Genomic DNA, 57671 nt, shown 5'->3' on the forward strand with positions numbered 1-57671 from the left:
TGGGTGAGGGGGTGTTTGTTTCCCTCTTTTTGGGGACGAACCGCGGTGGCGGGCGGCAGGGTGGGGCGCCGGCCGGCGCACGGGGCGCCGGCCGGGACTCGGGTACGGGGTCAGGCGTTGTCGGCCATGGCGACGCCGGCCGCCTCGGCCCGGTCGAACTTGTCGTTGATCACGACGACCTCGCGGCCGGCGTTGGCCAGCAGCGACGCCGCGGCGGTGGCCCGGTAGCCGGAGCCGCAGTGCACCCAGACCGTGCCGGCCGGCACGTCGGCGAGCCGCCGGGGCAGGTCGGGCAGCGGGATGTGCACGGCGCCCTCGACGTGGCCGGCCCGCCACTCGTTGGTCATCCGCACGTCGAGCACGACGTCCGGGGCGGGCAGGCCGGCGGCGGTGTCGCCCGCGCGGGCCGCGGCGAGGGCGGCGAAGTCCGCCATCCGCAGCTCGCGGAGCTGCCCTGGCTCGGTGGCCCACTGCTCGGCCGCGCCGGTGGCCTGGGCGGCCGGCCGGTCGATGCCGATCCGGACCAGCTCACGCTGGGCGTCGGCGACCTGCTCCGGGGTCTCCGCCAGCAGCGTGATCGGCGTGCCCCAGTCGATCAGCCAACCCAGCCAGGTCGACATCGGGCCGTCCAGCCCGAGGCTGACCGTGCCGGCCAGGTGCGAGGCCGCGTACGCCTTGCGGTGTCGCAGGTCGACCACCCACTCGCCGGCGGCCATCCGGTCGCGGAGCTGGGCCGCGTCGGCCCGGGTGACCGGGGTGAGGTCGACCGGCGCCGGCCCGGCGTTGTTCGCGACGCCCATGTGGGCGTAGTACGCCGGGTAGGCGTCCAGGCCGGTGAGGGTCTGGGTGACGAATGCGTCCGCGGCCAGCCGCAGCACCGCGTTCGCCTGCTTCTCCCGCCCGATGGTCGAGTCGGGGGCGTCGGCCTGGCTGGCCGAGCAGAAGCTGCCGAAGCCGTGCGTCGGCCAGACCTGAGCACCGTCGGGCAGCAGGTCGGCCAGCCGCCGCGCCGAGGCGTGCTGGTGGTGGGCCAGCTCGTGGGCGTGTTCCTGGCCGAGCAGGTCGGTGCGTCCGGTAGTGCCGAACAGCAGCGAGCCGCCGGTGAAGACGCCCGCCGGCTGCCAGCCGCCGTCGGTGGCCTCGTCGAGGACGTACGACAGGTGGTGGAAGGTGTGGCCCGGGGTGGCGACCACGCGCAGGCGTAGGGCGTCGGAGACGGGCACCGTGTCGCCGTCGGTGACCGGCGCGCGGGCAAAGCCGACCTTGTCGGCGGCGGCGACCAGGTAGCGGGCACCGGTGATCCGGGCGAGTTCCAGGCCGCCGGAGACGTAGTCGTTGTGGATGTGTGTCTCCACCACGTGGGTGATCCGCACCCCCTTGGCGCCCGCGAGGTACAGGATCCGGTCGATGTCGCGCTGCGGGTCGACCACGATCGCCACCTGGCCGTCCGAGGCCAGGTAGCTGCGGTCGCCGAGTGAGGACGTGGCGATGACGGACACGTCGACTGCCATGTGCCGTTCTCCTTCCATTCCCTATATACCCCGGGGGGTATGTGGGAGACAGATTTCGGCCCGGGTCACGGGCGGGTGTTACCCGCCCCCGCCGCGACCACGCGGTGGGGGCGGGGAAATCCTCGGTCAGGCCAGGGCGAGGAAGAGCTTCTCCAGCTCCTCCTCGGTCATCTCCGGCTCCTCGCCGCGGTCGCGGGTGGTGCCGCAGTGCCGCATGCCGGACGCGATGATCTTGAACCCGGCCCGGTCGATGGCCTTGGACACGGCCGCGAGCTGGGTCAGGGCGGCCCGGCAGTCCTCACCGTTCTCCATCATCTCGATGACGGCGTTGAGCTGGCCCCGGGCCCGCTTGAGCCGGGTCAGCGCCTCGCTGGTCATCTCGGGTTGCAGCTTCACGGCACTACCTCCTGCGTTCAACATACCCCAGGGGGTACAGTCTCGCTACTGGATACCCCCACGGGTATCGTCAACGGCGAGGGTCGTCGGCGAATTCCCCGCCCTCCGGCGGATGTGCCCGGCGACCGCCCTTCTCACTCCGGGAGGTTCCATGGCTCCGGTACGGCATCACCAGGTGGTCATCGTCGGTGGCGGCACCGGCGGCATCAGCGTCGCGGCCCGGCTGCGCCGGGCGGGCGTGGACGACATCGCCCTGATCGAGCCCGCCGAGCAGCACTACTACCAGCCGCTCTGGACGCTCGTGGGCGGCGGCCAGGTCACCGCGGCGGAAACCGCACGTCCGATAGGAAAGCTCATCCCCAAGGGCGTGACCTGGATCCGGGACCGGGCGGCCGGGGTCGATCCGGACAACCGGAACGTCGCGCTCGCCGACGGCGGAACCGTCAGTTACGACCAGCTCGTCATGGCGCCCGGGCTCCAGCTCGACTTCGACGCGGTGTCCGGTCTGGCGGAGTCGGTGGGCGCGCGCGGCGTGTCCAGCAACTACCGCGTCGACCTCGCCCCCCGCACCTGGGACTTCATCCGGGCCGTACGGGGCGGCACCGCGATCTTCACCATGCCGGCCGGTCCGATCAAGTGCGGTGGCGCGCCGCAGAAGATCGCCTACCTGGCGGCCGACTGGTGGCGGCGCCAGGGCGTGCGGGACGACGTGCGGATCATCCTGGTGCTGCCCACGCCGACCATCTTCGGCCAGCCGGACTGGGCCAGTGTCCTGGAGGGCGTGGCCGCGGGCTACGGCATCGAGGTGCGGTACGAGTCGCAGCTCGTCGAGGTCGACGGCGACAGCCGGCGCGCCGTCATCCTGGACAACGCCTCCGGCAGTAAGGAGACGGTCGACTACGAGCTGCTGCACGCCGTACCGCCGCAGAGCGCGCCGGACTGGCTGAAGGGCGGCCCGCTGGCCGACCCGGCGAGCCCGTTCGGCTATCTGGCGGTCGACCGGCACACGCTGCGCAGCGACCGCTGGCCGGAGGTCTTCGCGCTGGGCGACGTGGCGAACCTGCCGACGTCGAAGACGGGCGCCGCCATCCGCAAGCAGGCGCCCGTGGTGGTGGCCAACCTGCTCGCGGCGCGCCGGGGCGAGCCGCTGCCGGCCCGCTACGACGGCTACACCTCCTGCCCGCTGGTGACCGCCCACAACCGGATGCTGCTCGCGGAGTTCGACTACGAGCACAAGCCGAGGCCCAGCTTCCCGTTCCTCGACACGATGCGGCCGCGCTACGACATGTGGCTGCTCAAGCGGTACGGCCTGCCGGCCATGTACTGGCACGGGATGCTGCGCGGCCTGGCCTGAGTGCCGCGTCGCCGAATCACCGGCGGCCGGCCCCGGCGTGCCGGCATCATGTCCACCGAAGGAGAGCAGAAGCCATGAGCTACGCGATGACCATCCGCCTGCCCGCCGGGTTCGCCCCGACGATGGAGCGCGTCCGGGCGGCCCTGAAGGATCAGGGTTTCGGGGTGCTGACCGAGATCGACCTGCGGTCGACGCTCCGCGACAAGCTCGGGGTCGACCTGGCGAATTACGTCATCCTGGGGGCCTGCAACCCGCCCCTGGCGCACCGCGCGGTGCAGGCGGACCCGGCGATCGGGCTGCTCCTGCCGTGCAACGTGGTCGTCCGCGCCGAGGGGCCGGACAGCACGGTGGTGCAGGCGATGGATCCGCAGGTGATGGTGCAGCTCAGCGACGCGCCCGAGCTGCGGGCGGTCGCCGACGAGGCCGCCGCCCGGCTGCGGGCCGCGCTGGACACGCTGACCGGCTGAGCCGCGCCCGGGGCGCGGGCACCCGCCCGCGCCCCGGGGCGGCCGGGTCAGCGCCCGGTGCCGCTGCCGGCCAGCTTCGTCCGCGCCTCGGTGCCGTCCCGGCTCACGGTCTCCGCGAAGTTCGCCCCGGTCAGCGCCACGCTCGCCATGTCCCACCTCCGTGTCTCGATGGCGTTCCAGCCCCCCAACATACCCACGGGGGTATTTGTTCCCGGCCCACTCGGGAATGTCGATGCGGGCGGGGTGGGTTAAGGTCGGCAAGGATACCCCCGGGGGTATAACAATCGAGGAGGAAATATGCGAGAGGTCGACCTGGCGGGCTTCGCCGCCGCCCACGCCGACGGCGCCACCGTGGTGGACGTGCGGGAGCCGTTCGAGTACGTCGAGGGTCACGTGCCGGGCGCCCGGTCGGTGCCGCTGGCCCAGCTGCCGACCGTGGTCGGGGAGCTGCCGCGCAACCACCCGGTCTACGTCATCTGCGCCAGCGGCAACCGGAGCCTGGCCGCCGCGCAGTTCCTGGCCCGCGCCGGCATCGACGCCCGCTCGGTCGGTGGCGGCACCGGCGGATGGATCCGCAGCGGCCGCCCCGTCGTGACCGGGGTGGACGCCCGGTGAGCTGAGGCGGGCCGGCGGTCCCGGAAGGGCGGGACCTTCGGCCCGGAATATACCCCCGGGGGTATGCGCTATCGTGAGTACATCGCCAGTCATCACTGCGAAGGAGTTCGGCCCGATGTTGTTCACCCAGTACTACCTGGACTGCCTGTCCCAGGCGTCGTACCTGATCGCCGACGACACCACCGGGCGGGCGGTGCTCGTCGACCCGCGCCGGGACATCGACGAGTACCTCACCGACGCCCGAGCGCACGGCCTGACCATCGAAGGGGTGATCAACACCCACTTCCACGCCGACTTCCTCGCCGGCCACCTGGAGGTCGCCGCGGCGACCGGGGCCTGGATCGGCTACGGGCACCGCGCGGAGACCGAGTACCCGAGCCGCAAGCTCACCGACGGGGAGCGGATCAGCCTCGGGGACGTGACGCTGGAGATCATGGAGACCCCCGGGCACACCCCGGAGTCGATCAGCATCCTCGTCCACGAGCACGCCACCGACCCGGTGCCGTACGGGGTGCTCACCGGTGACGCGCTGTTCATCGGCGACGTGGGCCGGCCCGACCTGCTCGCCTCGCTCGGCGTCACCGCCGACGACCTCGGCCGGATGCTCTACGACAGCGTCCAGCGCAAGCTGATGAGCCTGCCCGACGAAGTCCGGGTCTTCCCGGCGCACGGCGCCGGCTCGGCCTGCGGCAAGAACCTCTCCACCGAGCGGCAGTCCACCATCGGCGAGCAGCGCCGCACCAACTACGCCTGCGCGCCGATGAGCGAGGACCAGTTCCTCGCCCTGGTCACCGGCGGACAGCCGGCCGCGCCCGGCTACTTCGCCTTCGACGCGGTGCTCAACCGCAAGGCCCGCGAGCTGTTCGACCACAGCCGGGCCCCGCGCCCGCTCGACGCCGCCGAGTTCGCCCAGGCCCGCAGCGAGGGCGCGGTGGTGGTGGACGCCCGCGACCCGCAGGAGTTCGCCGTCGGCCACGTACGCGGAGCGATCAACATCCCCGCCGACGGCCGGTTCGCCGAGACCGCCGGCAGCGTGATCGCGCCGGACCGCAAGGTCCTCGTGGTGGCGCCGCAGGACCGGGAGGAGGAGATTGTCGTACGCCTCGCCCGGATCGGCTTCGACCACGTCGTCGGTTACCTGCGCGAGCCCGAGGGCGCGTTCCTCGAGATGGTCGCCGACATGGCCCGGGCCAGCCGGGTCACCGCCACCGAGCTGCGCGCGGCGCTCGACACCGCCACCCCGCCGGTGGTGCTGGACGTCCGCAACGCCGGTGAGCGCGAGCAGGGCGCCGTCGACGGCTCGCGGCACATCCCGCTCGCGGAGCTCACCCGTCGCCTCGACGAGGTGCCGGCCGACCGGCCGGTCGTGGTGCACTGCGCCGGCGGGTACCGCTCCTCCGTCGCGGCCAGCCTGCTCCGCAACGCCGGCCGGGCCGACGTCTCCGACCTGCTCGGCGGCTACGGCGCCTGGCAGGCGCTGCACGCGGCCGTCTGACCGCCACGAATCGCCGGGTGACCGGGGCAACCGCCCCGGTCACCCGCCTCATGTCTGGAGAAGAGATGACAGCGACCTCCGCCGCGCCCCGGCTGGGGCTGCGCGCGAACGCGGCCCAGTTTCTCCTGCTCGTCGCGGTCAACGCGCTGGTGGGGGGCGTGCTCGGCACCGAGCGCACCGTGCTGCCGCTGCTCGGCGAGCGGGAGTTCCACCTGACCGCCTACACCGCCGCTCTGACGTACATCCTCGCCTTCGGCGCGACCAAGGCGATCACCAACTTCTTCGCCGGCACGCTCTCCGACCGGTACGGCCGCAAACCGGTCCTGCTGGCCGGCTGGCTCGTCGCGATCCCGGTGCCGCTGCTGCTCATCTGGGCGCCGAGTTGGGGCTGGGTCGTCGCCGCCAACGTGCTGCTCGGCGTCAACCAGGGGCTGGCCTGGTCCACCACGGTGATCATGAAGATCGACCTGGTCGGGCCGCACCGGCGCGGCCTCGCCATGGGCCTGAACGAGGCCGCGGGCTACCTCGCCGTGGCCGTCACCGCGCTGGCCACCGGCGCCCTCGCCGCGCGGTACGGCCTGCGACCCGCGCCGTTCCTGCTCGGTGCCGCGTACGTCGCGGTGGGCCTGGGCCTGTCCGCGCTGCTCGTCCGGGAGACGCGCGGCCACGCCCACCACGAGGCGGCCAACCACCAGGGGAGCGCCCACCACGGCGGCCTCAGCACGCGGCAGGTGCTGGGTCTGGTCAGCTGGCGGGAGCGGGCGCTCAGCTCGGCCAGCCAGGCGGGCCTGGTGAACAACCTCAACGACGGCCTGGCCTGGGGGCTGTTCCCGGTGCTCTTCGCCGCCGCCGGGCTCTCCCTGTCCCGGATCGGGGTGCTGGCGGCGCTCTATCCCGCGGTGTGGGGGCTCGGCCAGCTCGTCACCGGACCGCTCTCCGACCGTATCGGCCGCAAGCCCCTCATCGTGGTCGGGATGCTGACCCAGGCCGGCGCGCTCGGACTGATCGCCGCCGCGCCCGGGTTCGGCGGCTGGGCGGCGGGCGCGGTGCTGCTCGGCGCCGGCACCGCGATGGTGTATCCCGCGCTGCTGGCGGCGGTCGGTGACGTCGCCCACCCGGCGTGGCGCGCCCGCGCCGTGGGCGTCTACCGGCTCTGGCGCGACGGCGGCTTCGCCGTCGGCGCCCTGTCGGCGGGGCTGCTCGCGGACCTCGTCGGCATCCGGGGCGCCACCTGGGCGGTGGCCGGACTCACCGCCGCGTCCGGCCTGCTCGTCGCGGTGCGGATGTACGAGACCCACGTCCGACCCTGAGGGGGACACGCACGGTCCACGAAGGATTGACGGAGCGTCTATCCTGTCCGCCGACGAACCAGGCGGAAGGGATCCGATGCCGTCGCGGCAGGACCAGCTCCACTCGTACCAGTTCACCGTCCAGCGGGCGGTCGCGGCGCTGGTGATGCGGGAGACCGACCCGGCGCAGTCGCCCTTCCGGCGGCTGGCCGGCGCGGGCCTGGCCAGCGTGCTGGTCGCGGTGATCGCGCTCGGCGGCGTCGCCCTCTACGGCCTCTTCGCCGGCGGCGGCAGTTCCTGGCGGGACCCGGGCGCGGTGATCGTGGAGAAGGAGTCCGGCGCGCGGTTCGTCTACCGGGAGCAGAGGCTGCACCCGGTGCTCAACTACGCCTCCGCGCTGCTGATCATCGGGACGGAGCACCCGAGGACGGTCCTGGTCTCGCGCCGCGCGATCGACGGGGTGCCACGCGGCCTGCCGCTCGGCATCGCCGACGCGCCGGACTCGCTGCCCGCGCCGGGCCGGCTCGCCACCGGCCCCTGGACGGTGTGCTCCGTGGCCACCACCGAGCCCGGGCGCGCCGCGTCCCGCTCGGCGCTGCTGATCGGGCGGGAGGCCACCGGCGGCCGGCCGCTCGGCGAGCAGGGGCTGCTGCTGCGCCACCCGGACGGCACCCTGCACCTGCTCTGGCACGACCGGCGCTACCTTGTTCGCGACACCGACCGGGTGCTGGCCGCGCTGGCCGCGACCCGGGAACGGGCCGTGCGGGTGGCCGCCGCGCTGCTCAACACCGTGCCGGCCGGCGCCGACCTGGCCCCGCCCGCGCTGCCCGGCCTGGGGGAGCCGTCCGCCCGGGTCGACGGCGCCACCGTCGGCGACGTCTACCTGGTGCGCAACTCCGGCGGCGGCCGCCAGTACGCGGTCGCCGAGCGGGACGGGCTCGCCGGCATCACCGAGCTTCAGGCCGCCCTGCTGCTCGCCCGCACCGGCCAGGGCGACCCGAAGCCGATCACCCTCGGGCGCTTCGCGGCCCTGCCCAAGCTTCCCGACCGGGTGCCCACCGGACCGACCGCGCCGCCAGCCGTACCGCCCCGGCTGGCGACCGTGGAGGGCGGCGCGCTCTGCGCCCGGGTGGGCGACGACAGCGCCGTACGCGATCTCCGAATCGGCGTCACCCCGCCGGACCTCTCCGCCGCCGCGCGGACCGCCGCCGGCCACGCCGGGCTAGCCGACCAGGTGGTGGTCGAGCCCGGCCGGGGCGCGGTGGTCGAGTCGGTCGCCGCCCCGGGCGCCACCGGCGGCGCGGTCAGCGTCGTCACCGACCTGGGCCGGCGATACGTCCTCACCAGCGCGGACGTGCTCGGCGTGCTCGGCTACCCGGGCGTCCGACCGGTCCGGCTGCCGGCGAGCCTGGTCAGCCTGGTCCCGGCCGGCAGCCCGCTCGACCCGGCCGCCGCCCGCGCCGTCGCCGCCCCGGCCTGACCCGCCCGTCGCCGCCTGCGGCGTCCGGTTTGCGGGATGTGGGGGTATCAGCGCGGCGGGATACCGCGACATGCGCGAGATTGAGTGGATCAACGTCGGTCGGCGCGGGCCGGACGCGTCAGGCCGTGGGCTTGCGCAGTACCGTCACGGCCCAGTCGGCGTCGTCACGCCAGGGGCGCAGGTCCCAGGTGGCGAAGCGGTGTTCCACCCGTAGCCCGGCCGCCACGGCGCCGGCGTCGAGGTCGGCAAGGGGGTAGCCCCGGCGGGTGTCGAAGCCGACCACCACCAGGCCGTCCGGCCGGACGTGCGCGGCGACCCGGGTCAGCACGTCCCCCTCGGTGCCGGGGGCGACGAAGACCATGACGTTGCCGGCGATCACCGCCGCGTCGAACGGCTCGGGCTCGCCCTGCGCGGCCAGGTCCAGCTCCGCGAGGTCGGCGACCAGGAAGCGCGGGCCGGGGTGATCGGTCCGGGCGGCCTCGATCAGGCTCGGGTCGGCGTCCACGCCGACCACGGTGTGCCCGCGCGCGGACAGCGCGGCGGCGACCCGGCCGGTGCCGGTGCCGGCGTCGAGGATCCGGGCACCCGGCGGGACCAGGGCGTCCAGCAGCCGCGCCTCGCCGGCCAGGTCCGCCCCCTCCGCCGCCAGCCGGCGGAACCGGTCGATGTACCACTGCGAGTGTCCCGGCTTGGTCTCCGTCACCCAACGCGTCGGCTTGCCCATGCCGCCACGGTAGCTGATCTTGCTGGCCGCCCGCCGGGCGACGGCTCAGGTGAGCGCGAGGAAGGTGCCGGCGGCCAGCGGAATCCCGGCGACCGTGCCGGCGACGACCTGCGGCCAGGTGTGGTCGCGCAACTCGACCCGGGACCAGGCCACCGCCGCGACCAGCACCCAGCCCACGTGCAGGGCCGGCCCGAAGAGCAATACCAGCACGGTGGTGGAGCCGGCCACGCAGGCGGCGTGGATGCTGAGCTTCCACCAGTGGTTCACCGCGGTGCACACGGCGCCGACGACGAACATGACCACGACCATGGCGAACAGCACCGTCGGGGCGTGCAGCGCCGCGAGCAGCGCCAGCCCGACCGCCACGGAGACCAGGCCGATCAGCAGCGGCCGGGACCGCTGGGTCCGGTCGCCGATGTGCCGGTCGCTGAGGGTGCCCCGGCGTACGCCGTGGACGAGCACGGCGATCGGGATGACGGCGCAGAACAGCAGCGCCGTGCCGCCCCAGACCAGCACGTCCCACCAGGACCGGCTGACCCGGGCGACCCCGACAAGCGTCATGGCGGTGACCAGGACACTCGGTGCGAGCACCTCGGTGAACAGTCGGGCGATCCGGGTGCTGACTGTCCGTTCCGTGGCCGCTCGCACCCGGCCATCCTGGCCCCGCGGCCTGCCAAGGTCAACTGCGGGCAGGGTGGCGCCAACCGGCGGCCAACACGAGCTCGGCGACCCGCTCCGGCTGGTCGATCTGTACGAAGTGGCTCGCGTTCGGCACGAGGTGCAGTTCGGCACGCGGAAAGAGGCCGGCGAAACGGCGGGCGACCCGCGGGTTGAGGGAGCGGTCGTCCACGCCGAAGATCACCCGTACCGGCCGGTCGAACCGGCGCAGGTCGGGTAGCCGGCGGCGGCGCGTCAGCACGGTGCCGAGCAGGTCGTCGTTGAGCCGCCAGAACGCCGGCTGGGCGGCGGTGAACGAGTCGTACAGGCGGTGCACCAGCGGGTCCCGGCGTCGGTCGTCGGAGATGAATCTGCCCAACTGCCAGAAGTAGAGACGCCGGGCGAGGCCGGACCCCTGGCCGGCCACTTTCCGGGCCACGTTCCGCAGCAGCGGAGTCGAGTACAGCGCGATGACGGGCGGTCGGCGCAGGCTCGCCGTCTGGTGGTAGTAGGTGTTGAGCAGCACCAGCGCGGCCACCCGGTGCGGGTAGAGCAGGGCCCAGTCGATCGCCGGCGGCCCGGACGCGTCATGCGCCACGAGTACGACCCGCTCCAGTCCGAGATGGTCGATGACCGCCGCGAGGTCGCCGGTCATGTTGTCCGCCGTGTACGGGTAGCCGGCGGGCTTGTCGGAGCGGCCCCAGCCGAGGAAGTCGAACCGGACCACCCGCCGATCGCCGAGATGCGGCATCAGTACGTCGTAGAGGTGCAGGTTGTCGGGGAAGCCGTGCAGCAGCACCAGCGGCACGCCCTCGCTGCCGGTCACCTCGACGTGCAGCAGGTGCCCGGCCCGGGGGACCGCGACGGTCTCGCGTACGTCCGCCATACCGCTCCGATCGCCGTGACCTGGACCGACGCTAGCCCGGACGCCGGCTGGCCCGGGTGGAAAAGGCGGCACTGCCAGGCGCGGGGGTGACCCCCGGCGCCCGGCAGTGCGGACGGTCAGCCCTTCTCGGCGCCGCTGGTCAGCCCCTCGGTGAGCAGGCGTTCACTGGCGAAGAAGAGGACCACGATGGGCAGGGTGAGGATCACCGACCCGGCCATCAGCACGGTCTTCGGCACCTCGACCCCGTCGGAGAGCAGCGACAGCCCCAGCGAGACGGTCCACCGGTTCGGTCGGTCGACGAGGAAGAGCAGGGCGAAGAGGAACTCGTTCCAGGCGATCATGAAGTCGTACAGGGCGACGGCCATCACCGACGGCGCGGCCAGGGGCAGGCTCACCCGGCGGATGATGCCGAGCCGTCCGGCCCCGTCGATGGCGGCGGACTCCTCCAGGCTGACCGGGATCGTCTCGAAGTAGTTCTTGAGCATGTAGACCGAGACCGGCAGCGTCTGCGAGATGTAGACCAGCACCAGCCCGAAGAGCGACCCGCGCAGCCCGGCCCGGGTGAAGACCACGAAGAGCGGGATCGCGATGACGATCGACGGGAACAGGTAGACCGCCAGGAAGAGCGCGCTGACCTGCCGCCGCCCGAAGAACCGCAGCCGGGAGACCGCGTACGCGCCGGGGATGGCGACGAGCAGGGTGAGCACCGTGGCGGAGAGCGCGACCAGGCCGCTGTTGCGGATGAAGGTGAGGAAGCCCTGGCCGCCCTCCTCGACGGACTTGAGCACCTCGGCGTACGTGGCGACGGTCAGCTCGCCGAACGGCACCCAGAGCGAGCCGGGGTCGAGCAGCAGCCGCTCGATGGGGCGTACCGAGAGCACCAGCATGTACCAGAACGGCAGCAGGGTGATCAGCAGGAAGACGGCGATCACCAGGCGGCGCAGCCAGCGCAGGCTCACCGTCTCGATCCGGTCCCGGTCCATCACGCCTCCTCCCGTCGCCCGCTGAAGTAGCGCAGGTAGATCACGACGAACACGATCAGCACCACGGCCAGCACGACCGCCTGCGCCGCCGCCGCCCCGATGTCGGTACGCGCGGTGAGGAACTGGTAGACCCGGACGCTGACCACCTCGGTGCCGGCCGAGCCGCCGGTGAGCAGGTAGACGTCGTCGAACTTGTTGAACGTCATGATGAACCGGAGCACGCCCAGCAGGGCGATCACCGGCATCAGCTGCGGCAGCACGATGTGCCGGAACCGCTGGGTGGGGGTGGCCCCGTCCACCCGGGCCGCCTCCTCCAGCTCGGCGGGCACCGCCTGGAGCCGGGCCAGCAGGAACAGGAAGGCGAACGGGAAGTACCGCCACGCCTCGAACGCGATCACCGTCCAGAGCGCGGTGGACTCCTGGGACAGGAACGGGACCGGCGAGTCCCAGCCGAGGAACCGCCGCCCCCAGTCGTTGACGATGCCGAGCTGCGGATCCAGCATCACCTGCCAGACGAAGGCCATCGCGACCACCGGCGCCACGTACGGCAGCAGCATGGACGCGCGGACGATCGTGCGGCCCCGGAACGGCCGACGGACGACCAGCGCCGCGACCAGCCCGACCAGGATGGACCCGACGGTGCCGCCGAGGCTGTAGACCAGCGTGGTCCAGAGGGTGTCGGCGAACCCGGGGGTGTGCAGCACCCGGTCGAAGTTGTCCAGGGTCAGCTCGCCGAAGAGGCCGGTCCTGCGCAGGGTGGCCAGGCGTACCCGCTGGAACGCCAGCACGATCGTCCAGACGATGGGGATGCCGATCACCGCGAGCACGACGAGCAGGGTGGGGGTGACCAGCGCGAGCCCCGCACGGGACTCGCGGCGGCGCAGGGTGAGCGGGCGTCTGCCGGGGCGGGGCCGCTCCCGGGTCGGGGAGCGGCCGGCCTCCGGCGCGGTGGTGGTCAATTCACGCCCTTCTTGATCGCCTCGACGTCCTGCTGCGCCCGCTTGGCGGCGGCCGCGGCGTCGGACTTCCCGGCGATCACGTCGGCGAGCGCCTTGGGCACCGGCAGCTCGCCGAGGATCGCGCCGACCAGCTTCCCCTGGCCCTGCGGCAGCCCCCAGCGCTGGAAGGTGTCCGGGCTCTTGCGCAGGGTGGCCAGCACGTCGTCGCCGTAGACCGCCGACAGCGGCTTCTTGGCGTCCACCCCGGCCTGGCTGGTGTTCCAGGCGGTGAGGAACTTCTGCTTGTCCTCGGCGGTGCCGGTCCGCACCGGGACGCGTCCCTCGGGCGACATGCCGAACCAGCGCGGGTAGCCGTCGGAGAGCATGTATTCCACGAAGGACTTGGCCGAGTCGGCCGCGCCGTCGAGCACCGACCAGGAGCTGATCTCGCCGTACTGGGCGGGCTCGGTGCCGTTCGGGCCCTTGATCGCGGTGACGAAGCCGCTGTTCTTGGCCAGGAACGCCGGGTCGGACTGGCACTGCGGGCAGGTGGGCTTGGCGTCGTTCCGCAGCCCGGCCAGCTCGTCCAGGATGAACGGCGACCAGATCAGCATGGCCGCCTTGCCGGCGAAGTAGGTGGCCCGGGTGGTGTCCACGTCCTGCGCGCCCTTGACCGAGTGGTTGCGCATCAGGTCGCCGTAGAAGCGGAACGCCTCGACGCACTCGGGGGAGTCCAGCTTCACGTTCCCGGAGTCGTCGGTGAGCTGGCAGTTGTTGGCCAGCGCCAGGTGCTCGAAGGTCTGCTGGGTGAAGACGTCGCCGGGGGCGGTGGCGGCGGTGATGCCGGCGACGCCGCCGGTGTTCAGCTTGGCCGCCGCGGCGGCGATCTTCTCGTACGTGTCGGGGGCGGGCAGGCCGGCGGCGGCGAACAGGTCCTTGCGGTAGACGAGCAGTTGGCCCCACCCGTCACTGGGGACGGCGAGCTGCTTGCCGTCCTCGCTGGCCAGCTCCAGGGCACGGGGCGAAAAGGTGTCCTTGCCGAGCTTGTCGACGATGGCCTTGTTGGCGTCCGGGTCCACCAGGTCGTTGCCGGAGAGGGTGCGCACCCCGGCGAGGGAGAGCGAGCCGACCAGGTCGGGCAGGTCGCCGGCGGCGGCGCTGGAGGCGATGAGGGAGGGGAACTGGTCCTCGTTGACGGTGACCAGGTTGACCTTCACCCCGGTCTTCGCGGTGTAGTCGGCGATGATCGCCTTGGTGGCGTTGACCCGGTCGGCCACGTCCTCCAGGCTCCACACGGTCAGCTGGGAACTGTCGGCTTTCTGTCCATCGTCGCCGCAGGCGGCCAGCCCGGTCGTGGCAAATGCCAGGATCAGGGTGGAAGCGAGCAGCCGGCGCGAGGGTGATGGCATCGGTGGCACTCCTCTCGGTAGAGCACGGCGTGCCTTCAATACCCATCTATTGATCAATCCAACCACATATGCCGATTTTTTCGGCTAGAATCGGGGCCGGCACTTTTCTCGGAGCGACGCCATGGCCAACTGGGTTGTCTCTCTGGCCGGGCCCCGGCGCGTGAGCCTCGAGCCCTGCCCCCCGGACCCGCTCGGCCCGGGCCAGATCCGCGTCCGCACCTGCTATTCCGGCATCTCCGCCGGCACCGAGCTGACCCTCTACCGGGGCAGCAACCCCCGGCTCAGCAAGGACTGGGACGACGCCGCCCGGATGTTCGTGCCCCGGCAGGCCGCGCCGGCCTACCCCGTGGTCGGCTTCGGCTACGAGGAGGTCGGCGAGGTCGTCGAGGTCGCCCCCGACGTCGCCGACCGTTGCCCCGGGCAAGTCGTCTGGGGGATCTGGGGGCACCGCGCGGAGGCCGTGGTGGCGGCCGGCGCGGTCACCCCGCTCGCCCCCGGGCTCGACCCGTTGGCCGCCGTCTTCGCCCGCCCCGGCGCCATCGCGCTGACCGCGGTGCTCGCCGGTGACCTGCACCTCGGCGACTGGGTGGGGGTCTTCGGGCAGGGGGTGATCGGACTGCTCGGCACCCGGCTCGCCGTCCTCTCCGGAGCCCGGGTGGTCGCCGTCGACCGGGTGCCGGCCCGGCTGGAGCACGCCGCCCGGCTCGGCGCCCGCCGGGTCGTCGACGCCGCCGTCGACTCGGCCGCCGTCGTGCTCCACGCGGCCACCGGCGGGCGCGGCGCCGACGTCTGCCTGGAGCTGTCCGGGTCGTACCCGGCGCTGCACGAGGCGATCCGGGCCACCACGCCCGCCGGCCGGGTCGTCGCCGCCGGCTTCTACCAGGGGTACGCCCACGGGCTGGGACTCGGCGAGGAGTTCCACCACAACCGGATCCAGCTGGTGGCGGCCCAGGTCTCCGGGCCCACCCCGGCACCCGGCACGGCCGGCCGGTGGACCGGACCCCGGATCGCGCACACCTTCATGGACCTGGTGGCCGAGGGCTGCGTCGACCCGCTGCCGCTGGTGAGCCACGTCGTCGACGCGGGCGCGGTGGCCGACGCGCTCGCGTTGCTCGACCGCGAGGACGGTGACGTCCTCCAAGTGGTGCTGAAGTTCCCTTGACGGTCTCCTCAAAGGAGCTCCGATGACAATCCCGCTCGCCTGCCAGGAGCAACTGCTCCCCGGCGCCGGCCTCGCCGAGAAGTACGCCCTCGCCGTGTCCCTCGGCTACCAGGGCATCGAGCTGCGCGGCCGGGGCGACCTGGCGTTCGCCCGGCGGCTGCCGGAGCTGCGCCGGGCCCGCGCCGACGGGGTGGTCATGCCGACCGTCTGCGTCGAGATGGACCACTTCATCGGCGACTTCGACCCGGACCGCTCCCGGGACGCGGTCCGCAACCTCCGCTCCCAGCTCTCGGTGATCGCCGAGCTCGGCGGGGTCGGCGCGATGACCCCCGCCGCCTGGGGGATGTTCTCCCGCCGGCTGCCACCGTTCGAGCCGCCCCGCCCGCCCGAGGGCGACCGGCAGGTGCTCATCGACGCCCTGGGCGAGCTGGGCGAGCACGCCCGCGCGGAGGGGGTCACCCTGTTCCTCGAACCCCTCAACCGGTACGAGGACCACATGGTCAACCGCCTCGACGAGGCGGTCGCGCTGTGCCGGGCCGTCGGCCTGCCCTCGGTCCGCGTCGTCGCCGACACCTTCCACATGAACATCGAGGAGGACGACGTGCACGCGGCGCTGCGCGCCGCCGCGCCGTACCTGGGGCACGTGCAGGTCAGCGACTCCAACCGGTACCAGCCGGGGGCCGGACACCTGGACTGGGCGGCGCTGCTGCGCACTCTCGACGAGATCGGCTATCCCGGCTGGCTGGCCCTGGAGTGCCGGCTGCGCGGCGAACCGGTCGCCGCCCTGCGGCAGGCCGCCGCCGTGCTCGGGCAGGCCGGGCCGTGGCGGGCGGCCGCGTGAGCGCCGGCCCCCTGGGCGGCGCGCCGGAGTCCACGCGGGAGGGCGGCGCGGGCGCGGAACGGGCCGCCCTGCTCCGCCGGTTGGCCGTCACCACCCTCGACGCCAACTGGGAGCACGGCCACACCGTCCCGTCGCGCACCCTCTACCCGCACCAGTGGAGCTGGGACTCGGCGTTCATCGCGGTCGGGCTGGCGCACCTGCGCCCCGACCGGGCCTGGCGGGAGCTGCGCACGCTCTTCTCCGCCCAGTGGGCCGACGGGCGGGTGCCGCACATCGTGTTCAATCCCGCGCTGCGGGTCGGCTCGTACTTTCCCGGGCCCGGGTTCTGGGACTCGTCCCGCGCCGACGGAACACCGGCCGTGGCCACCTCCGGCATCGTCCAGCCGCCGGTGCACGCCCCGGCCGCCTGGCTGGCGCACCGCCGGGCCCCCTCCGAGGCATCGGTGCAGGCGTTGCGCTGGCTCTATCCGCGGCTGGTCGCCCAGCAGCGCTACCTGACCGGGCGGCGCGACGTCGGCGGGGGCGGGCTGGCCTGCATCGTGCATCCGTGGGAGTCCGGGTTGGACAACAGCCCCGCCTGGGACGACCCGATGGCCGCGGTGCCCGCCGAGGCCGCCGTGATGCGCGCGTACCGCCGGCACGACACCACGCACGCCGACGCGGCGCACCGCCCCACCGACCTGGACTACGCGCGGTACGTCGCGATCGTGGCGGCCTACCGGGGGGCCGGCTACCGGGACGAGCGGCTGGCCGAGCAGCCGTTCCTGGTGGAGTGCCCGCTGGTCAACGCCGCGCTCGGGGCGGCCGAGCACGCCCTGGTCCGGATCGCCGGCGTGGTCGGCGCCGACCCGCGGCCGCACCGGGACCGCGCGGCGCGGATCACTGCGGCCCTGGTGGACCGGCTCTACGACCCGGTGACCGGCACCTTCCGCCCTCGCGACCTGCGCACCGACCGGCTCGTCCCGGCGCGGACGGTGCTCGGGCTGCTGCCGTTGATCCTGCCCGACCTGCCCGCCCGCCAGGTCGCGGCGGTGCTCGCCGAGGCGTGCTCGCCCCGGTTCGGCCTGGCCGCCCGGATGGACCGCCCGCTGCCCACCTACGACCGCACCGCCCCGGACTTCGAGCCGCTGCGTTACTGGCGCGGCCCGAGCTGGGTGAACATCGCCTGGCTGCTGTGGCGCGGGCTGCGTACCCACCACCGGCCCGACCTGGCCGCCGGGTTGCGCGAGTCGATGTACGCGCTGGTCGCCAGCAGCGGCTGCCACGAGTACTTCCACCCGGACACCGGGGCGGGGCTCGGCTCGCCGGCGTTCAGCTGGACCGCCGCGCTGGTGCTGGACGCGCTCGCCGAGAGCTGAGCCGCCGGCGTCGAACCGACGCCGGCGGCCCGTCGGGGCACCGTCAGGCGATGCCGGCCGGGGTGATCGACGCGGCCCGCAGCGCGGACATCGGGGCGTCGTCGATCGCGTACCCGAGCGCGGCGACCACCTCGACCACGCCGCTCACCTGGCGGGTCATCCGCAGCGCGAGGTGCACGGTCGACCAGCGGTCGAGCTGCCCGGTGAGGGTCACCACCCCGCCCGAGACGGTCACCTCGACCACGTCGTCGGGCACGCCCAGGGTGTGGCGCAGCACCTCGTCCACCACGTCCCGCCGGAGGTCGGCGTCCGGTCGCAGGTGCACCTTCAGCAGGTCGCCGCGGGTCACGATGCCGACCAGCCGGTCGAGGTCGTCGACCACCGGCAGCCGCTTCACGTGCCGTTCGTCCATGACCCGGGCCGCCTCGACCAGCGAGGCGTCCGGGGACACCGTGACCGGGGGAGCGGTCATCAGGTCGGCGGCCAGGGTGGCGCCGGCCTTCGCCCGGGCCTCCCGCTGGTGCCGGTTGGGGAAGATCCGCCGCTCCTGCGGCTGCCCCAGCAGCTCCACCTTGTACAGCAGGTCCGCCTCGGACACCACGCCGAGCACCCGCCGCGCCCCGTCCACCACCGGTACCGCCGTGACGTGCCGGCCGGTCAGCACGTCGACGATCTCCCGGTACGCCGTGTCCTCCCGTACCGACGTCACGTCGGTGGTCATCACGTCCTGCACCTGCCACGTACGCATGGCGACCTCCTCGCTTCCGCTTTCGACGCTACGGACGGGCGGCGGGCGGGAGCAGGGGCGCAGGGACCGCGCGGGCGGGCCGGAGGTCCCGGGTTCAGCCGACCGGCACGGCCTCGGCGTCGGCGGGCGGGTCGACGAGCAGCAGCTCGGCGGGGACCGGCTCGACCTCGACCCGGCAGTCGTGGAAGGTCGGCCCGCCGCCCAGGTCGGTGTCGCGGACCGCGGTCACCGCGTTGACGGTGGCCCGGCCGGGACTCAGCCGCGCCCAGTACGCCTTGTAGGTGAAGGCCACCCCGGGGCGGGTCGCGTCGTCCACGGCGACCGCGGCCAGGAACGCGCCCCGGTCGTTGTGCACCCGCACCGCGTCGCCGTCGGCCAGGCCGCGCGCCGCCGCGTCGTCCGGGTGCAGGTGCACCCGGGGCGGCCCGGTCCGCCGGGTGTGCCAGGGCAGCGAGGCGAAGGTGGAGTTCATCAGGAACTTCCCGGCCGGGGCGAGGAGCACCAGCGGGAACCGGGTGGCCAGCGCCGCGTCCCCGGCCTCGGCCGGCGGGGTGAAGCCGGGCACCGGATCCACCCCGAGCCGGGCCAGCGACGGGTCGTGCAACCGGGCCCGGCCGTCGGCGGTCGGAAAACCACCGGCGGCGTACGGGGCCGAGCCGACCGCCACCCCGGTGGTCCGGGCGTACGTCCGCTCGCACAGCTCCTCGAAGCTGACCGGGGAGCCGCGCAGCAACTGCCGGGCCAACTCCTCGTCGCTGTCCCGCAGCCGGGGATGGTCGATGCCGAGGGCGGCGGCGATCCGGCGGAAGATCTCGGTGTTCGGCAGCGCCTCGCCGGGCGCCTCGGTGGCCGGCAGGTTCAGCGTCGTGTAGTGGTGGCCGTAGGCGGAGTGCAGGTCGAGGTGTTCGGGCTGCATGGTGGCCGGCAGCACCACGTCGGCGTAGTCGCAGGTGTCGGTCCAGCGTTGCTCCAGCACCACGGTGTGCAGGTCGTCCCGGCGCAGGCCGGCGAGCAGCCGGTTCTGGTCCGGGGCGGTGGCGGCGGGGTTGGCGTTGAACACCACCAGGGAGGTCACCGGCGGGTCGGCCGCCTCGGTGAGCACCTCGGCGAGCCGGCTCATGTTCAGCGAGCGGGCGGGCGGGGCCGGCAGGTCCGGCGGCCGCACCACCGGCCCCTCGTCGATCGGGTGGTGCCCGCTGGTGGAGACCAGGGCGCCGCCACCCGGGTACCGGAAGTCGCCGGTGAGCAGCGGCAGCGCGCAGATCGCTCGGATCGCCTGGCCGGCGCCGTGGTGCCGTTGCAGGCCCAGCCCGACCCGGACCGCGGTGGGCCGGGTGGTGGCGATCCGCTCGCCGAGCCGGCGGACCACCTCGACCGGGAGGCCGCACTCGGCGGCGGCCCGCTCCACCGGCCACTCGGCCAGCCGCGCCGCCAGCTCCGCCCAGCCGACCGTGTGCGCGGCCAGCCACTCCTCGTCGAGCGCGCCGGCGTCCAGGACGCCGCGCATCAGGCCCAGCGCCAGCGCGGCGTCGGTGCCGGGCAGCGGGGCGACGTGCCCGTCGCTGCGCGCCGCGGTGTCGGTGCGCAGCGGGTCGATGGTGACGAGGTACGCGCCGCGCTCCCGGGCCCGCTGCACGAACGGCCACAGGTGCAGGTTGGTGGCGAGCGGGTTGGCGCCCCACAGCACGATCAGCTTCGCGTCCACGATGGACTCCGGCTCGAAGCCGACCTGGCCGCCGTAGATCGAGCGCAGCGCCGCCCGCGCCGCCGCCGTGCAGATGGTGGTGTCCAGCCGGGAGGCGCCCAGGTGGGCGAAGAGCCGGGGACCCATGGTCCAGCCCTGCACGTGCCCCATCGTGCCGGCGAAGTAGTAGGGCAGAACCGCCTCCGGGCCGTCCCGCTCGATGCTGGCCCGCAGCCCGGCGGCCACCCGCTCGACCGCCTCGTCCCAGCTCGCCGGCCGGAAGGAGACCCGCCCGGCGCCCTTCGGCCCGGTGCGCACGTACGGGGTGGTCAGCCGGTCGGGCCCGTTGACCGCGTCGAGGTAGCGGTTGACCTTGCCACAGAGCGCGCCCCGGGTGAACGGGTGGTCGCGGTCGCCGCGCAGCGCGACGGCCCGGCCGTCCTCCACTGTGAGCTGCCAGACGCAGGTGTCCGGGCAGTCCAGCGGGCAGGCGCCGGGGTGGGTGGTACGGGCCATGTCGCGAGCCTAGCGAGGCGGCCCGCAGGCCGGGGCGGCGGCGACGGGGCGACTCGGGCAGGATGGGCCGCACGGGCGTACCGGGGGAGGGCGCGATGACGGTCAACGCCGAGGATCTGGAAGCAGCGACGTCGTGCGTGGCGGCGGCGCTGGGGCCGGTGGCGGCTGCCGACTGGTCGCGGCCGGCCGGCTCGTTGGAGTGGGACTGCCGACGGACGGCGGAGCACGTCGGCGACACCCTGCTGTCGTACGCGGCCCAGCTGGTGGCCCGCCCCGACGACCGGTACGTCTGCTTCGAGGCGGTCGCCGAGCGGGATGCTCCGGCTGGGCAACTGCTGGAGTTCGCCGTCTGCGCGGCCCGGATGCTCGCCCTCGTCGTCCGGGGCACCCCAGCCGGAGTGCGCGCGTTCCACCCGACCGGCCGGGCCGACCCGGAGGGTTTCGCGGCGATGGGCTGCGTCGAGGTGCTGGTGCACGGGGAGGACATCGCCGCCGGTCTCGGGGTGGCCGTCGACCCGCCGCGTCCGGCCTGCGCCCGGGTCGTCGCCCGGCTCTTTCCCGACGTGGCCGCCAGCCTGGCCGACGTCGACCCGTGGGACGCGCTGCGCTGGTGTGTCGGTCGCCGCACCCTGCCCGGCCGGCCGCCGCGCGGGTCCTGGCAGTGGCGCGGGGCCCCGATCGGCGGCTGACCCGGCACCGGGCGCCGCCGTGCCACTGACTATGGTGAGGCCGCAGCCGAGCGGGGGGCGATGTGCGCGAGATCGACAAGGTGGCCTGGATCCGGGTCGAGGACGGCCGCGTCCTGAGCACCCGGTCCCGGGGAAAGGATGTCTGGTACCTGCCCGGCGGCAAGCGGGAGCCGGGCGAGACCGATCTGGAGACCCTGATCCGGGAGATCGGCGAGGAGTTGGACGTGGCGATCGTGCCGGAGTCGGTGGAGGCCGTCGGCACCTTCTCGGCCCAGGCGCACGGCCACGCCGCCGGGACGCTGGTGCGGATGACCTGCTACGCCGCTGACTACCGGGGCGCGCTGCGACCGGCGAGCGAGATCGAGGAGCTGGCCTGGCTCGGCTATCCGGACCGGCCCCGGGTCTCCCCGGTTGACCAGGTCATCTTCGACCACCTGCGGTCGACCGGCGCGTTGCGCTGACGCCTCTGCTCGCGGCTGGCACGAGACACGGAACGCCCGACGCCCCTCGACGGCCGGCCGGCTGAGCAGGCACGCCCGTACCAAGGGATATGTCTCTCAGACATATTCATGCCTGAGAGACATATCACTTCCGCGACCAATGCTCACCTGGTGACAACACGCCGCGACGCGCGCAGGTGTGGCGGAGCTCCGCCAGGGGAGGACGTCGATCCGGAAGCACCGGCCGGCCTGGCGGCGGGCGGAAAGGGGATGCGCGGTTGCTCAGCCGGGCAACAGCCGCGCCAGGGCGCGCAGCGCGGTGCGGACCGTCTCCTCGTCGGCGCTGAGGCTGACCCGCAGCCCGGGCGGCACGCCCCGCCGGGCGGCGAACTCGTCCACCTCCGCCACCGCGATCCCGCGGCGGCGGGCGAGGGCGGTGACCGGCTCGGCGTCGTGGTCGAGGCGTACCCAGGCGAACGGCGCTGGCCCGTCGACCGCCACCCGGTCGCCGAGCAGGTCCCGGGCGAGCGCGGCCCGGCCGGCCAGTTCGGCGGCGCGGGCGGCGGCGAGCCGGTGCGCGGCCCCGCTCAGCACGAGCTGGGTGGCGACCTCGGCGACCAGCGGCGCGGGCGCCCAGGCCAGGGCGCGGGCGGCGGCGCGCAGCGGTTCGGCCAGCGCCGCCGGGGCGTACCGGTAGCCGATCCGCAGCCCGGGGGCGAGGGTCTTGGTGATGCCCGTCAGGTGCACGGTGCGGGGATGCCAGGCGGCGACCGGCGGCGGCCGGTCGGGCCGCAGCGCCCCGAACGGGTCCTCCTCGATGACGGTGAGGTCGTGGGCGGCGGCGACGGCCGCGATCTCCCGACGGCGGTCCGCCGGCATGGTGATCCCGGTCGGGTTGTGCAGGGTGGGGTGCAGGTGCAGCGCCGCCACCCGCCGCCGCCCGCAGAGCCGGTCGATCGCGTCCGGGCGGGCGCCGGCCGCGTCGCTGGGCACGGTGGCCAGTTCGACGCGGAGCAGCCGGGCGGCGGCGAGCAGCCCGGGGTTGGTCAGCTCGGTGGTCACCACCACGTGGCGGGGCTGGGCCACGGCGGCCAGCGCGGCGGCGAGGCCGTGCTGCCCGCCCGCGGTCACCTCGACGGTGTCCGGCTCCGGCCGCCAGCCGGCGTGGGCCATCCAGCGGGCGCCGGCGATCCGGTGCCGCACCGCGTCGGCGTCCTCCGCGCCGACCGCGAGGGGGTCGGCGGCGATCCGGTGCAGGATCGGCGCGACGGCCCGGTGCACCGGACCGTGGCCGGGCGGGTGCACGGCGGCCACGTCCAGCGCCGGCGTGCTGGCGGCGACCGGCGGGCTCGGTGCGGGGGCGACGAAGGTGCCGCGCCCGACCTCGCCGCTGAGCAGGCCGCGCCGGGCGGCCACCTGGTAGGCGCGGCCGACGGTGGCGACGGTGACGCCGAGCCGCCGGGCCAGCTCCCGCTGCGGCGGCAGCCGGTCGCCGGGGGAGAGCCGGCCGGCCGCGATGTCGGCGCCGATCGCGTCGGCGAGCGCCAGATAGCGGGGTCCACCGCCGGCCAGCCCGGTCGGCTCCCAGATTGTCACCGTGACAATCTAGCCGCCGCGCCGCCCGGTCGCCGCCGGATTGTGACCGTGACAATCTGGCGCGCCCGACCTTCCGGGTACGCGCCGGAGGCTGCCCGCATGACCGTCACCTCCGCCGCCCTCTGGCGGCACGCCACCTTCCGCCGGCTCTGGCTCTCCGACGCGGTCAGCACCCTCGGCACGCACGTCACGACCGTGGCGCTGCCCCTCGCGGCGCTGACCGTGCTCGGCGCCGGCCCGACGGGGGTGGCCGCGCTGACCGCCGCGACCACGCTGCCGTACCTGCTGCTCGGCCTCCCCGCCGGGGCGATCGTGGACCGGCTGCCCCGCCGCGCGGTGCTCGTCACCACCGACCTGGCCCGCGCCCTGGTGCTGGCCAGCGTCCCGCTGGCCTGGGCGGCCGGACTGCTCACCCTCGCCCAGCTCGTCGCGGTGGCGCTGCTGGCCGGCTGCGCCACCGTGCTCTTCGACGTGGCCTACTTCGCCGCGGTGCCGGCGGTGGTGCCGGCCGGGCGGCTCGCCGACGCCAACACCCGCCTCGAGGCCACCCGGGCGGTCGGGCAGACCGCCGGTCCGGGCCTGGCCGGCGTGCTGGTCGGGGCGCTGGGTGCGCCGGTCGCGCTGCTGGTCGACGTGGCCAGCTTCGTCGCCTCGGCCCTGTTCCTGGCGGGTACGCCCCGGCTGGCCCGGTCCGCCGTGCCGGGGGCGGCGGGGGTCTGGCGGGACGCCGCCCGCGGGATCCGGTTCGTGTTCCGCGACCCGGTCGTCCGGGCGCTGACTCTCTGCTCCGGGCTGACCAACCTCTGGCACGCCGGCTTCCTGGCCATGCTGCTGGTGTACGCCGTCCGCGAGCTGCGGCTGCCCGCCGCCACGGTCGGCTTGCTGGTCGCCGGGGCCAACGTCGGTTACCTGCTCGGCGCGGCGGTGGCCGGCCGGGCCCGGGCCCGCCTCGGCGTCGGGCGGGCGGTCACCGGGGCGGCGGTGCTGCAGGTCGGCGCCGCGCTGGTGCTGCTGCCGCACCCGCTCGGCGTCGGCGCCGGACTGGCGGTGAACGCCTTCGCCAGCGGGCTGTACAACGTCAACGCGGTCAGCCTCCGGCAGGCGGCCACGCCGCCGGCGCTGCTGTCCCGGATGACCGCCACCAGCCGGTTCGTCATCTGGGGGGCGATGCCGCTCGGGGCGGCCCTCGGCGGCGCGTTGACCGGGCTGCTGGGCGCGCCGGCGTACCTTGCGCTGGCCTCGCTCGGGATGGCCGCGGCGGCACTGGTCACCCGCTGCTCGCCGGTCTGGCGGACCCGGGACTTCCCGATCCCGGCGGACCCCGCCGACGCGGCGGCCGCCGACGCGGCGCCGGCCGCCCGCTGACCGCCGTTTGCCGCCGCCGGCCCCGGGTAACCGGCGGGGCCGGCGGCGGCGGGCCGCGGCGACAGGAGGCGGACGTGCAGTTTCCCCGATTCGTCGAGGCGGTGTCCCGCCGCTCCGAGCTGCCCACCGACCAGGCCGCCACGATCTCCCGCGCGGTGCTGCAGACCCTCGCCGACCGGATCACCGGCGGCGAGTCGGCGGACCTGGCGGCCCAGCTGCCCGACGAGCTGAGCGGCTACCTCACCGCCCCGACCGACGGCGGGGGCGGCGGACCGGTGACCTTCCTGCGCCGGGTCGCGGACCGCGCCGGGGTGGACCCGGCGGTCGCCGAGGTGGGCACCGTGGCGGTGCTCGCGACGCTGCGCGAGGCGGTCACGGTCGACGAGTTCCAGGACCTCGTCGCGCAGTTGCCGAAGGGATTCGACGCGATGGTCGACCCGATCCCCCGTCCGCCGTACGATCGGTGAGGACGTGCTCCCCGACCGGGGTTGAGCTGCGGCAAAGGTGCCGCCGGGCCGAAGATTCCACGGTCCGGAAGTATTTTCACCGGAAAATAACTCGCGAGTAGGTCTCTACGCCGAAAATGGTCTTCGCGCTAGAGGGATGATCGGACGGTTTCCGTCGTCCGAGGTTCCAGGGGGTCGTCACCCCTTCGGGCTGACCCCGATCGATTTCCTTCCCATCGAGAGATTGAGCTTTATTCTGCTTCCAATGTGAAGTCCTGGGGGGGATTCATGGTCACATTCGTCGATCGCTGCGCGCCTGTCCGTTGTGGAGAGACAACAGTTCTCTGACATGGCCAAACCGATGATCATCAATCGTTTCGGTGAGGTCGCGGCACGCGACGGCGATCATCCGGCGCTACTCGGTGAGACCCACGAGGTCAGTTACGCCGAGCTGGCCGGCGCGACCGGGGGGCACGCGGCCGCGTTCGTCGCCGCCGGCGCCCGACCCGGCGCCCGGATCGCCCTGCTCACCGCGCACGGCGCCCCGACCGTCGCGGCGCTCCTGGGCGCCCTCGCCGCCGGCTGCGCGTACGTGCCGCTGGACCCGGGCTTCCCGGTCGACCGGCTGCGCCACATGCTCGCCGCCGCCGGAGTGGACCTCGTCGCCTGCGCCGCCGAGCACCGTGAGCTGGCTCGCGAGCTGGCCGGCGACCGTGCCGTGGTGACGCTGGACGACGTGCCGCCCGCCCCGCTCCGGCCGGCCCCGATCGACCCGGACGCGCTCGCGTACGTGCTGTTCACCTCGGGATCCACCGGCGTGCCGAAGGCGGTCGGGCAGACCCACCGCAACCTCGCGCACGTCGTCGACAACCAGATCGACGCCCTCGCCGTCGGGCCGGGAGACCGGCTGAGCCTGCTCGCCTCGTTCAGCTTCGACGCCGCCATCCCCGACCTCTACCCGGCGCTGCTCACCGGCGCCGCGGTGCTCCCGGTGGACCTGCGCCGGCAGGGCCTCGCGTACGCGGTCGACCAGCTCGACCGGCACCGGGCGACCGTGCTGCACTGCACCCCCACCGTCTACCGGTTCCTGCTCGACGCCCTCGGCGAGCGGCGGCTCGACGCGGTCCGGGTGGTGCTGCTCGGCGGCGAGCAGGCGAGCTATGCCGACGCCGCGCGTGGCCGGGGCCGCTTTGCCCCCGACTGCGAGCTGGTCAACGGCTACGGCGCCACCGAGATGACCTTCGTCGCCCGCTACGCGCTGCCGCTGTCCACCGTGGACCCGGCCGCCACCGGCCCGCTGCCGATCGGCGCCGCGTTCCCCGGCTACGAGCTGCACCTCGCCCCGGACACCGGGGAGATCGTGGTCCACAGCCCGCATCTCGCCCCCGGCTACCTCAACCAGGACAGCGACCGGTTCACGGTGGCCGCCGACGGGGTGCGGGCGTACCGCACCGGCGACCTCGGCCGCCGGCTGCCCGGCGGTGACCTGGTCTGCCTGGGCCGGCTCGACCGCCAGGTCAAGGTCCGCGGGCACCGGGTCGAGCTGACCGAGATCGAGGCGGTGCTGGCCGCCCAGCCCGACGTCGCCGGGGTACGGGCCATCGCCCGGGACGGCGAACTGCTCGCGTACGCCCGGCCAGCCGACGGCGCCCGGCCGGACGGCACCGCGCTGCGGGCCGCCCTCGCCGCGACGCTGCCGGAGTACGCGCTGCCCCGCGCGGTCCTGGTGCTCGACGAGTTCCCGCTCACCGTGACCGGCAAGGTCGACGAGCGGGCGCTGCCCGACCCGGCCGGCACGGTGCCGGCGGGCGAGGCCCCGGCCACCGCGACCGAACGGACCGTGCACGACATCTGGTGCGCGGTGCTCGGCCGGACGGCGGTCGGCCGCACCGACAGCTTCTTCGACGTCGGCGGCCAGTCGCTGCTGCTCGGCCAGGTGCAGCAGCGACTGGCCGACCACTTCGGGGTGCGGCTGCCGATGCTGCGCCTCTTCGACCACCCCACGGTGGCCGCCCAGGCAGCGCTGCTCGACACCCCGCCCGAGGCGGTCCGCGCGCCGGTGCTGCCCGTGCCGGCCGCACCCGCCACCGCGGCCCGCGAGTACACCGGTGACGAGATCGCCGTGGTCGGGCTCGCCGGACGCTTCCCCGGCGCGCCGGACGTGACCACCTACTGGTGGAACCTGTGCACCGGGGTCGACTCGATCCACGACCACACCGACGCGGAGCTGGCCGCGCTCGGCATCGGGCCGGGGCTGCGCGAGGACCCCCGGCACGTGCGGGCCGTCGGCCGGCTCGACGGGGTGGCCGACTTCGACGCCGAGTTCTTCTCCTTCGGCGCCGACGAGGCCGCTCGTACCGACCCGCAGCACCGGCTCTTCCTGGAGACCGCCTGGGAGGCGCTGGAGGATGCCGGGCACGACCCGTCCCGGTTCCCCGGCCTGATCGGGGTCTACTCGGCCACCTCCGCCAACCGCTACTTCCTCTTCCACCTGCTCGACAACCCGGCCGTGGTCGGCGACGTCGACCCGGACGACTGGGAAGCCCGGCTGATCGGCCGGCAGTTCACCGACCACCTGCCCGGGCAGGTCGCGTACCGGCTGGGACTGACCGGGCCCGCCCTCGCGGTGCAGAGCGCCTGCTCCAGCTCACTGGTCGCGGTCTGCCTCGCCGCGCAGAGCCTCGCCGACTACCAGTGCGACATCGCGCTGGCCGGCGGGGTCACCGTCACCTGGCCCCGGCACCGGCACACCCCTGGCGGGCTGGCCTCCCCGGACGGCCGCTGCCGCGCCTTCGACGAGGGCGCCAACGGATCCGGCTTCGGCTCCGGGGTCGGGGTGGTCGCGTTGCGCCGGCTCGCCGACGCGCAGGCCGACGGCGACCGGATCTACGCCGTCCTGCCCGGCTGGGCGGTCACCAACGACGGCCCGGATCGGGCCGGCTTCGCCGTCCCCGGCCCGGCCGGGCAGGCCGCGGCCGTGGCCAACGCCCTGGCCACCGCCGAGGTCGCCCCGGGCGAGGTCCGCCTCGTCGAGGGCCACGGCAGCGGTACGCCGCTCGGCGACGCCATCGAGGTGGCCGCGCTGCACGAGGTGTACGGCGGGGCCGCCCCGGCCGAGTCCTGCGCGCTCGGCTCGGTGAAAACCAACATCGGCCACCTCGACGCCGCCGCCGGCATCGCCGGGCTGATCAAGGCGGTGCTCGCCGTCCGGCACGGCGTCATCCCGCCGAACCTGCACTTCACCCGCCCGCACCCGGAGATCGACCTGACCGCCGGTCCGTTCTACCTGCCCACCAAGGCGCGGGACTGGCCGGTGTCGCCGCGCCGGGTGGCCGGGGTCAGCGCCTTCGGGCTCGGCGGCACCAACGCGCACGTGGTGGTGGAGCAGCCGCCGCCGGACGAGCCGGGGGAGGAGCCGGGCGACGGACCGTGGCTGCTGCCGGTGTCGGCGCGTACCCCGGCGGCGCTGCAGGCGGCGCTGACCCGGCTGCGCACCCACCTGGCCGGCGCCGCGCCGGCGCTGCCCGAGGTGGCCGCCACCCTGGCGCTGGGCCGACGCGCCTTCGCCCACCGGGCCGCCGTGGTCGCCGCCGACCTGCCCGGCGCGCTCGCCGCCCTGGACGTGCTGCTGGACACCGACGCCCGGATCGCCGGGGAGGGCGGTGTGCTGCGCGAACTGGCCGCCGACTGGGTGGCCGGGCGGGACGTCGACTGGGACGCCCTGCACCCCGAGGGCACGGTCCGCCGCACCGGACTGCCCACCTACCCGTTCCAGCGCCAGCGGTACTGGATCGACCCCTTGCAGAAAGGCCCGCGTTGAACTGGTTCGTCTCCACCGGAAGCCGACCCCAGGCGCCGGTGAGGTTGTTCTGCCTGCCCTACGCCGGCGCCGGGGCGAGCGCCTTCCGGCACTGGCAGGAGGGCATCGGCCCGGACGTCGAGGTGCTCCCGGTGCAACTGCCCGGCCGGGAGAACCGGATCAGCGAGGACCCGCGCTTCGCCGTCGCCGACGTGGCCGCCGCCATCGCCTCCCGCGCCGACCGCCCGTACGCCATCTACGGCCACTCGATGGGCGGCCGGGTCGGCTTCGAGGTGGTCCGCGAGCTGCGCCGCTCCGGCCGGCCGCTGCCGCGGCGGCTGTACGTCGGCGGCGCCCGCGCCCCGCACGTCACCGCGCCCAGCCTCTTCGACGGGCTGTCCCAGGTGGACGACGATGAGCTGCTGCGCCGCCTCGGCGAGGGCGGCGGCCTCCCCGCCGAGCTGCTCGACCATCCCGAGCTGATGGAGCTGCTGCTGCCGCTGCTGCGGGCCGACTTCGGCCGGGTGGACAGCTACCGCTACGTCCCCGGCGAGCCGCTGCCGGTGCCGGTCGTCGCCTTCAGCGGCGTCCACGACCGGGCGGTCACGCACGGGCACAGCGCGGCCTGGGCGGAGCACACCGCCGCCGGCTTCACCCTGCGCGAGATCGACGGCGGGCACTTCTTCCTGCACGACCAGCTCCCCGAGCTGCTCGCGGCGATCCGCGCCGACCTGGCCGAGGCGCGGGTCGCCCCAGCTGCCGCGCCCGGTGCGCCGGCCGGGACCGCCGCCCACCGGGTGCCGCTCGGGGACACCGGCTGGTCGGTGTGGCGGGACGCGATCCTGCGCGGCACCGGCTTCCCAGCCGACGGGCTGACCCGGTTCCACGCGCCGCGCGCCGCGGCGGCCGCCGACGAGCTGCTCGCCACCGGGGCCGGCGAGGACCGGTTCGACAAGGAGTTCGACGAGGCGGTCCGCGCCGCCGCCCACCAGCTCAGCGAGCTGGCCGCCCAGCCACTGCTGCGCGAGGCCGTGACCTGGCAGAACACCGGCGCGCTCGCGGCGCTGGACGGCCTGGTCAAGGGCGGCGGCGACGCGGCCCGCAACGTCCGGCGCCGGGACCGCGAGCGCGCCCTGCTCAAGTACTGGCAGCGCTACGCCGGCAAGAACGAGACGGTCGGCTTCTTCGGCCCGAGCTGCTGGGTCACCGTCGACCCGGACGAGCCGGCGGTCGCCCGGATCGGCACCGGGCCGGGGCTGACCCGCCGCCGCTGGGTCTGGTTCGAGTCGTGGGCGCTCACCGCGTACGCCGACACGCTCGGCGCGGACGTGACCGTGCGCCGCTGGTGGCCGCCGACGCTCTGCTCCCACCTGAGCCTGCACGACCGCACGGTGCTGCGCCCGGGCCGGCCGCCGGTGGCGCTGTCCCCGGTGGAGGCGGCGCTGCTCGCCGCCGTCGACGGCCGCCGGTCCGCGGCCGAGCTGGTGACCGACCCCGTCGTCGGGCTGCGCCGGCCCGAGGACGGCTACGCGCTGCTGGACCGGCTGGTGGCCCGGGAGCTGATCACCTGGGACGCCGCGCTGCCGATCAGCCCCGAGGCGGAACAGGTGCTCACCGACCGGATCGAGGCCATCGGCGACGAGCCGGCGCGGGTGGCGGCGCGGGCCGGCTGGGACCGGCTGCGCGCCGCGCGGGACGGGGTCGCCGTCGCGGCCGGCGACCCGGAGCGGCTGCGCGCCGCCCTCGACGCGCTCAACGCCACCTTCACCGAGCTGACCGGGGCCGCGCCCCGGCGCCGGGACGGCCAGATGTACGCCGGCCGGACGATCTGCTACGAGGACACCAGCCGCGACCTCGACGTGGTCTTCGGCGGGCCGCTGCTGGCCGACCTCGCCGACCCGCTCGACGTGCTGCTGCGCGCGGCCCGGTGGATGGTCGAGGCGCTGGCCGACGCGTACGGGACGGTGTTCCGGGAGCTCTACGAGGAGCTGCGCGCCGACGCCCCCGAGGGGCGGGTCGCCCTGTCCGACCTGTGGTTCCTGGTGCAGGGGCTGTTCTGGGGCGCCGGCGAGCGGCCGGTCGACGCGGTGTCCGCCGAGTTCGCGGCCCGCTGGGCCGGCCTGTTCGGGCTGGACACCCGCCCCGCCGGCAGCACCGAGGTGCGGGTCCGGGTCGCCGACGTGGCCACCCGGATCGACGAGGTCTTCCCCGGCACCCGGCCGGACTGGTCCAACGCCCTCATGCACAGCCCCGACCTGCAGATCTGCGCCACCGACGGGGACGCGCTGCGGCGCGGCGAATACACCGTCGTGCTCGGCGAGCTGCACGCGGCCTGGTCGTCCTTCGACTGCGCGGTCTTCACCCCGTCGCACCCGGACGTGGAGCGACTGCGTACCGCCCTCACCGCCGACCTCGGCGAGCGGCGGATCCGGCTGCTCTTCCCGACCGACTGGCCGCGCCGGACCAGCCGCACCGCCGAGACCCTGGCCGGCCCCACCGACCGGTACCTGGCGTTCCAGCCGGCGCCCGGCGGGGACCCGGCCCGGGTGCTGCCCACCGTGGACCTCACCGTCACCGATGAGGCGGGCGAGCTGGTGGTCACCGCATCGGACGGCCAGCGCTGGCCGCTCACCGAGGTCTTCGCCGAGCTGCTCAGCGCGCACGCGGTGGACGGCTTCAAGCTGGTCGCCGCCGCGCCGTACACCCCCCGGATCGTGCTGGACAACCTGGTGGTGGCCCGGCAGACCTGGCGTACCACGGTGGGGGAGAGCGGGCTGGGCGCGGTCACCGGGGAACGGGCCCGCTTCCTCGCGGTCCGGGCCTGGCGCCGCCGGCTCGGCCTGCCGGAGCAGGTCTACGTGAAGCTCGGCACCGAGACCAAGCCCTGCTTCGTCGACCTCGGCAGCCCCGCCTTCGCGAACATGTTCTGCGCCCTGGTCCGGGCCGCCCGGGTCGACGGCGGGGACGGGGTGTCGCTGGTGGTCAGCGAGATGCTGCCCACCCCGGACCAGGCCTGGGTGCCCGACGGCGCCGGCCGGCGGTACTTCAGCGAACTGCGCCTGCAGATCGTGGACGACCACCGGGAGGGGACCCGATGAGCCACCTGCTGCCGCTCGGCGACACCGGCTGGTCGGTCTGGCGGGACGTGGTGCTGCGCGCCGCCGGCTTCCCGGCGGCCGGCCTGGACCGGTTCGCCGCCCCGGAGACGGCGGCCGTCGCCGACGCCCTCCTGGCCGGTGAGAGCAGCCCCGAACTGCTGGACAAGGCGCTCGGCGAGGCGTTCGCCGAGTCCTCGGTGGTGGCCGGGGAGATCGCCGCCGACCCGCTGCTGCGCGAGGCGGTCACCTGGCAGAACCCGGACATGCTCATCGCGCTCGACGGCCTGCTGCGCACCGACCCGGCGGTGCGCAACTGGCGTCGGCGCAAGCGCGAGTTGAGCGTGCTGCGCTACTGGCAGCGGTACTGCGGCAAGGCGGAGACCATCGGCTTCTTCGGGCCGGTCTGCTGGGGCGTCCTCGATCCGGACGACCCGCGCACCCGGCTGACGCCCGGCCCGGCGCTGGTGCGCCGCCGCCGGGTCCACTTCGAGGCGTGGGCGCTGATCGCGTACGCCGACCGGATCGCCGACGACCTCGCGGTCCGCCGCTGGTGGGCGCCCGCGCTGCAACCGCACCTGACGGTGGACGGGCGGCAGCTGCGCTGGCCGATGCACCCGCCGATCGCGCTGACCGCGCCGGAGGCCCGGCTGCTCGCCGCCTGCGACGGGCGTACCCCGGCCGTGGTGCTGGCCGAGCGGCTGCACGCGGAGGGCCACGTGCACGGCGCGGACGACGTCTACCTGCTTCTCGACCGCTGGGTCGACCGCGGCCAGCTCAGCTGGGACGCGAACCTGCCGGTCAGCCCCGACGCCGAGGGGGTGCTCGCCGAGCGGATCGCGGCGATCGGCGATCCCGCGGTGCGCGACGGGGTCGGCGCGGGCTTCGGCCGACTCCGCGCCGCCCGGGACGAGGTCGCGGCCGCCGCCGGTGACCCGGACCGGCTGGCCGCCGCGCTCGCCGCGCTCAGCGCCGAGTTCACCGCCGTCACCGGTCGCCCCGCCACCCGGCACAGCGGACAGATGTACGCCGGGCGCACCGTCTGCTACGAGGACACCGCCCGCGACCTGGACTTCCGCATCGGCGCGCCGGTCCTCGACGCGCTGGCCACCCCGCTCGCCGTGGTGCTGCAGGCCGCCCGCTGGCTCACCGCCGAGATCGGCGCCGGCTGCGCCGACCTGTTCGGTGAGCTGTACGAGGAGTTGGCCGCCGACGGCCCGGTGCGGCTGGCCGACGTCTGGCTGCTCGCCCAGGGCACCGTGGTCGCCCCGGACGGGCCGATCGCCCGCGCCGGCGCCGCGTTCACCCGGCGCTGGGCCGAGCTGTTCGGCCTGCGCGACCTTCCAGCCGACCAGGTCGAGCTGCGGCTGCGCGCCGAGGACCTGGCCGGCCGGGTGCGCGAGCTGTTCCCGGCCGACCGGCCCGGCTGGCCGTCGGCCCGGCTGCACAACCCGGACGTGCAGCTCGTCGCCAGCTCCGCCGAGGCGATCGACCGGGGAGACTTCCTGCTCGTCCTCGGCGAGCTGCACCCGGCCACCGTGTCGTACGACAGCGCGGTGCTCACCCCGTTCCACCCGGACCCGGCGGCGGTGCGGGCCGCGTTGGACGCCGACCTCGGACCCGCCCGGCTCCGGGTGCTCTGGCCGGAGAGCTGGCCGCGGCGGACGACCCGCACCACCTACGCCCTGACCGGCCCGGACGACCGGCAGCTCGGCATCGACACCGCCCGGGGCGCCGACGTCGACCGGTTGGTGCCGGCCACCGCCGTGCTGGTGGAGCGCGACGGCGACGAGCTGACCGCAGTCTTCCCGGACGGCCGCCGGTGGCCGGTGATGGAGGTCTTCGCCAACCTGCTCGGTTCGCTGCTGCTGGACGCCTTCAAGCTGCTCGACCCGGCCCCGCACACGCCGCGGATCACCATCGACCGGCTGGTGGTGGCCCGGCGTACCTGGCGGACCACTGCCGAGGCGTGCGGGCTCGCCGGGCACGGCACCGAGCAGGACCGCTACCTGGCCGTCCGCCGCTGGCGGGCCGCCCTGGACCTGCCCGAACGGGTCTTCGTGAAGGTCGGCACCGAGGTGAAGCCCTGCTATGTCGACCTCACCGGCCCGCTGTACGCCCAGTCGCTGTGCGCGATGGTCGACGCCGCCCGGAAGGTCGGCCCGGACGTCCCGGTGGTGGTCAGCGAGCTGCTGCCCGACCCGGACGAGGCCTGGGTGCCCGACGCCCGAGGCGAACGCTACGTGAGCGAACTGCGCCTGCAGATCACCGATTCGGCAACCTACCGCGGGGAGCACGGGTGACCGACATCCTGACCGCCAGCGCCGCACCCGGCGACACCCTGTCCTGGCCGGACGCGACCCTCGCCGACCTGGTTGTCGCCCAGGCGGCCCGCACCCCCGACGCGGTGGCGGTGCGCCAGTGGGACGTCCGGCTCAGCTACCGCGACCTCCTCGACCGGGCCGCCGGGGTGGCCGCCGCGCTGCGCGGACGCGGTGTCGGGCGGGGCGACCGGGTCGGCGTCTGCGGCAGCCGCACCCCCGACCTGGTGGTCACCGTGCTCGGCGTGCTCCTGGCCGGCGCCGCCTACGTGCCGCTCGAACCGGGCGGCCCCCGCGAGCGGCTGCGGGAGATCGCCCGCGACGCCGGGGTACGCGTGGTCGTCGGGGACGCCGCCACCGCCGAGTTCGGCGACCAGCCCGGCATCGAGTCGGTCGGCCTGCCCGGCCCCGCCCCCCTCGCACCCTGCCCGGCCCGCCCCGGCGACCCGGCGTACGTGCTGTTCACCTCCGGGTCGACCGGCCGGCCCAAGGGGGTGCTCACCACCCACCGCAACGTGGTTGAGTTCGTCACCGGCGTCACCGCGTTGACCAGCGCCGACGCGACGGTGCGCAGCCTCGGCATCGCCTCGCTCGGCTTCGACGCGGCCACCATGGACCTGTTCGTGCCGCTGCTGCTCGGCGGATCGGTCCAGCTGCTCGGCGCGGACGACCGGTCCGACCCGGTACGACTCGCCCGGTTCCTCGCCGCGCACGAGGTGACCTGGGGCTTCATCACCCCGACCGTGCTCGCCCTGCTCGACCCGGCCGGCGCGCCGACCTGGCGTACCGTGCTCTGCGGCGGCGAGGCGGTCCCGGCCGAGCTGGTCGCCCGCTGGTCGCCCGGCCGGCGGTTCCTCAACGGCTACGGACCCACCGAGACCACCGTGCTCGCGGTCAGCGGCGACCTCACCGCCGCCGACACCGACCCGGTGCCGATCGGCCGGCCGCTGCCCAACCACCGGGCGTACGTGGTGGACGCCGAGCTGCGGCCGGTGCCGCCGGGCGAGACCGGCGAGCTGCTGATCGGCGGCCCCGGCCTGGCCGACGGCTACCTGAACAACCCCGGGCTCACCGCCGAGCGGTTCGTCCCCGACCCGTTCGGCGACCGGCCCGGCGAGCGGCTCTACCGCACCGGCGACCTGGTCCGGCAGGACCCCGACGGCCGGATCGTCTACCTGGGCCGGGCCGACCGGCAGGTGAAGGTGCGCGGCCAGCGGATCGAACTGGGCGAGGTCGAGGCGGTGCTGGCCGGCCACCCCGCCGTCGAGCGGGTCGCCGTGGAGGCGGTGCCCGGCCCGGCCGGCACCGACCTGGTCGCCTTCCTCACCCCGGCCGACGCCCCCGACGACGAGGCGCTGCGGGCGTACGCCGGGCCCCGGCTGACCACCGCGATGCTGCCGACCCGGACGGTGCGGCTGGCCGCGCTCCCGGTCAGCCCGACCACCGGCAAGCTGGACCGGCCGGCGCTGCGCGCCCTCGCCGCGGCCGTGCCGGCCCCGGCCGACGCCGGCGAGCCGGCCGGCGGCGACCCGGTCGAGGCGGGTGTCCGTCGGCTGTGGACCCGGCTGCTCGGGGCCGCCCCCGGCCCGGACAGCGACTTCCTCGCCGCCGGCGGCAACTCCATCGCTGCCATGCGGCTGGTCGCCGCGCTCCGCGCCGAGCTGGGCCGGCAGGTCGACACCCGGGTGCTCTTCACCGACCGGACCTTCGCCGCGCTGGTGGACCGGGTCCGCGCCGCCGCCCCCGCCGACGCCGACGGGCTGACCACCGGCAACCCGCCGACGCTCTCCCCGCCGCAGCGGCGGCTGTGGTTCATGGACCAGCTCGCCCCGTCGAGCGCGCCGTACAACATCGCGGTCGCGCACCGGCTGCGCGGGCCGCTGGACACCGTCGCGCTCGCCGCCGCGCTGCGGGCCGTGGTGGAGCGCCACGACGTGCTGCGCTGGCGGATCCCGCAGACCGGCGGCACGCCGTACGCGGTCCGCGAGGAGCCCTCCGACGTGGCGGTGCCGGTGGTGGACCTGACCGATGCCGCCGAGGCCGAGGCCGACCTGGCCACCATGCTGGCCGCCGGCGCGGGGCACGCGTTCGACCTGGCCACCGGGCCGCCCTGGCAGGCGACCGTCTACCGGCTCGGCCCGGCGGAGCACGTGCTCGCCATGACCATGCACCACGCGGTCTTCGACGGCTGGTCCGAGGCGCTGCTCTACGACGACCTCGCCGCGGCGTACGCCCGCGCGGTCGACGGCGCGTCGCCGGCCCTGCCGCCGCTGCCCGCCACCTACGCCGACTACGCGGTCTGGCGGGCCGAGCGGGACCGCCGCCGGGGCCCCGCCGACCTGGCCTGGTGGACCGACCACCTGGCCGGCGCGCCCACCGTGCTCGACCTGCCCCGGGACCGGCCCCGCCCGGCGGTGCAGACCTACGCGGGCGTCGAGGCGGCCGTCGCGCTCGCCGCGCCCGCCGACCGGGCCGTCCGGGAGCTCGCCGAGCGCCGCGGCACCACCGTCGCGGCCGTGCTGCTGGCCGGCTTCGCCGAGCTGCTGCGCCGGCTCACCGGCGCCGACGAGCACGTGCTCGGGGCGATCGTCGCCGACCGGCGGCTGGCCGCCTTCGACGACGTGATCGGCTTCTTCATCGACACCGTGCCGGTGCGGGTCCGGGTCGGCGGGGCGAGCTTCGCCGATCTGGTCGACCGCTGCGCCGCCGAGCTGTACGAGGTCACCGAGCACCCGGGCGCGCCGCTGGAACGGATCGTCGAGGCGCTCGGCGTGGGCCGGGACACCTCCCGCGCCCCGCTGGTGCAGGTGCTGTTCAACGTGCTCAACTTCGTGCCGCCCCGGCTCGGCCTGGCCGGGCTGGCCGTCGAGCCGGTGCCGGTGCCCAAGCCCGGCTCCCCGTTCGACATCACCGTGTACGTGGTGGAACGGGACGGCCGGGCCGGCGTCGAGGTGGTGCACAACCCGGACCTGTTCGACGCGGCGCGGATCGAGGCGCTCCTGGCCGACCTCGCGGCACTGGTCGGCGCGCTGGCCGCCGAGCCCGACGCGCCGGCCCACGAGGTGGCCGCCGAGCTGCCCCGGCCGGCGGTACGGGTGGCGGCGCTGGGCGCGATGACCGTCGCCGCCGCCGAGCCGGCCCGGCCCCCGCTGCCCGCCGGACCCGACACGCTCACCGCGACCGAGGAGCTCATCGCCGGGATCTGGCGGGAGGTCCTCGGCAAGGACCGGGTCGGGGTCGCCGACAACTTCTTCGACATCGGCGGCCACTCGATGGCCCTGGCCGCGGTGCACGCCCGGCTCACCGAGGCCACCGGCCGCTCGATCACCATGCTCGACCTGTTCCGCCACCCGACCGTACGGGCCCTCGCCGCCAGCCTCGACGGCGCCGCCGACCGGCCGGAACTGGCCCGCGCCGCACTGCGGGCCGCCGCCCGACGCGGCCGGGCCCGCCGTATCCCGCCCCGACGACCGAACCAACCGTGACGGGCATTCCTCCCCGCCGCACCGCCTGAGCTAAGGACTACCCCGATGCAGAACGACACCCCTGTCACCGACGACGGCATCGAACCGATCGCGATCGTCGGGCTGGCCGCCCGGGTTCCGGGCGCCAACGACGTCACCGAGTTCTGGCGCAACCTGGTCGACGGCGTCGAGTCGTCCACCGAGCTGACCCGCGAGGAGCAGCTCGCCCGGGGCGCCCGGCCGGAGGAGGTGGATGACCCGGGCTGGGTGAACCGCGCCCCGCTGATCGAGGGTTACGACGAGTTCGACGCCGGCCTGTTCGGGATGACCGCCCGTGAAGCCGAGGTCACCGACCCGCAGCACCGGCTCTTCCTGGAGTCCTGCTACACCGCGCTGCAGGACGCCGGCTACGACCCGGCCCGCTACGACGGCGCGGTCGGCGTGTACGCCGGCACCGGCGGCAACACCTACCTGCACCGGTACGTCCTGCAGAACAAGCGGGTCGGCGGCAACCCGCACGGCGCGGTCTCCATCGCGACCAGCAACTCGCCGAACTACGTCGCCACCAACGTGTCGTACCGGCTGGACCTGCGCGGGCCGAGCCTGACCGTGCACACCGCCTGCTCCACCTCGCTGGTCGCGTTCCACCTGGCCTGCGAGGCGCTGCGCAACGGCGAGTGCGACATGGCCCTGGCCGGCGGCGTGAACGTCGAGCTGCCGCACGTCGGCTATCTCGGTATGGACGGCTTCACCTCCCCGGACGGCCGGTGCCGCCCGTTCGACGCGGGCGCCAACGGCACGGTGTGGGGTAGCGGCGTCGGGGTGACCCTGCTCAAGCGCCTCTCCGACGCGATCGCCGACGGCGACACCGTCCGCGCGGTGGTGCTCGGCAACGCCATCAACAACGACGGCGCCGGCAAGGTCGGCTTCACCGCGCCGAGCATCGACGGCCAGATGGCGGCGGTCGCCCAGGCGGTCGGCATGGCCGGGATCGACCCGCGCAGCATCAGCTACGTGGAGGCGCACGGCACCGGCACCGCGCTCGGCGACCCGATCGAGGTCGCCGCCCTCTCCGCGGTGTACACGAAGGACACCGACGACCGGGGCTGGTGCGGGATCGGCTCGGTGAAGTCCAACATCGGCCACCTGAGCCAGCCTTCCGGCATCGTCAGCGTGATCAAGACGGTGCTCGCCATGGAGCACGGCCTCATCCCGCCGACCGTCAACTACGAGGCGCCGAACCCGGCGATCGACTTCGCGGACACCCCGTTCTACGTGGCGAACACGCTGACCAAGTGGGACACCGACGGCGGGCCGCGCCGGGCCGGCGTCAGCTCGTTCGGCATCGGCGGCACCAACGCGCACGTGGTGCTGGAGGAGGCGCCGGCCGCGTACCGGGGCGAGCGGCGGGCCCGCCCGGCGCACCTGCTCCAGGTGTCGGCGAAGACGCCGACCGCCCTGGACGCCGCGGTGCGGCGGCTCGCCGACCACCTGGAGACCGCCACCGCGGGCGGGCCCGAGCTGCTCGCCGACGTCGCGCACACGCTGCGGGTCGGCCGCCAGGCGTACCCGCACCGGGCCGCCGTGGTCGTCACCGACCCGGCGACGGCGGCCGCGTTGCTTCGTGATCCGCGCCGCGGGCAGCGCGGTCTGACCGACCGTCCAGCGCCAACCGTGTGCTTCCTGTTCTCCGGTCAGGGGTCCCAGTACGCCGGCATGGGCGCCCAGCTCTACGCCGAGGACCCGGGCTTCGCCGCCACCGTGGACGAGTGCGCCGAGCTGCTCCGGCCGGAGCTGGGGCTGGACATCCGCGACCTGATCCTCGGCCGCGACCCGGAGGCGGGAGACAGGCTCACCGAGACCCGCTACACCCAGCCCGCCCTGTTCACCATCGAGTACGCACTCGCCACCGCGTGGCAGCGCGCCGGGGTGACCCCGGCCGCGATGATCGGCCACTCCATCGGCGAGTACGTCGCCGCCACCGTGGCCGGCGTGCTCAGCCTGCCGGACGCGCTGCGGGTGGTGGCCGCCCGGGGCCGGCTCATGCACTCCCTGCCGGCCGGTTCGATGCTCGCCGTGTCGCTGGACGAGTCGGTGGTGGCGCAGCGGCTGCCCGAGGGACTCTCCGTGGCCACCGTCAACGGCCCCGGCACCTGCGTGGTGGCCGGCGAGACCGCGCTGGTCGAGGAGTTCGCCGCCGGGCTCAAGGGCAAGTGCAAGAAGCTGCGCACCTCGCACGCGTTCCACTCGCCGATGATGGAGCCGATCCTCGCCGAGTTCACCGCGCTGATTGCCGGCGTCCCGCTGCGCCCGCCGGCCGTGCCGTTCCTGTCCAACGTGACCGGCACCTGGATCACCGCGGCGCAGGCCACCGACCCGGCGTACTGGGCCGCGCACCTGCGCCAGCCGGTCCGCTTCGGCGCCTGCGTGGCCACCCTGCTCGCCGAGGGCACCTGGGCGCTGGTCGAGTGCGGGCCGGGCCGGCAGCTGGCCAACCTGGCCCGGATGCAGGTGGCCAAGGCGTCCGAGGCGCAGCGGAAGCTCACCCCGCTGGGCAGCCTGCCCGGACCGGGCGAGTCCACCGCCGACCTGGCCACCCTGCTCGGCAGCGCCGGCGCGCTGTGGTGCGCGGGCGTGCCGGTGCGGCCGGCCGCCGACCCGGACGCGCGCCGGGTGCCGCTGCCCGGGTACCCCTTCGAGCGCCGCCGCTACTGGGTCGAGCCGGACCCGGTGGAGCAGGCCGTGGCGGCCCCGGTCGAGACCGGGCCCCGGCCGCTGCCGGAGTGGTTCGCGGTGCCGGTGTGGCGGCAGGCCGGCCCCGCGCGGACCGTCGCGCCGCTGGGTCGCTGCCTGGTGCTGGCCGACGGACCGCGCGGCGCGGCGCTGGTCGCGGCGTTGCGGGCCGCCGGTGACGACCCGGTGGAGGTACGCGTCGGCGACGCCTTCGCGGCCACCGCCACCGGCTTCCGGCTGCGCCCCGGCGTGCGCGAGGACCACGACGCGCTTGTCTCCGCGCTCGGCGCCGACCTGCCGCGCCGGATCGTGCACGCGTACGCCTTGGACGGGGAGCCGGCCGGGACCGACATCGAGGCCGCCTGGGCCGCCCAGGACCGGGGCTTCTTCAGCGCGCTGCACCTGGTGCAGGCGCTCGCCGGGGCCGGCCTGACCGCCGACGAGCAGGGCATCAGCCTCGACCTGGTCACCGCCGGCATCGGCGACGTCCGGGGCGACGACCTGGTCCGGCCGGAGCACGCCACCCTGGCCGGCCTGGCCCGGGTGCTGCCGGTCGAGCTGCCCGGCCTCGCCGTCCGGCTGGTTGACGCGGACACCGCCGCGCGCGGGGTCGGCGCGCTGGTGGCCGAGCTGCGTGGCCCGGCCGATCCGGAGCACCCGGAGGTGGCGCTGCGCCGCGACCGGCGCTGGGTGGCCGGGTACGAGCAGGTCACCGTGGACGCCGAGGACGAGCCGGGGACGCTGCGCGAGGAGGGCCGCTACCTGATCAGCGGTGGCCTCGGCGGCATCGGCGTCACCCTGGCCGAGGACTTCGCCCGCCGGGTCCGCGCCAAGCTGGTGCTGCTGGCCCGCTCCGGCCTGCCCGAGCGGGAGCGGTGGGACGAGCACCTGGCGGTGCACGGCGGCGCGGACCGGGCCGGCCGGGCCATCGCGGCGATCCGCCGGATGGAGGCGGCCGGGGCCGAGGTGCTGGTGCTCGCCGCCGACGTCACCGACCCGGTCGACCTGCGCCGGGTCCGGGAGACCGCCGAGGCCCGCTTCGGCGGGCTGGACGGCATCGTGCACGCCGCCGGCCTGCCCGGCGGGGGCATGGCCGAGATCAAGGAGCGGGCCGAGGCGGAGCGCGTGCTCGCCCCGAAGCTGGCCGGCACCCTCGCCCTCGCCCAGGTCTTCGGCGACCTGCCGCTGGACTTCGTGGCGCTCTGCTCCTCGATCACCGCGGTGATCGGCGGTTTCGGCCAGGTCGACTACTGCGCGGCCAACAACTTCCTGGACGCCTGGGCGCGGGCCGGCGCGGGCTTCCGGGCGCCGGTCGTGTCGCAGAACTGGGGCGGCTGGGCCGAGGTCGGCATGGCCGTGGAGACCAACGCGCCGGCCGCCTTCCGGGCCGCCGGCCGGGACACCGTCACCAGTCCGGTCGACCACCCGGTGCTCACCACGAAGGTGGCCGGTCCGGACCGGACCGTGCTGCACGGCCTGGTCTCCGCCAGCACCCACTGGCTGCTCGACGAGCACCGGATCGGCGGGGTGCCGGTGGTGCCGGGCACCGCGCACCTGGAGTCGGTGCGCGCTGCGGTGGTCGCCGCGCTGCCCGCCCCCGGCCCGGCGGCCGCGGTGGAGCTGCGCGACGTGGTCTTCCTGGAGCCGTTCTCGGTGCCGGACGGCACGGTGGCCCAGTACCGGGTCGAGCTGACCCCCACCGAGGACGGCGTCGACTTCACGGTGGCCAGCCTCGCCGCCGGCCGGCTGCGTACCCACGTGCGGGGCACTGCCGGGTGGACCGAGGAACCGGCCGGGCCGGCGGGTACGCCCACCGTGGCCGGCCGTCGGGTCGACGACGACGCCTCGTTCGGCCGGGGCCGGACCAGCATGCTCACCTTCGGCCCGCGCTGGGCCGCGTTGGCCGAGCACCACCTCGGTGACGGGGAGGAACTGGCCCGGGTCGACGCCCCGGCCGCGGCGCTGGGCGACCTGCCCTCCTGGGGCCTGCACCCGGCGTTGCTGGACGTGGCCACCGCGTTCGGCCGGGGTCAGGGCTCCGGCACCTACCTGCCGCTGTCCTACGGCCGGATCGTGGTACGCGGGACGCTGCCCGCGGTCTTCCACAGCCACCTGCGGCACCGGACCGGCGCCACCGACGAGGTGGTCGCCGCCGATCTGTCCCTGGTGGACCCCGAGGGTCGGGAACTGGTCGCGATCAGCGACTTCGTGCTGCGCCGGGTGGACCAGGGCGCCGTCACCGGCGGCCTCGCCGACACGCCGGCCGCCGGGGCGGACGCCGCGCCGGCCCCGGTGACCGAGGACATCCGGCCGGTGGACGGGGCGGAGGCGTTCCGGCGCAGCCTGAGCGCCGGGCTCGGCGCCCAGGTGGTGATCGCCACCCGTACCGTCGCCGACATCCGACGCCGGGCCGCCCGGGTGACCACGGACAGCCTGGCGGCGGAGGCCGAGCCGGCGACCACCGGGCCGGCCGCCGCCGGCGGCGGCTCGGCCGCGCCCTCGACCGAACTGGAGAAGGTCGTCGCCCAGGTCTGGCGGGACGGACTCGGCGTCGCCGAGGTCGGCGTGGACGACGACTTCTTCGCCCTCGGCGGCAACTCGCTGGTGGCGGTGCAGCTCATCGCCGCGATGCGCAAGGCCACCGGGGTGCGGCTGCCGATGCGCAGCCTCTTCGAGACCCCCACCGTCGCCGGGCTGGCCGCCCGGATCGAGGAGCTGCGCGCCGCCACACCCGCCGACGAGCCGGCCGCGCCGGCGTCGATCCCGGCCATCCCGCGCCTGCCCCGCGCCTGACCACGAAGAACAGGAGATACGACACCATGAGCGACACGATCGCCACGCTCCCGGTGGTCGTCGAGAACGACGGCCGGGCGCTGACCGACCTGATCGACGCCCGGCGCGCCGAACTGCGCGCCACCCTCGCCGAACACGGCGGGCTGCTCTTCCGCGGCTTCGACGTCGGCGGGGTGGACGGCTTCGACCGGGCGGTCCGCGCCCTCTCCGGCGAGCCGCTGACCTACACCGAGCGGTCCTCGCCCCGGCACTCCATCAAGGGCCGGGTCTACACCTCGACCGACTACCCGCCGGACGAGGAGATCTTCCTGCACAACGAGAACTCGTACCAGGCGCGCTGGCCGCTGACCCTGTTCTTCTACTGCATCACCCCGCCGGAGACGCAGGGCGCCACCCCCCTCGCCGACGTGCGCCGGGTGTACGAGGCGATCGACCCGGCGGTGCGCGAGGAGTTCATCCGGCGGCGCTGGATGCTGGTGCGCAACTTCCACGGCGACTTCGGCACCCGCTGGCAGGAGGTGTTCAACACCGAGAACCGGGCGGAGGTCGAGGCGTACGCGGTGGCGAACGGGATCACCGTGGAGTGGGTCGGCAAGGACGGCCTGCGCACCCGCGCGGTCCGGGACGTGGTCCACCACCGGCCCGGCTCGGACACCCCGCGCTGGTTCAACCACGCCACGTTCTTCCACGTGACCACCCTCCCGAAGGACTACCAGGAGGGCCTGCTGGCCATGTTCGGCGCCGACGGGCTGCCGTCGAACACCTACTACGGCGACGGCGGCGACATCCCCACCGACGTCATGGACCACCTGCGCGCCGCCTACCGGTCCGCCAGCGTCCGCTTCGACTACCACAAGGACGACGTGCTGGTGGTGGACAACATGACCGCCGCGCACGCCCGCGAGCCGTACACCGGGCCCCGCAAGATCGCCGTCGCGATGGCCGAACCGCACACCCCCGACACCGCTGGAGTGAACTGAGATGGCCGAACCCCGATTCCTGGTCGTGCGCAACGACGAGGAGCAGTACTCGATCTGGTCGGCCGACCGGGACCTCCCCGCCGGCTGGCACGACGCCGGCTTCGCCGGCACCCGCGAGGAGTGCCTGGCCCACGTCGACACGGTGTGGACGGACATGCGCCCCCGCTCGGTCCGCGAGGGGCACTCATGAGCCAGGAGTGGACCTTCCCGGCCTCCTTCGCCCAGGAACGGGTGTGGATGGCCAACCAGCTCGACACCGGGTCGCCGGTGTTCAACGTGTCCAGCCCGTGGCTGTTCCCGGCCGGGATCGACGTGGACGCGGCCACCGACATCGTCAACCAGGTGGTCGCCCGGCACGAGTCGCTCCGTACCCACCTGCGGGTCGACGACGGCGCCGTGGTGCAGGTGGTGCAGGCGCACGTGCCGGTCCCGCTGCCCGCCGAGGACCTGAGCCGGCTGCCCCGGGCCGAGTACCTCGAGCGGCTGGAGGCGCTCCGCGCGGAGCTGGCCCGTACCCCGATCCCGCTGGACCGGCCGCCGCTGTGGCGGGCCCGGCTGGTCCGCAACCCGGACGACCTGGTGGCGCTGCTGTTCGTGGTGCACCACGTGGTCTTCGACAGTCACTCGGCGGTGCTGTTCATCAAGGAGATCACCGCGCTCACCGAGGCCGCGCTGACCGGCGCCACCGCCGCCCTGCCCGAGCTGCCCATTCAGTACGCCGACTTCGCGGTCTGGCAGCGCGGCCAGCTCACCGGCGTGGAGCTGGACCGGCAGCTCGCCTTCTGGGTGGATCACCTGGCCGGCGCGCCGCCGGTGACCGGCCTGCCGCTGGACCGCCCCCGCCCGGCCCAGCTCGGCTTCGCCGGCGACGAGGTGCGTTTCGCGCTGCCGGACGGGCTGCTGGACCGGGTCGGCACCCTGGCGGCCGGGGCGGCGGCCACGCCGTACATGGTGCTGCTGGCCGGCTTCGCGGCGCTGCTGTCCCGGCTCTCCGGCGACACCGACGTCGTGGTCGGGGTGTCCACCGCGGGCCGGGACAGCCCCGAGCTGGCGTCGCTGATCGGCATGTTCGTCAACCCGGTGGCGCTGCGCTGCGACGTCTCCGGGGACCCGACCTTCCGGGAGCTGCTCGACCGGGTCCGGGACGGCCTGCTCAACGCGATGGAACACGGGCAGACCCCGTTCCAGGAGATCGTCGAGGCGGTCGACCCGCAGCGTGACCCGTCGGTGCAGCCGATCTTCCAGACCGCGCTGAACTTCATCCCCGACTCCGGCCTGGACCCGGTCGAGCTGGGCACCACCAAGGACGACCTCGCCTTCGACATCACCACGGAGGAGAGCCGGCTGGTCTACCGGACCGAGCTGTTCGACCGGTCCACCGCCGAGGCGGTCGTCGACCGGTACGTCCGGCTGCTCGACGCCGCGGTCGCCGACCCGGACCGGTCGGTCGCCGCCCTGCCGCTGCTCGCCGACGCCGACCGGGACCGGGTGCTGGCGACCTGGAACGACACCGCGCACGAGGTGCCGGCGACCACGCTGGTCGACGAGGTGCAGCGGCAGGCGGCGGCCAGCCCGGACGCCACCGCGCTGGTCTGCGACGGTGTGCCGCTGACGTACGCCGAGCTGAACACCGCCGCCAACCGGCTGGCCCGGCTGCTGGTGTCCCGCGGCGCCGCCCCGGAGACCCGCGTCGCGCTGGCCCTGCCCCGCTCCTTCGAGCTGGTGGTGGCCATCCTCGCGGTGCTCAAGTCCGGCGCGGCGTACGTCCCGGTGGACACCGCGTACCCGGCCGGGCGGATCGCGTACCTGCTGGCGGACGCCGAGCCGACGCTGGTGCTGGCCACCCCGGAGACCGCCGCGCTGGTGCCCGGGGAGGCGCTGGTGCTGGACGGGGAGGTGGGCGCCGACCAGTCCGACGCGGACCTCACCGACGCCGACCGGCGCGCCCCGCTGCGCCCGGAGCACCCGGCGTACGTGCTCTACACCTCCGGCTCCACCGGGCGGCCCAAGGGCGTGGTGGTGGAGCACGGCGCGGTGACCGCCTACCTGGCCTGGGCCCGGCACACCTACCCCGGCCTGGCCGGCACGGCGTTGCTGCACTCGCCGGTCTCGTTCGACCTCACGGTCACCGGCCTGCTCGGCACGCTCACCGCCGGCGGCACGGTCCGGCTGGCCGCGATCGACGAGCCGGCGGCCCGGGTCGGCGGCCGGCCGAGCTTCCTCAAGGTCACCCCGAGCCACCTGCCGCTGCTCGACGGCGAGCTGTCGCCCACCACCGACCTGGTGATCGGCGGCGAGGCGCTGACCGGCGAGCAGCTCGCCGGGTGGCGGTCCGCGCACCCCGAGGTCGCGGTGATCAACGAGTACGGCCCGACCGAGGCCACCGTCGGCTGCGTGGCCGACCGGACCGCCCCCGGCGAACCGGTCGCCGCGGGGCCGGTGCCGATCGGCACGCCCACCTGGAACACCCGGGCGCTGCTGCTCGACGCCGCCCTCCAGCCGGTCCCGCCAGGGGTGGTCGGCGAGTTGTACGTGGCCGGCACCCAGCTGGCCCGGGGCTACCACCGCCGGCCGGGCCTCACCGCCGAGCGCTTCCTGCCCTGCCCGTACGCGCCGGGGGAGCGGATGTACGCCACCGGCGACCTGGCCCGCTGGCGTGCCGACGGCACCCTGGAGTACCTGGGCCGCCGGGACGACCAGGTCAAGGTGCGCGGCATGCGGATCGAGCTGGGCGAGATCGAGGCGGCCCTGCTGGCCCACCCGGACGTCCGGGCGGCCGCCGCGGCGGTGCGCGTCGCCGCGGGTGAGCCGGTCCTGGTCGGCTACCTGGTCGGCCCGGCCGTCGAGGAGTCGGTCCGCGCCGAGCTGGCCCGCGAGCTGCCCGGGCACCTGGTGCCGACCGCACTGGTCCGGCTCGACGCGCTGCCGCTGACCCCGAACGGCAAGCTGGACCGGGCCGCGCTGCCCGCCCCGGTGGTCACCGTCCCGGCCGAGGACAGCTACGTGCCGCCCCGCACCGCGGCGGAGGCCCTGGTGGCCGAGGTGTACGCCGAGATCCTCCAGGTGGAGAAGGTGGGCGCGCTGGACGACTTCTTCGCCATCGGCGGCAACTCACTGCGCGGCATGCGGGCGATGGCCCGGATCCGCGCCGAGGTGGACGTCGAACTGCCGATGCGGGCGCTGTTCAGCAGCCCGGTGGTGGCGGACCTGGCCGCCCAGATCGAGGAGCGGATCGCCGCCGAACTCGACGGACTCTCCGACACCGAGGTCGCCGCGCTGCTGGCGGCGGAAGAGGAATCGAGCTGATGACCGACCTGAAGGATCCGAGCCGGGAAGCGGCCCGGCAGGCGCTGATCGCCAAGCGACTGCGCGCCCGCCAGGCCGCCCCTGCGGCCCGGATCAACCCCCGGCCCGCCGACGCCGAGGTGCCGCTGTCGTACGCCCAGGAGCGGGTCTGGTTCATGGACCAGCTCGCCCCGGGCGAGGCGGCGTACCACATCGCGGTGCCGCTGCGGGTGCGCGGCCCGCTCGACGAGGCGGCGCTGCGCGCCGCCCTGGCCGCGCTGGCCGCCCGGCACGAGTCGCTGCGCACCCGCTTCCCGGCCGACGCGGACGGCCGTCCCACCGTGGTGGTCGAGGAGACCGTCGAGGTGCCGCTGACCATCGTGGACGCCCCCGACGAAGCAGCGGCGCAGGCGCTGGTCGACGCGGCCGCCGCCGAGCCGTTCGACCTGGCCCGGGGCCCGCTGCTGCGGGCACTGCTGGTCCGGCTGGCTAACGACGATGATCCGGCCTCCGCGCCGCAAGCCGGCACTCCGGACCGGATGAACGTCGCCGACGACCACGTGCTGTTCCTCGGCAAGCACCACATCGTCGGCGACGGCTGGTCGGTGGACGTGCTGCTGCGCGACCTGATCACCCTGTACCGGGGCGGCGAGCTGCCCACCCTGCCGATCCAGTACGGCGACTTCGCGGTCTGGGAGGCCGACGAGCTGGACGGCCCGCAGGCCCGGGCGCACGTCGACTACTGGAAGCAGCGGCTCGCCGGGATCACCCCGCTGGAGCTGCCGCTAAACCGGCCCCGCCCGGCCACCCAGACCTACCGGGGCGACTTCGTCGAGTTCCAGCTCGACCCGGCGGCCACCGAACGGCTCAACGCGCTCACCCGGGCCGGCGGCGGCACGCTGTTCATGACGCTGCTCGCCGCGTACCAGGTGCTGCTGGCCCGGTACTCCGGCCAGGACGACTTCGCCGTCGGCGCGTCGGTGGCCGGCCGGTCCGCGCCCGAGCTGGAGAACGTCGTCGGCATGTTCATCAACATGCTGCCGCTGCGCGCCGAGCTGGCCGGCGACCCGACCTTCACCGAGCTGCTGGAGCGCACCCGGCACACCGTGCTGGACGGCTTCGAGCACGCCGAGGTGCCGTTCGCCAAGGTGGTCCACGAGCTGGGGCTGCCCCGCGACGTCAGCCGCTCCCCGGTGTTCCAGTCCATGTTCGTGCTGCAGAACTACGAGATGGGCCGCTTCTCCGGGGTCTCCCGGGCCGACGAGGTGAGCTTCGAGTGGACCCCGATGGAGCTGCGGGCCACCCGGTTCGACTTCGAGCTGCACGCGGTGGAGACGGTCGACGGGCTCTGGGGCAAGCTGGTCTTCAACACCGACCTGTTCCGCCGGGACACCGTCGAGCGGATGGCCCGGCGCTGGACCACCCTGCTGGCGTCGATCGTCGCCGCGCCGGACACCCCGCTCTCCCGGCTGGAGCTGCTGCCCGCCGAGGAACAGGCCCTCCTCGCGTCCTGGAACGACACCGCCGCCGACTTCCCGCGTACGCAGACCCTGCACGGCCCGATCGAGGAGCGCGCCACCACCACCCCGGACGCGGTGGCGCTCACCATCGAGGGACGCAGCCGCACGTACGCGGAACTGAACGCCGCCGCCAACCGGATCGCCCACCGGCTGCGCGCCGCCGGGGTCGGCCCGGAGACCCTGGTCGGCGTCTGCGCCGAACGCTCGGTCGAGCTGGTCGCCGGCCTGCTCGGCGTGCTCAAGGCCGGCGGCGCGTACCTGCCGCTGGACCCGGAGTATCCGGCCGACCGGCTCGCCTTCATGGTCACCGACGCGGACGCGCCGGTGGTGCTGGTCCAGCGGCACCTGCGTGACGTGCTGCCGGAGACCGCCGCCCAGGTGCTCGACCTGGACGACGCCACGGTCTGGGCCGACCAGCCGACCACCGACCCGGAGCCGGTTGCCGGCCCCGAGCACCTCGCGTACGTCATCTACACCTCCGGCTCGACCGGCCGGCCGAAGGGCGTGCCGAACACCCACCGGGGCATCGTCAACCGGCTCGACTGGATGCAGAAGACGTACCGCCTCGGCGCGGACGACGCGGTGCTGCAGAAGACCCCGGCCAGCTTCGACGTGTCGGTGTGGGAGTTCTTCTGGCCGCTGCGCGAGGGCGCCCGGCTGGTCCTGGCCAAACCGGGCGGCCACAAGGATGCCAGCTACCTGCGCGACCTGCTGGTCGCCGAGCGGATCACCACGGCCCACTTCGTCCCGTCCATGCTCACCGTCTTCCTCGGCGAGGAGGGCATCGAGGCGGCCACCGCGCTGCGCCGGGTCATCTGCTCCGGCGAGGAGCTGCCGCTGACGTCGGCGTCGGACTTCACCGCCCGGCTGCCCTGGTGCGGGCTGCACAACCTGTACGGCCCGACCGAGGCGGCCATCGACGTCACCGCCTGGCCCTGCGATCCGGCGCTGCTCGCCGAGGTGACCAGCGTGCCGATCGGCGCGCCGATCGCCAACCTGCGGCTGCACGTGCTCGACCCGGCCGGGGCGGAGTGCCCGGTCGGCGTCGCGGGGGAGCTGCACATCGGCGGTGTCGGGCTGGCCCGCGGCTACCACCGCCGGCCGGCGCTGACCGCCGAGAAGTTCGTCCCCGACCCGTACTCGGGGGAACCCGGCGCCCGCCTCTACCGCACCGGTGACCTGGCCCGCTGGGTGCCCGCCCCGGACGGGTCGGGGGAGACCGGTGTGATCGAGTTCCTCGGCCGGATCGACCACCAGGTCAAACTGCGCGGCCTGCGGATCGAGCTGGGCGAGATCGAGAGCGCGTTGCGCGAGCAGCCCGGAGTGACCGAGGCGGCGGTGGTCGTCCGCGAGGACAGCCCCGGCGACAAGCGGCTCACCGCCTACCTGGTCGGGCCCGCCGAACACGGCACGGTGAAGACCGCGCTCAAGGAGACTCTGCCCGAGTACATGGTGCCGGCCGCGTTCGTCACCCTCGACGCGCTGCCGCTGACCCCGAACGGCAAGCTCGACCGCAAGGCCCTGCCCGCCCCGGTGATCACCCGCGAGGCGTCGGTGGCGCTGGTCGAACCCCGCGACGACACCGAGCGCGCGCTCGCCGCCATCTGGTCCGAGGTGCTCGGCGTCGACACGCTCGGCATCGACGACGACTTCTTCGACCTGGGCGGGCACTCCATGCTCGCCACCCAGGTGGTCGCGAAGATCCGCAAGGCGGAGCTGGGCGGCCGGGCGGTCGGCGTGATGGACCTGTTCCAGCAGCGGACCATCCGCGACCTGGCCGCGTTCATCTCCGGCGACGCTGCCGAGGAGGGGCCGCGCCGGCTGCTCTACGAGCTGACCAAGCCGATCCCCGCCGCGCAGCGGGTGCTGTCCTACGTCTGCGTCCCGTACGGCGGCGGCAGCGCCATCGTCTACCAGCCGCTCGCCGACGCGCTGCCCGCCGGGCACGCCCTGTGGTCGCTGGCCATCCCCGGGCACGACGTCGGCCTGAGCGAGGACGCGCTGCCCTTCGACGAGCTGACCACCCGGGTGGCCGACGAGATCGTGGAGCGGGTCGAGGGGCCGATCGCGCTCTACGGGCACTGCGGCGTGGGCAGCGCCATCGTCGCGGAGGTGGCCCGCAAGGTCGAGGCGGCCGGACGGGACCTGGCGGCCGTCTACATCGGCGCGATGTTCCCGTTCGCCCGCCCCAAGGGCCTCTTCGCCACCGCGCGCAACCGGCTGGAGCAGCTGCGCAGCAACAAGCACTACGCGAGCTGGCTCAAGTCGATGGGTGTGGACACCGACGAGCTGGACCCGGAGCAGGCCGACCGGATCATCAGCAACATGCGGGCGGACTCCCGCGCCTCGGAGGAGTACTTCACCCGGCTGCTCGACCAGGGGGCCGGCAAGCTGCGCGCCCCGATCATCTCGGTCGTCGGCTCCGAGGACCCGGTCACCGACTACTACCGCGAGCGGTACGCCGAGTGGCAGTTCCTCAGCGACACCCTCGGGCTGGTGGTCCTCGACCAGGCCGGCCACTTCTTCCTGAAGTACCGCGCCGAGGAACTGGCCGAGATCGTCACCCGGGTCCACCCGGCGGTGGCCGCCGGGGACGTCACGGCGCTGACCCCCGAGGCCAGGGGTGAGGACGCTGGCTGGGCGGTCCTGGACCACCTGCGGGTGGGCGCGGTGGAGGGGCCGCCCAAGGCGACCGTCAAGCCGAGCATGGGCCGCTTCCTGGCGGTCACCGTCGGGCAGCTCGTCTCCAGCACCGGGTCCGCGCTGACCGCGTTCGCCCTGCCGATCTGGCTGTTCAACCGGACCGGGTCGGTCGCCGATCTCGGCCTGCTCTGGGCGCTCGCGCTGATCTGCGGCGTGCTGATGCTCCCGGTGGCCGGCGCGATCGTCGACCGGGTCAGCCGGCGCCGGATCATGATGCTGGCCAGCTCCGTCGCCGGGTCGATCCAGTTGGTCCTGGCCGCGCTGCTGTGGACCGACAGCCTGGTGCTCTGGCACATCTACCTGCTGGTCGCGCTCAGCTCGGTGGCGGGGTCGTTCCAGCGGATCGCCTTCCAGTCGGCGGTGCCCCAGCTCGTGCCGAAGCGCTACCTCGGCCACGCGATGGGCATCACCCAGCTCTCCACCGGCGTCGCCACCCTGCTCATGCCGGTCTTCGCGGCCGGCCTGCTCGCCGCGATCGAACTGAAGGGCATCCTGCTCGTCGACGTGGCCAGCTACGTGGTCGCGGTGGCCACCCTGGCCGTGGTCCGCTTCCCCGACCTGCTCGGCTGGCGGCCCCGGGAACGGCTGCTGGTCGCCATCGCCAACGGCCTGCGCTACTCCTGGCAGCACAAGGGCTTCCGGCTGATGCTCGGCTACTTCGCGCTGGGCAACATCTTCCTGGCTCCCGCCCTGGTGCTCACCACCCCGCTGGTGCTCTCCTTCGGCAGCCCGACCCAGGTGGCCCAGGTGGCGCTGGCCGAGGCGCTTGGCGCGGTGGCCGGTGGCGTGCTCATGTCGCTCTGGGGCGGCCCGCGCCGGCGGCGGATGATCGGCGTGCTGGTCGCCAACCTCGGTACCGCGATCGGCTGCGTGCTGATCGGCCTGGACGCCTCGGTGGCGATGATCTGCGTCGGCATGTGCTGGCTGGCCATGGCGATGACCACCGCGCAGTCGATCTACGCGACCATCGTCCAGGTCAAGGTGCCGCAGCGCTTCCACGGCCGGGTTTTCAGCCTCAACCAGACCATCGCCTGGTCGACGTTGCCGATCGGCTTCGCGCTGCTCGCGCCGGGGGCCACCGCGCTGTTCGAGCCGATGCTCGCCCCGGGCGGGGCGCTCGCCGGTTCGGTGGGCGCGGTGATCGGCACCGGTCCCGGCCGGGGCATCGGCTTCGCGTACGTCTGCTTCGGGGCGGCCCTCGTGCTGATCACCCTCGGCGGGTTCGCGATCCGCCTGCTGCGCCGCTTCGACCTCGAGGTCGAGGACTCCCTGCCGGACGACCTGATCGGCGCCCAGGAGCGGGAACGGCGGCTCGCCGCCCGGACCGCCGAACGGGCGGAGTCGCCGGTCGCGGTGTGACGAGCGCGGGGCCTCCGGCCGCGACCGGAGGCCCCGCGCGTCATCACTCGACGGGCGGGTCGGCCAGCTCGGACTCGGGCAGCTCCGCCGGCTCGGCCACCCACGCCGAGTAGGCCGGCACGCCGTGCCACGGCCCGCCCGCGCTGTCCGTCGCCACCGCCACCACCGCGTACGGGTGCCCGAACCGCAGCTCCGCCACCCGGGCGATCCCCTCCGGCGGCAGCCCGGCCGCCATCCCGAACGCGGTCACCGCGGCCGCCTCGAAACCGAATCGCCCGAAGCGCGCCACCGCCGCCTGCGCCACCTCGTACGGCGGCCGCGGCACGCCGACCAGCTCGCCCAGCGCCCGCGCGGCGGCGGCGAACCCGAAGCCGGCCGGGGTCAGGTCGTGCCGGCTCTGCGCCGACCAGCACGGCAGCACGGCCTCGGCGTGCTCCTCCCGGCCGTCGGCGGCGAAGGTCCGGGTCGGCTCCTCGCGCAGCGTCCAGAGCGGCGTCTCGCCGAGCGGCAGGTCGAACAGCGACCGCCGGCCGGGTGCCGTCCCGTCCGGCGCGGTGGCGGCCGCCGTGGCCACCTCCTGCGCGGCGGCGAGCACGTCCACCGCCGGTACGTCGGGCGCGGCGGCGACCGAGACCACCAGCATCCCGGCCTCCCCGTCGGCGCCCGCCACCGGTCGGGCCGGTGCCGCGTGCACGGCCACGTCGCCCGCCCGCGCGGTGGCCGCGATCCAGCACCGGTGCCCCCACGGCGGGGTACGCAGCACCCGGTGCAGCCGGCCGGCCCAGGCGCTGCCCGAGCCGAGGTGCCCGGCCGGCGCCACCTGGAACGGGTCCGCCCAGGACACCTTGGTGGCCAGCGCGCTGGCCAGGATCAGCAGCGTCTCCGGGGTGACGTCGAGCGGGAAGCGGTCGATCAGGCCGCCGGTGTGCTCGCGGGCCCAGGCGTCCAGCGCCGCCTGGTCGGGGAGCGGGCCGCGCTGCGTCCGCTCCGGCAGGCCGGCCCGCCAGCCGGTCAGGCCCTCCAAGGGCTCGCGCTCCCACACGGCGCTGGCCGAGGCCACCAGCGGGTGCGGCGCCGACAGCAGCGCCCGTGCCGTCTCCGCCGCCGCGTCCACGTCGGTGCCGAGCGCCTCGGCCAGTTCCGTGCGGTCGTCTCCGGTGGCGGCCGGCCCGGTGAGCGCGAGCAGCAGCCAGGCCCCGAGCGGGGAGGCGACGTGATGGGCGTCGCCGGCGGCGCGGTGCAGCCGCTCGGCGTAGCGGGCGAGGGGTTCGTGGAGTGGAGTCACCGCTCCACTGTGCCGGCTGCGCGCCCGCCCGTCACCCCGGCCGCCGGTGCGGCGGCCGTTACGACCACAGCTCGAACGGCTCGTCGATCTCCTCGCCGGCCAGGAACGCCGGCAGCAGCTCGGGCAGCCGCCCCGGATAGCAGCGCGGCCGGTCGGCGACGATCTCCGTGACCGGCCACCAGCGGAAACCGAAGTAGTCCTCCACCTCGTAGTCGAGCCGGTGCGCCTCGTCCACGTCCGGGCCCGGCCCGGGCAGCCGGACCGGCACCACCACCTCGTCCTGCAGGTGCCGCAGGCGCCGGTGGATGAAGCTGGCCCGGCGCCGCCAGGTCGGCGCGCCCACCTGGTCCGGCCGGACCACGATCCCGGTCTCCTCGCGCAGCTCCCGCACCGCCGCCGCCAGGTACGTCTCGCCGGGGTCGAGCCCACCGCCGGGCAGCTCCCACCAGGTGCCGAGGCGGGGGTGCTCGGGATCCCGGGTGTGGAACAGCAGCAGGCGGTCGGTCGCGTCGAGCACCACCAACCGGACCGCACGACGCTCGATCACCGGCAGATCGCGGGGCAGTTCGGGGTGCACGGTTCCTCCCGGCGGGTTGGTGCGGCCAGTCCGCGCTGCGATGATGGCGATCGTGTCGCAGCTCTTCGGTGAGGTGGCCGGCGATTACGACGAGGCCCGTCCAGGCTATCCGCCGAAGATCGTCGACGCGGTCCGCGCCTACCACGGTGGGGTGCCGGGGGCCCTGGTCGAGGTGGGCGCCGGGACGGGCCTGGCCACCCGGACGCTGCTCGGCTTGGGCGCGCCGATGACGTGCGTCGAGCCGGACCGGCGGATGGCCGGGGTGCTGGCCGCCCGGTTTCCCGAGGTCGGGGTGGTGACCCTCCCCTTCGAGGAGTGGACGCCACCGGCCGGTGGGGTGCCGGCGCTGGCCTGCGCGATGGCCTGGCACTGGCTCGACCCGGCCGCCCGCAACCGCCGCGCCCACGACGCGCTCGCCCCCGGCGGCACCCTCGCCGTCTTCGGGCACCGCTACGCGTACGTCGACCCGGCGCACGCCGTGGCCCTGGCGGCGGCCGTCCGGTCGGCCGACCCGCGGGCGCGCGATGAACGCCCGGAGGGGTGGTTCCACGCCGACATCGTCGACAGCGGCCTCTTCACCGACGTCCGGTCGGTGCCGTTGCGCCGGACGGTGCCGCTGGACACGACGGCATACCGGCGCCTGGTCGGCACGTTCTCGTCCCAGCTGCGCCGCCCGCCCGAGCTGCGGGAGCGGGTGCTGGCGGCGGTCGGCGCCGCGGTCGACAGCTTCGGCGGCACGGTCGTGCTGGACCTGCGGACCACGCTGGTTCTGGCCCGCCGCCCCGCCTGACCCGTGCCTCACCCGCCGGCCCGGCGCCGGGCCCCCCGACGGTCGGTGACCCGCGACGTCAGCCCGCGTCCGCGCCGCCGGTCACCGCGGCGTGCCGCAGCCGTACCGGGGTGCCCCGACGCAGCGAGTTGGGAATCTCCGCGATCGCGTCCACCCGGGCCACCAGCTCGCGCAGCCGCTCGTCGGACGCGTCCCCGGCCACCCGTACGTCGTAGCCGATCTCGGTGGAGACGGCCGGGTCGCCGGTGAAGTCGCCGTGCACGGTCACCTCGACCCGGTGCAGGGCCACGCCCATCGCCCGCGCCTCGCGGAACAGGTCGTTGGAGACGCATCCGGCGACGGCCAGGTAGAGCAACTGCCCGCCGTTGAACCCGAGCCCGTCCCCGCCGCCGTCGGCCGGGCGGTCCACCACCAGCGTGAACGGCCCCGCCGAGCCGATCGCGGCCGGCTGGCCCGGCAGGCTGCGCGTGCGTACCTCCACGGTCATGTCGACCACCCCCGGACCGAGTCAACCACCCCGGCCCGGGACGCCGGCTCCCCGGTTCAGTCCGAACCCGCGTCGACCACCCGGGCCACCTCGCCCGGCAATGGATCCCGGTTTCGTCCGTGGTCCACCCTGCGCCTCGCCCGCCTCCGGGCGGTAGGCTGCCCGCCGTGGCAGGTCTGTTGAGGAGCGTAGCGTCCCGGCTTGGCCGGATCACCGGAGGCGCGTCCGCGCCGGCCCGGACCCCGGGCCCGATCCCGGCCCAGGTTGCCCGGCGCCGCCAGGTGGCCGCGCTGCAACGGCGCGAGCTGGCGTACGCCCCGGAGTTGGACGGTCAGGCCGACCCGGGCGAGATCGTCTGGACCTGGGTGCCGTACGAGGATGACCCCCGCCAGGGCAAGGACCGGCCGGTGCTGGTGGTCGGCCGGCAGAGCCGGACCCTGTTCGGGCTGATGCTGTCCAGCCAGAGTGACCGGGACGGGCAGCGGCACTGGCTGGCGCTCGGCCCGGGGGAGTGGGACCGCGACCAGCGCCCGAGCTGGGTACGCCTCGACCGGGTGCTCACCATGCGCGAGGACAGCATCCGCCGCGAGGGCGCGGTGCTGGACCGGACGCGGTTCGACCGGGTGGGCCGGACCCTGCGCGCCGGGTACGGCTGGCGATAACGGTTCGCTCGCCGGTCACCGGAGTGGCATGGTGGGCCGGTGACGGGCGAGATGGCGACCGGCGTGGACGAGCGGCTCGCGGGGTGGGTGGCGGACGACTTCGGCCTGACCGTCGTCTCCGCCGTGCCCGTCGGGTACGGCGCGGACGCCAGCGCCGAGCTGTGGCGGGCCACCACCGTCGACGGTGGCGATTACGCGGTCAAGCTGAGCGGGGGCGGCACCCAGGCCGGGCTGGTGGTGACGGCCCGGCTCGCCCAGCAGGGCGTACCGGGCATCGTCGCGCCGCGCGTCGCCCGGCAGGGCGAGGTGTGCACCGTCCACGAGGGACGACGACTGTCGGTGGTGCCGTGGGCCTCCGACGAGCGGGCCCTCGCCGGCGGGATGCGGCCCGCTCACTGGCGCGCGTACGGCGAGGTGCTGGCCGCGACCCACGCGGTCGCCGTCACCGACGAGCTGGCCGGGCTGCCCCGGGAGGACCACACCCACGCGCTGATCGGCGCGGCGACGCGGGAGACGGACCGTCGGTTGCGGGCGGTGGACGACCGGACGGCCGACCGGTGGACCCGTGCGGTGGCGGGCCGTTGGCGGGAGGCGGCCGACGACCTGGCGACCCTGCTGGACCGCGTGGACCGTCTGGGCGCGGAGCTGCGGGCCCGCCCCGCCGACCTGGTGGTCTGCCACGGCGATCCGCACCTGGGCAACCTGCTGCTCGGCCCGGACGGGCAGGTCTGGTTGATCGACTGGGACGACGCGGTGCTCGCGCCCCGCG

General features: G+C 75.0%; 39 protein-coding genes (1 of these 39 running past the window's edge). 25 read left to right on the forward strand and 14 right to left on the reverse strand.

All coding sequences use genetic code 11. The features are described from left to right. Nucleotides 1-110: 110 nt before the first annotated feature. Together ACZ6S5_RS24720 and ACZ6S5_RS24725 are read right to left on the reverse strand one after the other, a co-directional pair. Nucleotides 111-1511, reverse strand: a complete 1401-nt coding sequence (locus ACZ6S5_RS24720) for a rhodanese-like domain-containing protein (protein ID WP_466004108.1) — start codon at nucleotides 1509-1511, stop codon at nucleotides 111-113. 126 nt (nucleotides 1512-1637) lie between these two features. Further along, entirely contained in the window at nucleotides 1638-1907 is a 270-nt protein-coding gene (locus ACZ6S5_RS24725) for a metal-sensitive transcriptional regulator (protein ID WP_466004110.1), read from the reverse strand. A gap of 151 nt (nucleotides 1908-2058) precedes the next feature. Here ACZ6S5_RS24725 and ACZ6S5_RS24730 point away from each other — a divergent pair, with 151 nt between their 5' ends. The 6 genes from ACZ6S5_RS24730 (at nucleotide 2059) to eccB (ending at nucleotide 8607) form a co-directional block, all read left to right on the forward strand. Next, nucleotides 2059-3261 carry an NAD(P)/FAD-dependent oxidoreductase gene (locus tag ACZ6S5_RS24730; protein WP_466004112.1) on the forward strand — a complete coding sequence of 401 codons (1203 nt, stop codon included), beginning with the start codon at nucleotides 2059-2061 and terminating at the stop codon, nucleotides 3259-3261. A gap of 74 nt (nucleotides 3262-3335) precedes the next feature. Next, nucleotides 3336-3728, forward strand: a complete 393-nt coding sequence (locus tag ACZ6S5_RS24735; protein ID WP_466004114.1) for a DUF302 domain-containing protein — start codon at nucleotides 3336-3338, stop codon at nucleotides 3726-3728. A gap of 297 nt (nucleotides 3729-4025) precedes the next feature. Beyond that, nucleotides 4026-4343, forward strand: a complete 318-nt coding sequence (locus tag ACZ6S5_RS24740; protein WP_466004116.1) for a rhodanese-like domain-containing protein — start codon at nucleotides 4026-4028, stop codon at nucleotides 4341-4343. Between the two features lie 115 nt (nucleotides 4344-4458). Next, the gene (locus ACZ6S5_RS24745) at nucleotides 4459-5838 is read left to right on the forward strand and encodes an MBL fold metallo-hydrolase (RefSeq protein ID WP_466004118.1); all 1380 of its coding nucleotides are present in this window, start codon (nucleotides 4459-4461) and stop codon (nucleotides 5836-5838) included. Between the two features lie 65 nt (nucleotides 5839-5903). Beyond that, entirely contained in the window at nucleotides 5904-7148 is a 1245-nt protein-coding gene (locus tag ACZ6S5_RS24750; protein ID WP_466004119.1) for an MFS transporter, read from the forward strand. Between the two features lie 76 nt (nucleotides 7149-7224). Next, on the forward strand, nucleotides 7225-8607 hold the full coding sequence (gene eccB, locus ACZ6S5_RS24755; RefSeq protein WP_466004121.1) for a type VII secretion protein EccB: 1383 nt from the start codon (nucleotides 7225-7227) through the stop codon (nucleotides 8605-8607). A 118-nt stretch (nucleotides 8608-8725) separates the two neighbouring features. Here the strand turns inward: eccB and ACZ6S5_RS24760 are convergent, their stop codons facing one another. From ACZ6S5_RS24760 to ACZ6S5_RS24785, 6 genes are all read right to left on the reverse strand, one after another. Next, entirely contained in the window at nucleotides 8726-9331 is a 606-nt protein-coding gene (locus tag ACZ6S5_RS24760) for a class I SAM-dependent methyltransferase (RefSeq protein WP_466004123.1), read from the reverse strand. A 45-nt stretch (nucleotides 9332-9376) separates the two neighbouring features. Next, nucleotides 9377-9979 (reverse strand): phosphoesterase PA-phosphatase, encoded by a 603-nt coding sequence (locus ACZ6S5_RS24765; RefSeq protein ID WP_466004124.1) that lies wholly within the window; start codon nucleotides 9977-9979, stop codon nucleotides 9377-9379. Nucleotides 9980-10010: 31 nt separating this feature from the next. Then, the gene (locus ACZ6S5_RS24770) at nucleotides 10011-10874 is read right to left on the reverse strand and encodes an alpha/beta fold hydrolase (RefSeq protein ID WP_466004125.1); all 864 of its coding nucleotides are present in this window, start codon (nucleotides 10872-10874) and stop codon (nucleotides 10011-10013) included. A gap of 116 nt (nucleotides 10875-10990) precedes the next feature. After that, nucleotides 10991-11857: a carbohydrate ABC transporter permease gene (locus ACZ6S5_RS24775; RefSeq protein WP_466004127.1), complete on the reverse strand. Its 867-nt coding sequence runs from the start codon at nucleotides 11855-11857 to the stop codon at nucleotides 10991-10993. Further along, nucleotides 11857-12816 carry a carbohydrate ABC transporter permease gene (locus ACZ6S5_RS24780; RefSeq protein WP_466004129.1) on the reverse strand — a complete coding sequence of 320 codons (960 nt, stop codon included), beginning with the start codon at nucleotides 12814-12816 and terminating at the stop codon, nucleotides 11857-11859. The genes ACZ6S5_RS24775 and ACZ6S5_RS24780 overlap by 1 nt, the downstream gene beginning before the upstream one ends. Further along, nucleotides 12813-14204 (reverse strand): ABC transporter substrate-binding protein, encoded by a 1392-nt coding sequence (locus ACZ6S5_RS24785; protein ID WP_466004131.1) that lies wholly within the window; start codon nucleotides 14202-14204, stop codon nucleotides 12813-12815. The genes ACZ6S5_RS24780 and ACZ6S5_RS24785 overlap by 4 nt, the downstream gene beginning before the upstream one ends. Before the next feature lie 121 nt (nucleotides 14205-14325). Between ACZ6S5_RS24785 and ACZ6S5_RS24790 the strand changes: the two genes are divergently transcribed. The 3 genes from ACZ6S5_RS24790 to ACZ6S5_RS24800 are packed head-to-tail and all read left to right on the forward strand — an operon-like array spanning nucleotide 14326 to nucleotide 17565. Next, nucleotides 14326-15366 (forward strand): zinc-dependent alcohol dehydrogenase, encoded by a 1041-nt coding sequence (locus tag ACZ6S5_RS24790; protein ID WP_466004132.1) that lies wholly within the window; start codon nucleotides 14326-14328, stop codon nucleotides 15364-15366. 22 nt (nucleotides 15367-15388) lie between these two features. Next, the gene (locus tag ACZ6S5_RS24795; RefSeq protein WP_466004134.1) at nucleotides 15389-16207 is read left to right on the forward strand and encodes a TIM barrel protein; all 819 of its coding nucleotides are present in this window, start codon (nucleotides 15389-15391) and stop codon (nucleotides 16205-16207) included. Beyond that, nucleotides 16204-17565, forward strand: a complete 1362-nt coding sequence (locus ACZ6S5_RS24800) for an MGH1-like glycoside hydrolase domain-containing protein (protein WP_466004135.1) — start codon at nucleotides 16204-16206, stop codon at nucleotides 17563-17565. The genes ACZ6S5_RS24795 and ACZ6S5_RS24800 overlap by 4 nt, the downstream gene beginning before the upstream one ends. A gap of 43 nt (nucleotides 17566-17608) precedes the next feature. Here ACZ6S5_RS24800 and ACZ6S5_RS24805 read toward each other — a convergent pair whose 3' ends face one another. Both ACZ6S5_RS24805 and ACZ6S5_RS24810 read right to left on the reverse strand, forming a co-directional pair. Then, nucleotides 17609-18313: a CBS domain-containing protein gene (locus ACZ6S5_RS24805; RefSeq protein WP_466004137.1), complete on the reverse strand. Its 705-nt coding sequence runs from the start codon at nucleotides 18311-18313 to the stop codon at nucleotides 17609-17611. 94 nt (nucleotides 18314-18407) lie between these two features. After that, nucleotides 18408-20513, reverse strand: a complete 2106-nt coding sequence (locus tag ACZ6S5_RS24810) for a molybdopterin-containing oxidoreductase family protein (protein WP_466004139.1) — start codon at nucleotides 20511-20513, stop codon at nucleotides 18408-18410. A 95-nt stretch (nucleotides 20514-20608) separates the two neighbouring features. Between ACZ6S5_RS24810 and ACZ6S5_RS24815 the strand changes: the two genes are divergently transcribed. Both ACZ6S5_RS24815 and ACZ6S5_RS24820 read left to right on the forward strand, forming a co-directional pair. After that, nucleotides 20609-21202, forward strand: a complete 594-nt coding sequence (locus ACZ6S5_RS24815; protein WP_466004141.1) for a maleylpyruvate isomerase N-terminal domain-containing protein — start codon at nucleotides 20609-20611, stop codon at nucleotides 21200-21202. Between the two features lie 62 nt (nucleotides 21203-21264). Then, nucleotides 21265-21663 carry an NUDIX hydrolase gene (locus tag ACZ6S5_RS24820; protein ID WP_466004143.1) on the forward strand — a complete coding sequence of 133 codons (399 nt, stop codon included), beginning with the start codon at nucleotides 21265-21267 and terminating at the stop codon, nucleotides 21661-21663. 261 nt (nucleotides 21664-21924) lie between these two features. Here ACZ6S5_RS24820 and ACZ6S5_RS24825 read toward each other — a convergent pair whose 3' ends face one another. Continuing rightward, the gene (locus ACZ6S5_RS24825) at nucleotides 21925-23238 is read right to left on the reverse strand and encodes an aminotransferase-like domain-containing protein (RefSeq protein ID WP_466004144.1); all 1314 of its coding nucleotides are present in this window, start codon (nucleotides 23236-23238) and stop codon (nucleotides 21925-21927) included. A gap of 99 nt (nucleotides 23239-23337) precedes the next feature. Between ACZ6S5_RS24825 and ACZ6S5_RS24830 the strand changes: the two genes are divergently transcribed. The 11 genes from ACZ6S5_RS24830 to ACZ6S5_RS24880 all read left to right on the forward strand — a co-directional run bounded on the left by ACZ6S5_RS24830 (nucleotide 23338) and on the right by ACZ6S5_RS24880 (nucleotide 53101). Beyond that, a complete protein-coding gene (locus tag ACZ6S5_RS24830) occupies nucleotides 23338-24603 on the forward strand; it encodes an MFS transporter (protein ID WP_466004146.1) in 1266 nt (421 codons plus the stop codon). A 74-nt stretch (nucleotides 24604-24677) separates the two neighbouring features. After that, on the forward strand, nucleotides 24678-25070 hold the full coding sequence (locus ACZ6S5_RS24835) for a DUF2267 domain-containing protein (RefSeq protein ID WP_466004147.1): 393 nt from the start codon (nucleotides 24678-24680) through the stop codon (nucleotides 25068-25070). Between the two features lie 328 nt (nucleotides 25071-25398). After that, nucleotides 25399-28869, forward strand: coding sequence for an AMP-binding protein (locus tag ACZ6S5_RS24840; RefSeq protein WP_466004148.1), 3471 nt, complete (start codon nucleotides 25399-25401; stop codon nucleotides 28867-28869). Then, complete coding sequence (locus ACZ6S5_RS24845) at nucleotides 28866-31946, forward strand: thioesterase domain-containing protein (RefSeq protein WP_466004150.1); 3081 nt, start codon at nucleotides 28866-28868, stop codon at nucleotides 31944-31946. The genes ACZ6S5_RS24840 and ACZ6S5_RS24845 overlap by 4 nt, the downstream gene beginning before the upstream one ends. Further along, nucleotides 31943-34246, forward strand: a complete 2304-nt coding sequence (locus tag ACZ6S5_RS24850) for a lantibiotic dehydratase (protein WP_466004151.1) — start codon at nucleotides 31943-31945, stop codon at nucleotides 34244-34246. The genes ACZ6S5_RS24845 and ACZ6S5_RS24850 overlap by 4 nt, the downstream gene beginning before the upstream one ends. Beyond that, nucleotides 34243-37749: an amino acid adenylation domain-containing protein gene (locus ACZ6S5_RS24855; protein WP_466004152.1), complete on the forward strand. Its 3507-nt coding sequence runs from the start codon at nucleotides 34243-34245 to the stop codon at nucleotides 37747-37749. The genes ACZ6S5_RS24850 and ACZ6S5_RS24855 overlap by 4 nt, the downstream gene beginning before the upstream one ends. A 45-nt stretch (nucleotides 37750-37794) precedes the next feature. Continuing rightward, complete coding sequence (locus ACZ6S5_RS24860) at nucleotides 37795-43254, forward strand: type I polyketide synthase (RefSeq protein WP_466004154.1); 5460 nt, start codon at nucleotides 37795-37797, stop codon at nucleotides 43252-43254. Nucleotides 43255-43280: 26 nt separating this feature from the next. Further along, nucleotides 43281-44234, forward strand: a complete 954-nt coding sequence (locus ACZ6S5_RS24865; RefSeq protein WP_466004155.1) for a TauD/TfdA family dioxygenase — start codon at nucleotides 43281-43283, stop codon at nucleotides 44232-44234. 1 nt (nucleotide 44235) lies between these two features. Continuing rightward, the gene (locus tag ACZ6S5_RS24870) at nucleotides 44236-44424 is read left to right on the forward strand and encodes an MbtH family protein (protein WP_466004156.1); all 189 of its coding nucleotides are present in this window, start codon (nucleotides 44236-44238) and stop codon (nucleotides 44422-44424) included. After that, the gene (locus ACZ6S5_RS24875; protein ID WP_466004157.1) at nucleotides 44421-47540 is read left to right on the forward strand and encodes a non-ribosomal peptide synthetase; all 3120 of its coding nucleotides are present in this window, start codon (nucleotides 44421-44423) and stop codon (nucleotides 47538-47540) included. The genes ACZ6S5_RS24870 and ACZ6S5_RS24875 overlap by 4 nt, the downstream gene beginning before the upstream one ends. Next, nucleotides 47540-53101 (forward strand): amino acid adenylation domain-containing protein, encoded by a 5562-nt coding sequence (locus ACZ6S5_RS24880; protein ID WP_466004158.1) that lies wholly within the window; start codon nucleotides 47540-47542, stop codon nucleotides 53099-53101. Before ACZ6S5_RS24875 ends, ACZ6S5_RS24880 begins: the two co-directional genes overlap by 1 nt. A gap of 43 nt (nucleotides 53102-53144) precedes the next feature. On the opposite strand, the gene ACZ6S5_RS24885 is transcribed toward ACZ6S5_RS24880, so the two are convergent. After that, on the reverse strand, nucleotides 53145-54386 hold the full coding sequence (locus tag ACZ6S5_RS24885) for a hypothetical protein (protein ID WP_466004160.1): 1242 nt from the start codon (nucleotides 54384-54386) through the stop codon (nucleotides 53145-53147). A 58-nt stretch (nucleotides 54387-54444) separates the two neighbouring features. Beyond that, nucleotides 54445-54963, reverse strand: coding sequence for an NUDIX hydrolase (locus tag ACZ6S5_RS24890; RefSeq protein ID WP_466004162.1), 519 nt, complete (start codon nucleotides 54961-54963; stop codon nucleotides 54445-54447). Between the two features lie 52 nt (nucleotides 54964-55015). Between ACZ6S5_RS24890 and ACZ6S5_RS24895 the strand changes: the two genes are divergently transcribed. Continuing rightward, nucleotides 55016-55753 carry a class I SAM-dependent methyltransferase gene (locus tag ACZ6S5_RS24895; protein WP_466004164.1) on the forward strand — a complete coding sequence of 246 codons (738 nt, stop codon included), beginning with the start codon at nucleotides 55016-55018 and terminating at the stop codon, nucleotides 55751-55753. 58 nt (nucleotides 55754-55811) lie between these two features. On the opposite strand, the gene ACZ6S5_RS24900 is transcribed toward ACZ6S5_RS24895, so the two are convergent. Further along, nucleotides 55812-56240: an OsmC family protein gene (locus ACZ6S5_RS24900; RefSeq protein ID WP_466004166.1), complete on the reverse strand. Its 429-nt coding sequence runs from the start codon at nucleotides 56238-56240 to the stop codon at nucleotides 55812-55814. 167 nt (nucleotides 56241-56407) lie between these two features. Between ACZ6S5_RS24900 and ACZ6S5_RS24905 the strand changes: the two genes are divergently transcribed. Further along, nucleotides 56408-56902: a type II toxin-antitoxin system PemK/MazF family toxin gene (locus ACZ6S5_RS24905; protein ID WP_466004167.1), complete on the forward strand. Its 495-nt coding sequence runs from the start codon at nucleotides 56408-56410 to the stop codon at nucleotides 56900-56902. 39 nt (nucleotides 56903-56941) lie between these two features. Next, nucleotides 56942-57671, forward strand: partial view of a phosphotransferase gene (locus tag ACZ6S5_RS24910; protein WP_466004169.1) — the 5' portion only. Its footprint extends 302 nt past the window's final position; only the first 730 of its 1032 coding nucleotides appear in the window; it begins with the start codon at nucleotides 56942-56944; the stop codon falls past the right edge of the window.

The organism is Micromonospora sp. NPDC051924 (genome assembly GCF_055586005.1).

What these genes read in the sequence shown, in the direction of transcription:
- ACZ6S5_RS24760 (WP_466004123.1), bottom strand. Translation starts at nt 9,331, where the DNA reads ATGGGCAAGCCGACGCGTTGGGTGACGGAGACCAAGCCGGGACACTCG.
- ACZ6S5_RS24865 (WP_466004155.1), top strand. Translation starts at nt 43,281, where the DNA reads ATGAGCGACACGATCGCCACGCTCCCGGTGGTCGTCGAGAACGACGGC.
- ACZ6S5_RS24810 (WP_466004139.1), bottom strand. Translation starts at nt 20,513, where the DNA reads ATGGCCCGTACCACCCACCCCGGCGCCTGCCCGCTGGACTGCCCGGAC.
- ACZ6S5_RS24785 (WP_466004131.1), bottom strand. Translation starts at nt 14,204, where the DNA reads ATGCCATCACCCTCGCGCCGGCTGCTCGCTTCCACCCTGATCCTGGCA.
- ACZ6S5_RS24850 (WP_466004151.1), top strand. Translation starts at nt 31,943, where the DNA reads ATGAGCCACCTGCTGCCGCTCGGCGACACCGGCTGGTCGGTCTGGCGG.
- ACZ6S5_RS24790 (WP_466004132.1), top strand. Translation starts at nt 14,326, where the DNA reads ATGGCCAACTGGGTTGTCTCTCTGGCCGGGCCCCGGCGCGTGAGCCTC.
- ACZ6S5_RS24860 (WP_466004154.1), top strand. Translation starts at nt 37,795, where the DNA reads ATGCAGAACGACACCCCTGTCACCGACGACGGCATCGAACCGATCGCG.
- ACZ6S5_RS24815 (WP_466004141.1), top strand. Translation starts at nt 20,609, where the DNA reads ATGACGGTCAACGCCGAGGATCTGGAAGCAGCGACGTCGTGCGTGGCG.
- ACZ6S5_RS24880 (WP_466004158.1), top strand. Translation starts at nt 47,540, where the DNA reads ATGACCGACCTGAAGGATCCGAGCCGGGAAGCGGCCCGGCAGGCGCTG.
- ACZ6S5_RS24720 (WP_466004108.1), bottom strand. Translation starts at nt 1,511, where the DNA reads ATGGCAGTCGACGTGTCCGTCATCGCCACGTCCTCACTCGGCGACCGC.
- ACZ6S5_RS24775 (WP_466004127.1), bottom strand. Translation starts at nt 11,857, where the DNA reads ATGGACCGGGACCGGATCGAGACGGTGAGCCTGCGCTGGCTGCGCCGC.
- ACZ6S5_RS24840 (WP_466004148.1), top strand. Translation starts at nt 25,399, where the DNA reads ATGGCCAAACCGATGATCATCAATCGTTTCGGTGAGGTCGCGGCACGC.
- ACZ6S5_RS24770 (WP_466004125.1), bottom strand. Translation starts at nt 10,874, where the DNA reads ATGGCGGACGTACGCGAGACCGTCGCGGTCCCCCGGGCCGGGCACCTG.
- ACZ6S5_RS24875 (WP_466004157.1), top strand. Translation starts at nt 44,421, where the DNA reads ATGAGCCAGGAGTGGACCTTCCCGGCCTCCTTCGCCCAGGAACGGGTG.
- eccB (WP_466004121.1), top strand. Translation starts at nt 7,225, where the DNA reads ATGCCGTCGCGGCAGGACCAGCTCCACTCGTACCAGTTCACCGTCCAG.
- ACZ6S5_RS24900 (WP_466004166.1), bottom strand. Translation starts at nt 56,240, where the DNA reads ATGACCGTGGAGGTACGCACGCGCAGCCTGCCGGGCCAGCCGGCCGCG.
- ACZ6S5_RS24870 (WP_466004156.1), top strand. Translation starts at nt 44,236, where the DNA reads ATGGCCGAACCCCGATTCCTGGTCGTGCGCAACGACGAGGAGCAGTAC.
- ACZ6S5_RS24745 (WP_466004118.1), top strand. Translation starts at nt 4,459, where the DNA reads ATGTTGTTCACCCAGTACTACCTGGACTGCCTGTCCCAGGCGTCGTAC.
- ACZ6S5_RS24750 (WP_466004119.1), top strand. Translation starts at nt 5,904, where the DNA reads ATGACAGCGACCTCCGCCGCGCCCCGGCTGGGGCTGCGCGCGAACGCG.
- ACZ6S5_RS24740 (WP_466004116.1), top strand. Translation starts at nt 4,026, where the DNA reads ATGCGAGAGGTCGACCTGGCGGGCTTCGCCGCCGCCCACGCCGACGGC.
- ACZ6S5_RS24735 (WP_466004114.1), top strand. Translation starts at nt 3,336, where the DNA reads ATGAGCTACGCGATGACCATCCGCCTGCCCGCCGGGTTCGCCCCGACG.
- ACZ6S5_RS24805 (WP_466004137.1), bottom strand. Translation starts at nt 18,313, where the DNA reads ATGCGTACGTGGCAGGTGCAGGACGTGATGACCACCGACGTGACGTCG.
- ACZ6S5_RS24795 (WP_466004134.1), top strand. Translation starts at nt 15,389, where the DNA reads ATGACAATCCCGCTCGCCTGCCAGGAGCAACTGCTCCCCGGCGCCGGC.
- ACZ6S5_RS24830 (WP_466004146.1), top strand. Translation starts at nt 23,338, where the DNA reads ATGACCGTCACCTCCGCCGCCCTCTGGCGGCACGCCACCTTCCGCCGG.
- ACZ6S5_RS24730 (WP_466004112.1), top strand. Translation starts at nt 2,059, where the DNA reads ATGGCTCCGGTACGGCATCACCAGGTGGTCATCGTCGGTGGCGGCACC.